At 41.5% G+C, this 56,143-nt stretch carries 63 protein-coding genes and 4 tRNA genes (2 of these 67 cut by a window edge); 35 read left to right on the top strand and 32 right to left on the bottom strand.

Annotation, left to right across the window (positions count from 1 at the left end; genetic code table 11):
- Both asd and rsgA read right to left on the bottom strand, forming a co-directional pair.
- Window positions 1-182, bottom strand: partial view of an archaetidylserine decarboxylase gene (gene asd, locus QUE86_RS09630; RefSeq protein ID WP_205987916.1) — the start only. The gene continues 685 nt to the left of window position 1, outside the view; 182 of the gene's 867 nt are visible here — the first part of the coding sequence; its start codon is at window positions 180-182; its stop codon lies beyond the left edge, outside the window.
- A gap of 18 nt (window positions 183-200) precedes the next feature.
- Window positions 201-1,259, bottom strand: coding sequence for a small ribosomal subunit biogenesis GTPase RsgA (rsgA, locus tag QUE86_RS09635; protein WP_130049850.1), 1,059 nt, complete (start codon window positions 1,257-1,259; stop codon window positions 201-203).
- A gap of 122 nt (window positions 1,260-1,381) precedes the next feature.
- On the opposite strand from rsgA, the gene orn reads away from it, so the two are divergent.
- The 5 genes from orn to QUE86_RS09660 all read left to right on the top strand — a co-directional run bounded on the left by orn (window position 1,382) and on the right by QUE86_RS09660 (window position 2,797).
- A complete protein-coding gene (gene orn, locus QUE86_RS09640) occupies window positions 1,382-1,927 on the top strand; it encodes an oligoribonuclease (protein ID WP_178926543.1) in 546 nt (181 codons plus the stop codon).
- A 255-nt stretch (window positions 1,928-2,182) separates the two neighbouring features.
- A tRNA-Gly gene (locus QUE86_RS09645) sits at window positions 2,183-2,258 on the top strand.
- 101 nt (window positions 2,259-2,359) lie between these two features.
- Window positions 2,360-2,435: transfer RNA gene (locus QUE86_RS09650), tRNA-Gly, on the top strand.
- A gap of 101 nt (window positions 2,436-2,536) precedes the next feature.
- A tRNA-Gly gene (locus QUE86_RS09655) sits at window positions 2,537-2,612 on the top strand.
- 109 nt (window positions 2,613-2,721) lie between these two features.
- Window positions 2,722-2,797: transfer RNA gene (locus tag QUE86_RS09660), tRNA-Gly, on the top strand.
- 77 nt (window positions 2,798-2,874) lie between these two features.
- Here QUE86_RS09660 and QUE86_RS09665 read toward each other — a convergent pair.
- The 3 genes from QUE86_RS09665 to QUE86_RS09675 form a co-directional block, all read right to left on the bottom strand.
- Window positions 2,875-3,300, bottom strand: coding sequence for a secondary thiamine-phosphate synthase enzyme YjbQ (locus QUE86_RS09665; RefSeq protein WP_286256871.1), 426 nt, complete (start codon window positions 3,298-3,300; stop codon window positions 2,875-2,877).
- Window positions 3,297-3,764: a chemotaxis protein CheX gene (locus QUE86_RS09670; RefSeq protein WP_054554140.1), complete on the bottom strand. Its 468-nt coding sequence runs from the start codon at window positions 3,762-3,764 to the stop codon at window positions 3,297-3,299. Before QUE86_RS09670 ends, QUE86_RS09665 begins: the two co-directional genes overlap by 4 nt.
- A 73-nt stretch (window positions 3,765-3,837) precedes the next feature.
- Window positions 3,838-4,272: a transcriptional repressor gene (locus tag QUE86_RS09675; RefSeq protein WP_054554141.1), complete on the bottom strand. Its 435-nt coding sequence runs from the start codon at window positions 4,270-4,272 to the stop codon at window positions 3,838-3,840.
- Window positions 4,273-4,366: 94 nt separating this feature from the next.
- On the opposite strand from QUE86_RS09675, the gene QUE86_RS09680 reads away from it, so the two are divergent.
- The 9 genes from QUE86_RS09680 to QUE86_RS09720 all read left to right on the top strand — a co-directional run bounded on the left by QUE86_RS09680 (window position 4,367) and on the right by QUE86_RS09720 (window position 10,596).
- On the top strand, window positions 4,367-4,987 hold the full coding sequence (locus QUE86_RS09680; RefSeq protein WP_130049847.1) for a MarC family protein: 621 nt from the start codon (window positions 4,367-4,369) through the stop codon (window positions 4,985-4,987).
- A 98-nt stretch (window positions 4,988-5,085) separates the two neighbouring features.
- On the top strand, window positions 5,086-5,565 hold the full coding sequence (locus QUE86_RS09685) for a hypothetical protein (protein ID WP_130049846.1): 480 nt from the start codon (window positions 5,086-5,088) through the stop codon (window positions 5,563-5,565).
- 236 nt (window positions 5,566-5,801) lie between these two features.
- Window positions 5,802-6,779 carry a tRNA dihydrouridine(20/20a) synthase DusA gene (gene dusA / locus QUE86_RS09690; RefSeq protein ID WP_130049845.1) on the top strand — a complete coding sequence of 326 codons (978 nt, stop codon included), beginning with the start codon at window positions 5,802-5,804 and terminating at the stop codon, window positions 6,777-6,779.
- Between the two features lie 235 nt (window positions 6,780-7,014).
- The gene (locus QUE86_RS09695) at window positions 7,015-7,689 is read left to right on the top strand and encodes a PspA/IM30 family protein (protein WP_167658741.1); all 675 of its coding nucleotides are present in this window, start codon (window positions 7,015-7,017) and stop codon (window positions 7,687-7,689) included.
- Window positions 7,690-7,699: 10 nt separating this feature from the next.
- Window positions 7,700-7,906, top strand: a complete 207-nt coding sequence (locus QUE86_RS09700) for a PspC domain-containing protein (RefSeq protein ID WP_054554145.1) — start codon at window positions 7,700-7,702, stop codon at window positions 7,904-7,906.
- A gap of 9 nt (window positions 7,907-7,915) precedes the next feature.
- On the top strand, window positions 7,916-8,242 hold the full coding sequence (locus QUE86_RS09705) for a hypothetical protein (protein WP_130049843.1): 327 nt from the start codon (window positions 7,916-7,918) through the stop codon (window positions 8,240-8,242).
- An 80-nt stretch (window positions 8,243-8,322) separates the two neighbouring features.
- Window positions 8,323-8,829, top strand: a complete 507-nt coding sequence (locus QUE86_RS09710) for a copper chaperone PCu(A)C (protein ID WP_130049842.1) — start codon at window positions 8,323-8,325, stop codon at window positions 8,827-8,829.
- An 8-nt stretch (window positions 8,830-8,837) separates the two neighbouring features.
- Window positions 8,838-9,824: a DUF2333 family protein gene (locus tag QUE86_RS09715; protein ID WP_130049841.1), complete on the top strand. Its 987-nt coding sequence runs from the start codon at window positions 8,838-8,840 to the stop codon at window positions 9,822-9,824.
- Between the two features lie 4 nt (window positions 9,825-9,828).
- The gene (locus QUE86_RS09720; RefSeq protein WP_130052207.1) at window positions 9,829-10,596 is read left to right on the top strand and encodes a TIGR04219 family outer membrane beta-barrel protein; all 768 of its coding nucleotides are present in this window, start codon (window positions 9,829-9,831) and stop codon (window positions 10,594-10,596) included.
- A 33-nt stretch (window positions 10,597-10,629) separates the two neighbouring features.
- Here the strand turns inward: QUE86_RS09720 and QUE86_RS09725 are convergent, their stop codons facing one another.
- Entirely contained in the window at window positions 10,630-11,517 is an 888-nt protein-coding gene (locus QUE86_RS09725) for a TIGR03899 family protein (protein ID WP_167658739.1), read from the bottom strand.
- A complete protein-coding gene (locus QUE86_RS09730) occupies window positions 11,486-11,953 on the bottom strand; it encodes an SRPBCC family protein (RefSeq protein WP_286256885.1) in 468 nt (155 codons plus the stop codon). The genes QUE86_RS09725 and QUE86_RS09730 overlap by 32 nt, the downstream gene beginning before the upstream one ends.
- A 298-nt stretch (window positions 11,954-12,251) precedes the next feature.
- Here QUE86_RS09730 and QUE86_RS09735 point away from each other — a divergent pair, with 298 nt between their 5' ends.
- Window positions 12,252-14,447 (top strand): bifunctional diguanylate cyclase/phosphodiesterase, encoded by a 2,196-nt coding sequence (locus tag QUE86_RS09735; protein ID WP_286256887.1) that lies wholly within the window; start codon window positions 12,252-12,254, stop codon window positions 14,445-14,447.
- A gap of 121 nt (window positions 14,448-14,568) precedes the next feature.
- The gene (locus QUE86_RS09740; RefSeq protein WP_167658736.1) at window positions 14,569-16,749 is read left to right on the top strand and encodes a YgiQ family radical SAM protein; all 2,181 of its coding nucleotides are present in this window, start codon (window positions 14,569-14,571) and stop codon (window positions 16,747-16,749) included.
- Window positions 16,750-16,783: 34 nt separating this feature from the next.
- On the opposite strand, the gene mgtE is transcribed toward QUE86_RS09740, so the two are convergent.
- The 12 genes from mgtE to QUE86_RS09800 form a co-directional block, all read right to left on the bottom strand.
- Window positions 16,784-18,142 carry a magnesium transporter gene (mgtE, locus tag QUE86_RS09745; RefSeq protein ID WP_130049836.1) on the bottom strand — a complete coding sequence of 453 codons (1,359 nt, stop codon included), beginning with the start codon at window positions 18,140-18,142 and terminating at the stop codon, window positions 16,784-16,786.
- Between the two features lie 211 nt (window positions 18,143-18,353).
- Window positions 18,354-18,626 (bottom strand): HPr family phosphocarrier protein, encoded by a 273-nt coding sequence (locus tag QUE86_RS09750; protein WP_167658735.1) that lies wholly within the window; start codon window positions 18,624-18,626, stop codon window positions 18,354-18,356.
- A gap of 15 nt (window positions 18,627-18,641) precedes the next feature.
- The gene (gene rapZ / locus QUE86_RS09755; RefSeq protein ID WP_130049834.1) at window positions 18,642-19,487 is read right to left on the bottom strand and encodes an RNase adapter RapZ; all 846 of its coding nucleotides are present in this window, start codon (window positions 19,485-19,487) and stop codon (window positions 18,642-18,644) included.
- Window positions 19,488-19,940, bottom strand: a complete 453-nt coding sequence (ptsN, locus tag QUE86_RS09760; protein ID WP_130049833.1) for a PTS IIA-like nitrogen regulatory protein PtsN — start codon at window positions 19,938-19,940, stop codon at window positions 19,488-19,490.
- Window positions 19,941-19,943: 3 nt separating this feature from the next.
- Window positions 19,944-20,231, bottom strand: a complete 288-nt coding sequence (gene hpf, locus QUE86_RS09765; protein WP_036971325.1) for a ribosome hibernation promoting factor — start codon at window positions 20,229-20,231, stop codon at window positions 19,944-19,946.
- 27 nt (window positions 20,232-20,258) lie between these two features.
- The gene (locus QUE86_RS09770) at window positions 20,259-21,755 is read right to left on the bottom strand and encodes an RNA polymerase factor sigma-54 (RefSeq protein ID WP_130049832.1); all 1,497 of its coding nucleotides are present in this window, start codon (window positions 21,753-21,755) and stop codon (window positions 20,259-20,261) included.
- Between the two features lie 117 nt (window positions 21,756-21,872).
- On the bottom strand, window positions 21,873-22,598 hold the full coding sequence (gene lptB, locus QUE86_RS09775) for an LPS export ABC transporter ATP-binding protein (RefSeq protein WP_062566533.1): 726 nt from the start codon (window positions 22,596-22,598) through the stop codon (window positions 21,873-21,875).
- Window positions 22,595-23,116: a lipopolysaccharide transport periplasmic protein LptA gene (lptA, locus tag QUE86_RS09780; protein ID WP_130049831.1), complete on the bottom strand. Its 522-nt coding sequence runs from the start codon at window positions 23,114-23,116 to the stop codon at window positions 22,595-22,597. The genes lptB and lptA overlap by 4 nt, the downstream gene beginning before the upstream one ends.
- On the bottom strand, window positions 23,106-23,660 hold the full coding sequence (gene lptC, locus QUE86_RS09785) for an LPS export ABC transporter periplasmic protein LptC (RefSeq protein WP_130049830.1): 555 nt from the start codon (window positions 23,658-23,660) through the stop codon (window positions 23,106-23,108). The genes lptA and lptC overlap by 11 nt, the downstream gene beginning before the upstream one ends.
- The gene (gene kdsC, locus QUE86_RS09790) at window positions 23,657-24,208 is read right to left on the bottom strand and encodes a 3-deoxy-manno-octulosonate-8-phosphatase KdsC (protein WP_054561100.1); all 552 of its coding nucleotides are present in this window, start codon (window positions 24,206-24,208) and stop codon (window positions 23,657-23,659) included. The genes lptC and kdsC overlap by 4 nt, the downstream gene beginning before the upstream one ends.
- 3 nt (window positions 24,209-24,211) lie before the next feature.
- Entirely contained in the window at window positions 24,212-25,183 is a 972-nt protein-coding gene (locus QUE86_RS09795; protein WP_130049829.1) for a KpsF/GutQ family sugar-phosphate isomerase, read from the bottom strand.
- A gap of 3 nt (window positions 25,184-25,186) precedes the next feature.
- Complete coding sequence (locus tag QUE86_RS09800; protein WP_130049828.1) at window positions 25,187-26,155, bottom strand: calcium/sodium antiporter; 969 nt, start codon at window positions 26,153-26,155, stop codon at window positions 25,187-25,189.
- Window positions 26,156-26,403: 248 nt separating this feature from the next.
- On the opposite strand from QUE86_RS09800, the gene QUE86_RS09805 reads away from it, so the two are divergent.
- Genes QUE86_RS09805 through murA form a run of 7 tightly spaced genes read left to right on the top strand, consistent with a single transcriptional unit; the run spans window position 26,404 to window position 31,060 of the window.
- Entirely contained in the window at window positions 26,404-27,222 is an 819-nt protein-coding gene (locus tag QUE86_RS09805; protein ID WP_167658743.1) for an ATP-binding cassette domain-containing protein, read from the top strand.
- Window positions 27,215-27,994 (top strand): lipid asymmetry maintenance ABC transporter permease subunit MlaE, encoded by a 780-nt coding sequence (mlaE, locus tag QUE86_RS09810; RefSeq protein ID WP_130049827.1) that lies wholly within the window; start codon window positions 27,215-27,217, stop codon window positions 27,992-27,994. The genes QUE86_RS09805 and mlaE overlap by 8 nt, the downstream gene beginning before the upstream one ends.
- Before the next feature lie 13 nt (window positions 27,995-28,007).
- Entirely contained in the window at window positions 28,008-28,556 is a 549-nt protein-coding gene (mlaD, locus tag QUE86_RS09815; RefSeq protein WP_130049826.1) for an outer membrane lipid asymmetry maintenance protein MlaD, read from the top strand.
- A gap of 2 nt (window positions 28,557-28,558) precedes the next feature.
- A complete protein-coding gene (locus QUE86_RS09820) occupies window positions 28,559-29,236 on the top strand; it encodes an MlaC/ttg2D family ABC transporter substrate-binding protein (RefSeq protein ID WP_130049825.1) in 678 nt (225 codons plus the stop codon).
- Window positions 29,229-29,522, top strand: a complete 294-nt coding sequence (locus QUE86_RS09825; protein WP_130049824.1) for an STAS domain-containing protein — start codon at window positions 29,229-29,231, stop codon at window positions 29,520-29,522. The genes QUE86_RS09820 and QUE86_RS09825 overlap by 8 nt, the downstream gene beginning before the upstream one ends.
- 5 nt (window positions 29,523-29,527) lie before the next feature.
- Entirely contained in the window at window positions 29,528-29,785 is a 258-nt protein-coding gene (locus tag QUE86_RS09830; protein WP_054554171.1) for a BolA family protein, read from the top strand.
- Window positions 29,786-29,800: 15 nt separating this feature from the next.
- A complete protein-coding gene (murA, locus tag QUE86_RS09835) occupies window positions 29,801-31,060 on the top strand; it encodes a UDP-N-acetylglucosamine 1-carboxyvinyltransferase (protein WP_130049823.1) in 1,260 nt (419 codons plus the stop codon).
- A 230-nt stretch (window positions 31,061-31,290) separates the two neighbouring features.
- On the opposite strand, the gene QUE86_RS09840 is transcribed toward murA, so the two are convergent.
- The 3 genes from QUE86_RS09840 to QUE86_RS09850 all read right to left on the bottom strand — a co-directional run bounded on the left by QUE86_RS09840 (window position 31,291) and on the right by QUE86_RS09850 (window position 34,391).
- The gene (locus QUE86_RS09840; RefSeq protein ID WP_130049822.1) at window positions 31,291-32,373 is read right to left on the bottom strand and encodes a trypsin-like peptidase domain-containing protein; all 1,083 of its coding nucleotides are present in this window, start codon (window positions 32,371-32,373) and stop codon (window positions 31,291-31,293) included.
- A 98-nt stretch (window positions 32,374-32,471) separates the two neighbouring features.
- The gene (locus QUE86_RS09845) at window positions 32,472-33,824 is read right to left on the bottom strand and encodes a DegQ family serine endoprotease (RefSeq protein ID WP_130049821.1); all 1,353 of its coding nucleotides are present in this window, start codon (window positions 33,822-33,824) and stop codon (window positions 32,472-32,474) included.
- Between the two features lie 123 nt (window positions 33,825-33,947).
- On the bottom strand, window positions 33,948-34,391 hold the full coding sequence (locus tag QUE86_RS09850) for a Z-ring associated ZapG family protein (RefSeq protein ID WP_130049820.1): 444 nt from the start codon (window positions 34,389-34,391) through the stop codon (window positions 33,948-33,950).
- A 219-nt stretch (window positions 34,392-34,610) separates the two neighbouring features.
- Here QUE86_RS09850 and zapE point away from each other — a divergent pair, with 219 nt between their 5' ends.
- The 3 genes from zapE (at window position 34,611) to rpsI (ending at window position 36,856) form a co-directional block, all read left to right on the top strand.
- Complete coding sequence (zapE, locus tag QUE86_RS09855; RefSeq protein WP_130049819.1) at window positions 34,611-35,699, top strand: cell division protein ZapE; 1,089 nt, start codon at window positions 34,611-34,613, stop codon at window positions 35,697-35,699.
- Window positions 35,700-36,026: 327 nt separating this feature from the next.
- Window positions 36,027-36,455: a 50S ribosomal protein L13 gene (gene rplM, locus QUE86_RS09860; RefSeq protein WP_130049818.1), complete on the top strand. Its 429-nt coding sequence runs from the start codon at window positions 36,027-36,029 to the stop codon at window positions 36,453-36,455.
- Between the two features lie 8 nt (window positions 36,456-36,463).
- The gene (gene rpsI / locus QUE86_RS09865) at window positions 36,464-36,856 is read left to right on the top strand and encodes a 30S ribosomal protein S9 (RefSeq protein WP_095209788.1); all 393 of its coding nucleotides are present in this window, start codon (window positions 36,464-36,466) and stop codon (window positions 36,854-36,856) included.
- 134 nt (window positions 36,857-36,990) lie between these two features.
- Here rpsI and QUE86_RS09870 read toward each other — a convergent pair whose 3' ends face one another.
- Window positions 36,991-37,650 (bottom strand): LiaF domain-containing protein, encoded by a 660-nt coding sequence (locus QUE86_RS09870; protein WP_286256914.1) that lies wholly within the window; start codon window positions 37,648-37,650, stop codon window positions 36,991-36,993.
- A gap of 318 nt (window positions 37,651-37,968) precedes the next feature.
- On the opposite strand from QUE86_RS09870, the gene QUE86_RS09875 reads away from it, so the two are divergent.
- The 3 genes from QUE86_RS09875 to QUE86_RS09885 all read left to right on the top strand — a co-directional run bounded on the left by QUE86_RS09875 (window position 37,969) and on the right by QUE86_RS09885 (window position 39,212).
- The gene (locus tag QUE86_RS09875) at window positions 37,969-38,535 is read left to right on the top strand and encodes a BON domain-containing protein (protein ID WP_167658732.1); all 567 of its coding nucleotides are present in this window, start codon (window positions 37,969-37,971) and stop codon (window positions 38,533-38,535) included.
- Between the two features lie 55 nt (window positions 38,536-38,590).
- The gene (locus QUE86_RS09880) at window positions 38,591-38,749 is read left to right on the top strand and encodes a YqaE/Pmp3 family membrane protein (RefSeq protein WP_064971745.1); all 159 of its coding nucleotides are present in this window, start codon (window positions 38,591-38,593) and stop codon (window positions 38,747-38,749) included.
- 253 nt (window positions 38,750-39,002) lie between these two features.
- Entirely contained in the window at window positions 39,003-39,212 is a 210-nt protein-coding gene (locus QUE86_RS09885; protein ID WP_130049815.1) for a hypothetical protein, read from the top strand.
- Here the strand turns inward: QUE86_RS09885 and QUE86_RS09890 are convergent.
- A complete protein-coding gene (locus QUE86_RS09890) occupies window positions 39,197-41,224 on the bottom strand; it encodes a methyl-accepting chemotaxis protein (protein WP_130049814.1) in 2,028 nt (675 codons plus the stop codon). The two genes, QUE86_RS09885 and QUE86_RS09890, sit on opposite strands and share 16 nt — an antisense overlap.
- Before the next feature lie 113 nt (window positions 41,225-41,337).
- Between QUE86_RS09890 and QUE86_RS09895 the strand changes: the two genes are divergently transcribed.
- A complete protein-coding gene (locus QUE86_RS09895; protein ID WP_286256920.1) occupies window positions 41,338-42,108 on the top strand; it encodes a Rossmann-fold NAD(P)-binding domain-containing protein in 771 nt (256 codons plus the stop codon).
- On the opposite strand, the gene hutC is transcribed toward QUE86_RS09895, so the two are convergent.
- Window positions 42,109-42,816 carry a histidine utilization transcriptional repressor HutC gene (gene hutC, locus QUE86_RS09900; RefSeq protein ID WP_130049812.1) on the bottom strand — a complete coding sequence of 236 codons (708 nt, stop codon included), beginning with the start codon at window positions 42,814-42,816 and terminating at the stop codon, window positions 42,109-42,111.
- Window positions 42,817-42,960: 144 nt separating this feature from the next.
- On the opposite strand from hutC, the gene hutI reads away from it, so the two are divergent.
- Together hutI and QUE86_RS09910 are read left to right on the top strand one after the other, a co-directional pair.
- Complete coding sequence (hutI, locus tag QUE86_RS09905) at window positions 42,961-44,202, top strand: imidazolonepropionase (RefSeq protein ID WP_130049811.1); 1,242 nt, start codon at window positions 42,961-42,963, stop codon at window positions 44,200-44,202.
- 118 nt (window positions 44,203-44,320) lie between these two features.
- Window positions 44,321-45,997 (top strand): GGDEF domain-containing phosphodiesterase, encoded by a 1,677-nt coding sequence (locus QUE86_RS09910; protein WP_286260368.1) that lies wholly within the window; start codon window positions 44,321-44,323, stop codon window positions 45,995-45,997.
- 296 nt (window positions 45,998-46,293) lie between these two features.
- On the opposite strand, the gene QUE86_RS09915 is transcribed toward QUE86_RS09910, so the two are convergent.
- Together QUE86_RS09915 and rraA are read right to left on the bottom strand one after the other, a co-directional pair.
- The gene (locus QUE86_RS09915; protein ID WP_178926550.1) at window positions 46,294-47,343 is read right to left on the bottom strand and encodes a formimidoylglutamase; all 1,050 of its coding nucleotides are present in this window, start codon (window positions 47,341-47,343) and stop codon (window positions 46,294-46,296) included.
- A gap of 5 nt (window positions 47,344-47,348) precedes the next feature.
- A complete protein-coding gene (gene rraA / locus QUE86_RS09920) occupies window positions 47,349-47,846 on the bottom strand; it encodes a ribonuclease E activity regulator RraA (RefSeq protein WP_054552822.1) in 498 nt (165 codons plus the stop codon).
- Between the two features lie 212 nt (window positions 47,847-48,058).
- Here rraA and QUE86_RS09925 point away from each other — a divergent pair, with 212 nt between their 5' ends.
- The 3 genes from QUE86_RS09925 (at window position 48,059) to QUE86_RS09935 (ending at window position 51,627) form a co-directional block, all read left to right on the top strand.
- Window positions 48,059-48,595, top strand: a complete 537-nt coding sequence (locus QUE86_RS09925) for a phosphatase PAP2 family protein (protein WP_130049809.1) — start codon at window positions 48,059-48,061, stop codon at window positions 48,593-48,595.
- A complete protein-coding gene (locus QUE86_RS09930; protein WP_130049808.1) occupies window positions 48,592-49,641 on the top strand; it encodes an MJ1255/VC2487 family glycosyltransferase in 1,050 nt (349 codons plus the stop codon). Before QUE86_RS09925 ends, QUE86_RS09930 begins: the two co-directional genes overlap by 4 nt.
- A gap of 105 nt (window positions 49,642-49,746) precedes the next feature.
- A complete protein-coding gene (locus tag QUE86_RS09935; protein WP_167658727.1) occupies window positions 49,747-51,627 on the top strand; it encodes a methyl-accepting chemotaxis protein in 1,881 nt (626 codons plus the stop codon).
- Between the two features lie 319 nt (window positions 51,628-51,946).
- On the opposite strand, the gene QUE86_RS09940 is transcribed toward QUE86_RS09935, so the two are convergent.
- The 5 genes from QUE86_RS09940 to priA all read right to left on the bottom strand — a co-directional run.
- Window positions 51,947-52,321: a gamma-butyrobetaine hydroxylase family protein gene (locus tag QUE86_RS09940; protein ID WP_130049806.1), complete on the bottom strand. Its 375-nt coding sequence runs from the start codon at window positions 52,319-52,321 to the stop codon at window positions 51,947-51,949.
- Window positions 52,322-52,397: 76 nt separating this feature from the next.
- On the bottom strand, window positions 52,398-53,726 hold the full coding sequence (hslU, locus tag QUE86_RS09945; protein ID WP_130049805.1) for an ATP-dependent protease ATPase subunit HslU: 1,329 nt from the start codon (window positions 53,724-53,726) through the stop codon (window positions 52,398-52,400).
- Between the two features lie 11 nt (window positions 53,727-53,737).
- Window positions 53,738-54,256 (bottom strand): ATP-dependent protease subunit HslV, encoded by a 519-nt coding sequence (gene hslV / locus QUE86_RS09950; RefSeq protein ID WP_054552816.1) that lies wholly within the window; start codon window positions 54,254-54,256, stop codon window positions 53,738-53,740.
- Between the two features lie 80 nt (window positions 54,257-54,336).
- Window positions 54,337-54,864, bottom strand: a complete 528-nt coding sequence (locus QUE86_RS09955) for an SPOR domain-containing protein (RefSeq protein ID WP_130049804.1) — start codon at window positions 54,862-54,864, stop codon at window positions 54,337-54,339.
- A gap of 15 nt (window positions 54,865-54,879) precedes the next feature.
- On the bottom strand, window positions 54,880-56,143 hold the 3' portion of the coding sequence (gene priA / locus QUE86_RS09960; protein WP_130049803.1) for a primosomal protein N'. 917 nt of this gene lie beyond the right edge of the window; only the last 1,264 of its 2,181 coding nucleotides appear in the window; its start codon lies beyond the right edge, outside the window; its stop codon occupies window positions 54,880-54,882.

The raw sequence follows: 56,143 nt of genomic DNA on the forward strand, positions 1-56,143 counted from the left end.
TAATGAGCTGGATCTGGGTATTTAGCCTCACTCATATCAATTTTGTATTGTTTGATAAACAATTTAATCAAGGCCGTTGTTAAGCCACCCGCTTTTGCTGCTGCTAACTTGCCAACCATGCGCGAAATGAAATGTTTTGGCATGGCATATTGCATAGCAATTTTGAATTTATCTAAACTCACTTGTTATTTCCTAAATAGTTATACGCGAGGAGCGCGTGCACCAGCACGGCCGTCGGCCATAGTTTCTAAAATTCGGTGGTAACTGTCAAAACGAAGTTCTGAAATTTCACCATCATCAACAGCTTGGCGAATTATACAGCCAGGATCGTTTAAGTGCTTACAATCACGAAAACGACAGCCACCAATAAAATCACGGAACTCTTTAAAGCACCAAGTAACGCGCTCAACATCTAAATGCCATAAGCCAAACTCACGAATTCCTGGTGAGTCGATAAGGTTACCGCCACTTGGTAAATGGTGTAATCGCGATACGGTGGTTGTATGCTGGCCAAGGCCGCTGTTTTCAGAGACTTCTTGAGTTAAAATTTCAGCGTCGGGTAGCACTGTATTGACTAAGGTTGATTTACCCACACCGCTTTGACCAACAAAAATACTGTTTTTATCTACCAGCTTTTGTTTTAGCTCATCTATGCCATGACCTGTTTTATTACTGACTAACAGTACTTGGTAACCAAGGTCGCGATAGATATCGAGAATTTCATCAATAAAAGCAAGGCCTTCATCGTCTATTAAATCTATTTTGTTAAGTACCAAAATAGGCTCAATACCCATGTCTTCACAGGCAACTAAATAACGGTCAATAATGTTTGGCGTAAACTCAGGAAGCACAGCTGAGACCATTAAAATTTGGTCGATATTTGCAGCGACTACTTTGACACCGTCATAAAAGTCGGGGCGTGTCAGTTGTGAGCGGCGCTCATGAGTTGCTTCAATAACGCCAGCTAAGTCGCCTTCGCTGACTTTTGCACGGCGAAAAATAACCTCGTCACCACAGACAAGGCTTGATACTGTTCGCCGTATATTACAACGTAATACTTCACCTGACTCGATTTCGATGTCGGCATGTTGACCAAATCTACTTATTACAACTGCATTTTCGGCAGGGCCTAAATTATCATTTTGCCATTGCACTGCAGCCCCTTTCTGTTGCTTTTTATCTGCATTAGAGAGGCGTTTTTGGTGATTGGCCTTAATTCGACGTGATTGGCCTTTACTTAATTTCTTTTGTTTTGCCACTTTTGGCCCATAACTTGATTAAATGTCGGGCTTTTTGAAAAAAAAGCTTTAGGTCGACTGATGATACTAATATGATATATCTAAATGCGTTGGATCTAAAGGAAAGCACCGCTAAGGTAACTATGTCTTTTCATAAATCAAATCTTATCTGGCTCGACCTGGAAATGACTGGCCTCGAACCAGCAACAGATAAAATACTCGAAATTGCCACTGTTGTCACCGACAGTGATTTAAACATCTTGGCTGAAGGCCCTGTTATTGCTATTCATCAAAGTGATGAACTGCTTAATGGCATGGACGAGTGGTGTACGACTCAGCACGGACAATCAGGTTTAACAGCTCGCTGTAAAGCCAGCACATTCACTGAACAAGATGCTATTGATCAAACATTGGCATTTTTAAAGCAATGGGTACCTGCGGGTGCTTCGCCTATGTGTGGTAATTCTATCGGCCAAGACCGCCGCTTTATGAATAAGTACATGCCTGAATTGGAAGACTACTTTCACTACCGTAACCTTGATGTGAGTACCGTTAAAGAGCTTGCACGTCGTTGGAAACCTGACGTACTAGCGCAAGTGAACAAAAAAGGTTCACATCTAGCCCTCGACGATATCAAAGATTCGATCATGGAATTAAAGATTTACCAAGAAAAATTCTTTAATTTGTAAAAAACATTTGCAAACACATCGGATTATTGTAGAATCCTGCCCCGCTTAAGACGTTAACCCCCGCGGGGTTGGTATGTCTTTAAGTAATTGAATGCGGCACTAGCTCAGTTGCCAGAACGTTTCACCGCAACCTTCAGGTTGTGCGACAACGGACAAATTACTGACTACTTAAAAGCGGCACTAGCTCAGTTGCCAGAACGTTTCACCGCAGCCTTCAGGTTGTGCGACAACGGACAAATTACTGACTACTTAAAAGCGGCACTAGCTCAGTTGGTAGAGCGCAACCTTGCCAAGGTTGAGGTCACGAGTTCGAGCCTCGTGTGCCGCTCCAATTTCTCACCAAAAGAAATTGGCTTAAGTTTCGAGGGGAAAGTTGAAAGCACCAAGCTATTCCAACTTTTAACTTGAGTCTTATAACTAGTAACTTATTGTGCGGCACTAGCTCAGTTGGTAGAGCGCAACCTTGCCAAGGTTGAGGTCACGAGTTCGAGCCTCGTGTGCCGCTCCAATTTCTCACCAAAAGAAATTGGCTTAAGTTTCGAGGGGAAAGTTGAAAGCACCAAGCTATTCCAACTTTTAACTTGAGTCTTATAACTAGTAACTTATTGTGCGGCACTAGCTCAGTTGGTAGAGCGCAACCTTGCCAAGGTTGAGGTCACGAGTTCGAGCCTCGTGTGCCGCTCCAATTTCTCACCAAAAGAAATTGATATAAGTTTCAAGGGGAAAGTTGAAAGCTCCAAGCTATTCAAACTTGTAACTTGAATCTTGTAACTAGAAACTAGAAACTATTTGATGCGGCACTAGCTCAGTTGGTAGAGCGCAACCTTGCCAAGGTTGAGGTCACGAGTTCGAGCCTCGTGTGCCGCTCCAATCTCTAAAAAATCCCAAAAACACTTTCTTAAATAATTTAGTTAAAGCCAAGTTTTGCTTACAGCTTAAAGTTAGTTTTAGATCTGACCTTGGATCGTGGCGACAATGCGTCTAGCGCCACCATGGTCACGGTGTTCACCTAAATAGATGCCTTGCCATGTGCCTAGCATTAAGCGGCCTTGGTTAATAGGTATGGTGAGTTCAGCACCTAATGTACTGCTTTTTATGTGGGCTGGCATGTCGTCATCACCTTCATAATCATGACGATAATAACTTTGTCGTTCTGGTACAAAGTGATTGAAGTGACTTTCCATATCCATTCGCACAGTAGGATCGGCATTTTCGTTAATTGTTAAGCTTGCAGACGTATGCTGAATGAACAGGTGTAATAAGCCTACTTTGTATTGCGTTATTTCAGGAAGTTGACGAAGTAGCTCGTCATCAATGATGTGAAAGCCTCGCGAACGAGGCTTCAATTGAATGATTTTTTGCTGCCAGCTCATAGTTTATCAAAGCTAACTTCAATATTGGCGTTACCATCAGCAGAAGTGAATGGAATTAACACCTTGGCACCTTCACATTTATGAGCGATTGTATGTCCTTTACCAGACACGACAACTGGCGTAGCCATATCAAACTCATAGCCTTTTTCGCCGAGTAAGTTTTTAGCGCCACCTGTCACCATGTTAGTAATTTCACCTACCATGTCGGTTACTTCTTCGTTCACCGTATCAGGGCGTTCACCTAGCATTCTTTCCATAATGGTTAGTGCCAGATTTTCATCAAAGGTGATTGAAAGTGAACCTTTAGTTTGTGGGCCAACCATACCAATCAAACCTGATACATCGCCACGGGCTAATTCATCTTTTTTTAAACTAGGTTTGCCCGGCTTTAATTCTGTTTGAGCCATGGTGCTCAATACATTTAATAATGATGATAAAAAAGGGTTGATGAACTCCACATTCATTATTTAATTTCCCTTAGGTTTCGAAATGCCATTAATCATACTTTAAGTGTAGTGGTTGTTTCAAACACCGCACTTATTCTTTGCACTTTTCGCACTTGCCATGTGCTTCGATAGTTTGTCCTGAGACAATAAATCCACTTTCTGCAGCTAAGTTATTAAGCTCATGAGATATTACTGTTGAATGTAATTCTTTTACATAACCACAGCTGTCACAAATTAATAATTGTACAGGGTGAATGTGATCAAAATGATGGCACAACATAAATGAGTTGGTGCTTTCAATTTTATGAATAAAGCCAAGTTCCGATAAGAAATCGAGCGCTCGATAAATAGTGGCTGGTTTTGCGCCTGACTCAGTTAATTTGAGTTGTTCTAATAAGTCATAAGCACCGACACCACCCTGCGCACTAGCTAATAGGCGGAATACTTTTTCACGGATAGGTGTGAAACGTGCACCACGATTATCGCATACTTGTTTTGCTTTACTGACGAGTGATTCTATATTCATCTTCTCTTATCCTTACGCTACCGTGATATACTAACATACTGTATTGTAGTTGCAGTGTTTTTATTCGCTAACACGTTTCAAGGGAGTTTTCTTAATGAATGAATTGTTAGCTGCGTTCATTTTCTTTTTTGCCGTCATTGATCCGATCGGCACTGTACCCGTTTTTATTGCAGTTACACGCTGGGATGATGCTAAATTTAAGCGCAAAGTTGCGTTAAAAGCTGTTGGTGTTTCGGCACTGGTTTTATTGTTTTTCGTTGTGGCTGGTGAGTTACTTTTAGACGCGATAAATATTCCGCTTTCGGCGTTTCAGATTGCCGGAGGTATTGTTTTATTACTTTTTGCTTTATTGATGATATTCGGTGAAAGTAAACCAGAAACAGAGATCAAAAGCGTTCGAGATAGCACTGAAACCGCTATTTTCCCGTTGGCGATACCTTCAATTGCCAGCCCAGGTGCCATGCTAGGTGCGGTATTGATGACCCGAAATACCGAATACACTTGGTATGAGCAACTTATAACCTCATCGATCATGCTTTCTGTATTAGTAATCGTGCTGGTTTTATTACTGCTTGCTACACATGTTCATAAGTTAATTGGTGATAGTGGCGCGAGTATCATTAGCCGGGTGATGGGCTTAATTTTATCGTCAGTGGCGGTTACTAATATTTTAGGCGGTATTGCTCACTACTTTGGTTTAAGTGTTGTCGGCTAGTTTTAATTTAAAGTGCATTTTCAGTGATTTAAACTTTGAATAATTGCCTTCTTTTATCTAACTTTAAAGAAGGCAATATAAAATTTAAGGAACAAAGAATGCTAATCAAAAATGTCGTCTTATCTGTTTTTCTGATTTTTAGTTTAGGTGCTTGCATGGAGCCGACCTATGATAGTGGTAAGCTAAAAGTCATCGAAGTAACAGATCATGATTTTAAAATTAATGGTGAAAGCGCAGTAACCGTGATTGTTGGTCATGCCAATGTGGCGGAATACAGCTTCTCACTTCGTAAAAGTGATTTAAAGAAAGGCACGCTTCTGCAGTCTGTGTCTGACAGTAATCCAAATGTACGTGCTGATGGTACCTTCTTTAGTGAATATTATGTGCAATCAAAAGATCATGATACGCGCGCATCAATTGAAATTGTAGAAATGGATCCTGTTGAGAAAGTAGCGCGAATTGCAGTGGGTGCTAAGCTCGTTAACCTGAAAAACGAAGACTACAAAGAGCTTGAAATCACGGTATTGGAGCTTACAGGACAAAACCTTGAGCATCTTCTAAATGAAGTGAAGATGTAACTTTTCCATTTTTGCTTATTCATCAAAGAAGTGAGTTTGCAGTACACTTCTTCACCTCTTTTCATCATCAGATCTTTGATTAAGCCATGCCGTGAGCTTGCTTCGGTGGTATAATGGCTGCAATTTTTCATTTCGGTGCATACCAATGGGGTATGTGTCATCGCTATTTTTAGCGTTCATCGTATTAGGTAATTTAAGTTGCAAGTAAATGCATTGATCTTAAAAGGGGCCATGTTATGAGCACAACGACATTAAACCGCCGTTTTTCCGTGGCACCCATGTTAGATTGGACTGATCGTCACTGTCGAACCTTTCACCGTAAAATGACTAAGCACGCTGTGCTTTACACTGAGATGGTGACAACAGGCGCTATTTTATTTGGTAAAGGCGATTACTTACACTTTAATGAGCATGAAGGGCCAGTCGCATTGCAACTTGGTGGATCAGATCCTGAAGCTTTGGCTAAGTGTGCAAAATTAGCGGCAGAGCGCGGCTATCATGAAGTTAATTTAAATGTGGGCTGTCCGTCTGATCGCGTGCAAAATGGTCGTTTTGGTGCTTGTTTAATGGCTGAGCCTAAACTGGTTGCTGACTGCGTTGCTGCAATGAAGGCCGAAGTGACTATTCCTGTTACGGTTAAAACTCGTATTGGTATTGATGAGCAAGATTCGTATGAGTTTTTATGTGCCTTAATAGAAGCAAGTCATGATGTTGGTTGTGATGACTTTATTATTCATGCGCGTAAAGCGTGGTTAAATGGCTTAAGCCCAAAAGAAAATCGTGAGATCCCACCTCTTGATTATCCTCGTGTTTATCAGCTGAAAAAAGATTACCCGCAACTACACCTAAGCTTGAATGGTGGCGTGAAAACGATTGCTGATAGTGTGGCGCACCTTGAGTATGTTGATGGCATCATGATTGGCCGTGAGGCGTATAGTAATCCGTTTATTTTGTCTGAAGTAGACGAAAATATTTATGGTGATGAAGCCTTTACACTGAGTCGCCATCAGGTTGTGCGTGCAATGTATGACTACATTGAAGATGAAATGAGTAAAGGCGCTAACTTTTGGCATATTGCTCGCCACATGTTGGGGATTTTCCAAGGCCAACCTGGGGCGCGTGGTTTTAGACGCCACCTTTCAGAAAAGGGTCATGGTAAAGCGGCTGATTTATCTGTTATGGATAAAGCCTTGAGTTTTGTCCCAGAAGCCTAATCAAATATCCTATTAAAAAGCCACATTTCGTGGCTTTTTTTGATCCTAAAATTTAGTGAAAAAGTTAATTTTTTAGTCAAATTAGTTATTTTTCATTCAGTCACTAGTCAGCCAAAATCTCAATAAATCCACTTCAACTGATTGTATTTAAATAATAAATTTTGTTTATTCGTTAGTTGGCACAAGAATTGGAATCTCCTAGCTGTATTAACCCAATAATCAACAGGAGAGTCACATGGGTGTATTAAATCGCGTAAATGACATTATTCAGGCAAACCTTTCTGCAGCATTAGATAAAGCTGAAGATCCTGAAAAGTTACTTAATCTACTCGTGCAAGAAATGCAGGATGCACTGACTGAATGCCGTGCAACCGCTGCGACATTTTTAACGCAAGAAAAGCAAATGAAGCGCGAAATCGCAGCTAAACAAGCGAAAGTAGCTGACTGGCAAGCTAAAGCAGAAAAAGCACTAAGTAAAGATCGTGATGATCTTGCCAAAGCTGCGTTAGTTGAAAAGCAGCGTTTAACGACAGAAATCGAAGCGCAACAAGCTGAAATGGATAAAGTTGCTGAGTCACTCGCAAAATTGACAGAAGACTGCCAGCGTTTACAAAACAAGCTTGCGGATGCAAAAGCCAAACAGCTGACTTACATGCAAAAAGAACGCGTTGTTACAGCACGTTTAAAGGTTAAAGAGCAGCTGCATAGCAGTAAAGTTGAAGATGCATTAGCACGTTTTGACTACTTAGAGCAGCGCGTTGAAAACATTGAGTCACAAGTTGAAGCGTATGAACTTACGCAAAGTGATGCCGCAAATTCAACAGCAGCGCAAATTGCTGCCCTTGAGAAAGATGAAGCAATCGATAAACAGCTTGCTGATTTAAAAGCAACGATGAAGCAGTCGGCTTAGGAGGTTTATGATGAATACTTATCACACATCGACACGTTGGTACCGTGATCTGAGTAACAAAAAGATCTCGGGTGTGTGTAGCGGACTCGCTGCACGCTTAGGCTTCCCTGTGTGGTCAACCCGTTTGGTAATGATCATACTACTTATTCAAATGCCGCTGTTAATTGGCGTGGGTTACTTAGTGGCTCATTGCACTTTACCAGTAAAAGGCTACTAGGAGTCGATCATGAAAACGTTAGCTATCATCGTTCTAGCAATGTTACTACTATGCACTGATGTAGTTTCATTTGTATCGTTTGACTCATGGCAGTTGCCCTTATCAATTGCTGATATGAGTTGGGCTGGCCTTGAGGTCATCGGAGCAATTGTAGCTGTGATTGCTGTCGTTGCTGGTGTTGCGCTATTCACTATTGGTCTACTTGGCGCAGGTGTTGTTGCTCTGATTGGTGTTGTGCTTGCGTTTTTATTTGGCTCAGTAATGATTGCATGGCCTCTTTTATTGATCGCAGCATTGTGTTGGTTGATCGCCGATAACAAAAAATCACCAGCTTAAGGTACTATTAAACTGCCTTAATACATAAAATATGCTAAATTTAGCGGGTAAGTTAATGTCTTAACAAGGATTAAAACATAATGAAACTATGGCCCGCACTCTCTTTTCTTACCGCAAGTTTAATCACGAGTACCTTTTCATTTGCCCATAGTGGCCATGACCATAACGATGTTGCTGAAGTAACCGTAAGCAACGCGCAGGTACGTGAGTTTTTACCAGCCAGTAAAGCAAGTGTTGCTTATTTAACTATTACCAACCCAAGTGAGCATGCAACAGTACTAACTAAAGCGGAACTGGATGGTTTAGGACGTGTTGAAATCCATCAGCATACCCATGTTGATGGCATGATGAAAATGGAGCAGGTTTTATCATTAAAGATCGATGGTCATAGCAGTGTTGAGTTTAAACCAGGTGGTTATCACTTAATGGTGTTTGAACCTGAAGATCAACTAAAAGCAGGGCAAGAGCGTAAACTCACGCTATATTTTAATGATGGCAATCGAGTTTTCACCCAAGCCAAAGTTGTGTCTTTACAAGAAATGTCTGAACAGGCAGCACAAAAAAGTAAAGAGCACTCACATCACTAGGAGGTATTATGTCTGAGCATAAAGGAAAAATAGCCAGTGCATTACTTATTGTATTAATTATTTTTTACGCGATTGCTGTTTACTGGAGTAGTGAGCCGGATCGCATGGATGTTGTTAGCAAGGCAAAACAAGAAGCGCAACTGCGTGGCGAAAAGTTTGTCACTGGCTACACAACAACGTCAACACTGATTGATGTTGCAAGTACATTGTTAAATAAGCCTGGTGGTTATTTATCAAATGATATGATGCCACCTAGTGTGATGATGGATAATATGCCTGCCTGGGAATACGGCGCACTTGAGATGACCCGTGATTTAGTGTTGTCTATGCGTAAAGACTTCAGCCGTTCACAATCGCAATCTACTGAGCATGAAGCTCTAAAAAAAGCCCAGCCACAGTTTAACATTAGCTCTGTTGCATGGGCATGGCCGAGTGCTGAAACAGAGTATCAAAAGGGCATTGATTTATTGGTAGTGTACCGTACTCAAATAGCGGATCAGAACGATCGTGATAGCCAGTTTTATGCCCGTGCTGATAATTTACGCAGCTGGTTAAAAGAAGCTGAAAAGCGACTTGGCAGCTTAAGTCAGCGATTAAGCGCGAGTGTTGGTCAAGACCGTTTGAATACAGATTTAGCTGGCGACACTGCAGCTCATCAAGCAACTTATACACCTTTGCAAAACCAAGTGAAAACATCTTGGTGGCAAATTGATGATGTGTTTTATGAATCTCGTGGTGCAACGTGGGCATTACTGCACTTTTTACAAGCGGTTGAATATGATTTTGCTGATGTATTAGAAAAGAAAAATGCTCGTGTTAGTCTGCAACAAATTATTCGTGAATTAGAGGCCACACAAGAAACAGTGTGGAGCCCAATGATTTTAAATGGCAGTGGCTTTGGTTTTGTAGCTAACCACTCATTGGTCATGGCGAATTATATTTCTCGAGCCAATGCGGCTCTAATTGAACTTAGCGAACTTTTAGCGCAAGGATAAAATGATGAAAAAGTACTGTTTAGCAGCAGCCCTTTCAATGGCTTGTTTAGCCCCAACAGCGCAAGCTGATACATTATTAGGTTTATACTTAGGTGTTGATGGCTGGCAATCAGATAACAGCGGTAGCTTTGCTCAAGACGGAAACTTACAAAGCTTTAAATTTGATGATGAAACGTTTACGAGCTACTACGCAGCGCTTGAGCACCCAGTGCCGTTAGTACCAAACATTAAACTAAAATACACTGAGCTTGAGTTAAATGGTGATACCACCCTAGATGAAACCTTTAGCTTTGGTGGTTCAGATTACGTTGTAGGTACGCAAGTAGGCACTGTCAGCGATTTATCACACATCGACTATATTCTCTATTACGAAATCTTTGATAATGATTTAGTTTCTATTGATTTAGGTGTGAATGCGAAACAATTCGACGGTGAAATTACGGTAACGGGTACATCGCAAGATGGTGGCCAAAACACGACTGAGCGAGTTGATTTCTCTGGTTTCGTACCTTTAGTTTATGGCCGTGCTGAAGTTGGCTTACCATTAACGGGTTTAAGCGTATTCTTTGAAGGTAGTTTACTAGCTATTGACGATAGCAAAATTCAAGACTATCAGGCGGGCATTGCATACGCTTTACTTGATAACTTAGCAATTGATATGGATATTAAAGCGGGCTACCGCTCAATGACATTAGAGCTTGATGATATTGATGATATCTACACAGACTTAGATGCATCAGGCCCATTTGCGGGTATTCAAATCCACTTCTAATCGAGCCATTCGATTTATACTAAGCTGGCTGCTTTATTTTAAAGCTTGCCAGCTTACTTCAAATTCATCTTCTAATGCTGTTGATAATATTTGCTTATAAGCTTTGTTTATTGGCGATGCAATTAGCTTTCGTAACTCATCACCTGTTTGAGTAAACTTATAATAACTGAGTACCAAGTCATTACTTTTCGCTATTAGAACCAAGCGTTGATTCATAAAGCTCAGTACTAGTTCTTGGCCAGCTTTTAAAACGGCTGATTCGATTTCTTTTCGGTATAGTAAGTTAATATCCATTAAGGTAAGAATATCAGGAAAGCTAACGGGAGTTTTTCCTAAGTTAAATGACACTTTGTTACCCTTTCTGAGCAAATCAAACAGCGATGGTTTTTTATAAAAGCCGAGTAAAATTAAGTGGCTGTTGTCTTTTTCATTAAAGCCACACAGTGATGTACAGCGTTGAAGGGCATCAGCTTCTCGCTGAGTCATGTGTTTAAGTGTTTGCAGGCTTTTAATTGAAAAGGTACCCGGTGAGACTGTTTCACCAGCTAGTATTTTCGCCCACAGTTTCTGCATTGATGAGTTCGCTGTGTCTTCACATAAACTAATAAAACGCTCTATCCAATCAAAATCGGGCTGTTGTTGACCAGTAACATCCGGGCAAAAAGCCATGGCCATCGACATAATGGTTTCGATATTTTCTTGGCGCTTTATAAATTGAATTTCTTGGCGAGTTTGGGCGCGCTCTAAAAGGCTGGCTTGAGCTCTTATTTGATAGGCTAGCTGTTGCTGACCTTGTGCTGAGTAGCTGTCATTATCAGCATGGTTAATCCTAGCAGATGAGGCTTTATGAATTGGATAGCCGAGCTGATTTTCTATGATATTAGCAAGATTAACTCTTGCTTGAGCTGCTTTCACTGTCATCGGTAGCAATCGCCTTCTCTTTTGTTGCTAACTGCGCATGGGTTTTGATGTTATTGAGCGCCAGCTTTACTGTGTTATTGAGAATATACTGGCTTAATAAAGCAAGGTAGCCACCAATAATTGGGGTATTAACCTCACCATTTAGTGAACACTCAATATTAACGTTATCGCCTTCAGGTAAATAGCGGATAGTGCCTTGGGTAATGTGTTCTTTATTAAATAATATATTAAATGAAAGCTGAGTATTGTCGAGTTGGGTGATGGTCATTTCACCTTCGCCAAAGCGACTTTGCCAAAATTGATGTGCACCAACGCCCTGACTTGGCTCAGCAATGATAAATTTAATGCTCGGGTCCACTGCCTGCCATGGTTGCCACTTTGGCCATTGACTAAAGTCGCCAACAAGACTCGCAATCTCGGCGCCGCTTGCGTTCACTTTAATTGACTTGTGAACAGTATATTGCGGTGAAAGCATCAGTCCAATGACAAGTGAGATCAGAATGCCGATAAAAATCGCTTTTAGGGTAAAAATGAGTATTTTAATAGTCTCACCTCAGGCAATTGTTTTATAACTTTCATAACATTATACGTAACATAGACTATAATCTGTTTGATACTATATAAGCTATCACTAATGTATCATAGTTAAATAAGTGATAGAATTTTGAGCGTCGCTGTAAAATGGAGTGGAACCATGGTTACAGTATTATGGGCATCACTCTAAGGAATTATTAATGGCATCAGAGAGTAACGACTTTTTGTTTAGTGACCAAGATGACGAACAGTTAGTGGATGAAACTGTCTCTGATTTTTGGGACGTATTAATTGTCGATGATGATCCAGAAATACATTCAGTGACTAAGCTTGCTCTTTCAGGGGTTGAGTTCTGGGACAAAGGCTTGCGGTTCCACCATGCCTATTCAGGTGCAGAAGCACTCGAATTACTTAAAAATGATCATTCGATTTCGGTGATTTTACTTGATGTAGTCATGGAGTCAGATGATGCTGGCTTAAAAGTTGTAAAGCAAGTTAGAGAATGCCTCAAAAATCACAACGTGCGAATTATTTTACGAACCGGACAACCAGGTTATGCACCTGAAGAAAAGGTTATCCGCGAATACGATATAAACGACTATAAAACCAAAACAGAACTAACACGTAGTAAGCTTATTACTGCACTTGTTACTGCTATTCGCTCATATGAGCAAGTTTGTCAGCTAGAATTTCAAAGCCGCGCTTTAAATAATATTTTGTATGCATCAAAAGCCATTCTTGGTTTTACCGATATCAAAGCTTTTTCGATGGCGGTTATCAAACAGCTTTCAATTATTTTGGATTGTGAACCGCAAGGCTTACTGTGTGGTTCAATCGAAGATGATAATCAGGTTTATGTTTTAGGCGGTTGCGCTCAATACAATGATTTTATAGGTCAAGGTGTTGAGCAACTTGATGATGGTCGTATCATCATGCAAGTGAATAATTGCTTGGCGCAAGGTGAACATCAACATACGGATATTGACAGTACATACTTACTCAAAAGTAAAAATCGCCAAGCAGCTATTTACTTAGAAACCGAGCACACGCCAAGTCCTTCGCAATTACAATTTGCCGAGATATTCCTGACTAATGTCAGTGTTGGCCTTGATAATGTTAGATTGTTCAACCGTTTACGCGATGCTGCATATAAAGATATTTTAACTGGCTTATCGAATCGTAATGATTTCATGAATAAAGTTGAGCGTTACTATCAACCGGGTAAAAGTGATTTTGTATTTTTATTAATTGATGTTGCGCAATTCTCTGATATTAATAACGGCTTAGGTCAAGAGATCGGTAACTTATTACTGAACGCAATTGTCGATAGGTTACAACAAGAGTACCCTAATGCTGAGTTGCTCTCACGTATTGGTGCAGATGTGTTCGGTCTATTGTTACCAGTTAATGAGTGTGATGTTGAGCTACTTCGCGAGCATTTAAGTTTGCCTTTTAATGCGGGCGAACACATTTTGCCAATCAATTTTAACATCGGTTTATGTTATCAAGGTGACTTTCAAAAAGCGGGAATTGAGACATTAAAACTGGGATACATTGCTCTTAACCAAGCTAAAAAACAATCTTCTGAAATGGTGGTGACTTATACCCCAGATATGGAAGAGAAAATGGCGTGGCGTTTAGGTATCATCAGACAACTTCGCCAAGATTTCGAACAACGTAAATTAGAGGTTTGGTTTCAGCCGCAACTTGATTTAAATACCCTTGAGATTATTGGCTGCGAAGCGCTGCTTCGTTGGCCTTCGGGTAATGGTCAGTATATTTCACCGGCGATTTTTGTTCCTATGGCTGAAGATGCAGGCTTAATTGTTGATATAGGCCAGTGGGTGCTAGAGCAAGCATGTTTGCAGCAAAAACGCTTAGAAGCATTAGGCTTTTCAATAAGTATTGCTGTGAATGTGTCGGTGCCACAATTTAAAGTTAAAGGCTATGCACAGCAAGTTAAAGACACTTTAACAAAATACAATGTAGAGCCGCAGTTTATCGAACTTGAAGTAACCGAAAGTGTGGTTATGGATGAACTAGCTAATGTGATCACGACATTAAAAGAGCTTAAAGAGTTTGGCATTGAGATTGCGATTGATGACTTTGGTACAGGGTTCTCGTCGTTGAGTTATTTGCAAAAATTGCCGCTTGATAGACTTAAAATTGATCGTGTTTTTATTAAAGATTTACCAGGTCAAGATTGTCAGGCGATTGCAGCGTTAATTATTTCTCTTGGTGCAAGGTTAGGCTTAAAAACTATTGCAGAAGGGGTCGAAACACAAGCGCAAGCAGATTATTTAGCCCAGCTTGGCTGTGATGAAGTGCAAGGCTTCATGTACGCTAAGCCTATGCCAGAAAAAGAGTTAATTACCTACCTGCAAGCTAGGCAATAGCCAGTTCCAGTAAGTGCATACTAATTAAACAGCGCCCTCCTATGTGAAGGGCGTTTTGTTTTCTATAATAATCCATAAGAGTGAGGTATAATTCGCCCCTTTTGTTAGCAGAGTACACTTTATGAGCGCATTAAAAGCCGAGCGAGGCCTGTTTTCTTACCCTAAGTATTGGGCTGAATGCTATGGCACGGCGCCATTCTTACCGACCACTCGTGCAGAAATGGACGCGTTAGGCTGGGATAGCTGTGACGTGATCATTGTCAGTGGTGATGCATATGTTGATCACCCAAGTTTCGGTATGGCTGTGATTGGCCGCATGCTTGAATCGCAGGGTTTTCGCGTTGGTATTATTGCGCAGCCTGACTGGAACTCGAAAGATGCCTTTATGGCGTTAGGCAAGCCTAACTTATTCTTTGGTGTTACGGCGGGTAATATGGACTCGATGATCAACCGTTATACCGCTGAAAAGCGTATGCGTCATGATGATGCATACACGCCAGGTAACATAGGTGGTAAACGCCCTGACCGTGCGGTGGTTGTATATAGCCAACGTTGTCGCGAAGCTTATAAAGATGTGCCGCTGATCATCGGTGGTATTGAGGCGAGTTTACGTCGTATTGCTCATTATGATTACTGGCAAGAAAAAGTACGCCGAAGTGTTCTGTTTGATGCCAAAGCCGACATTTTAATTTACGGTAATGCTGAGCGTCCACTTGTTGAAGTGGCTCACCGTATTGCCGCAGGTGAGTCGGTCGAGACAATTCAAGATATACGTGGTACCGCGGTAATTCGTAAGGAACCATTGCCGGGTTGGCGTGGTAGTGACTCTACAGCTATCGATAAAATCGGTAAGATTGATCCAATTCCAAACCCGTATGGCGCAGATGATGTGGGTTGTAGTAAATCTGAGTTTAAAAAAGCGGGTATTGATCTAAGTGCTGAAGCAGCCAAACCAATAACTGTTCAGCCTGCACGTCCTAAACCATGGGAAAAGACCTACGTTAAACTGCCAGCGTTTGAGCAAGTGAGTGTGAATAAGCCGCTTTATGCCCATGCGTCGCGTATTTTGCACCAAGAAACAAATCCAGGCTGTGCACGTGCGTTATTTCAACGTCATGGCGACCGTTCTATTTGGGTAAATCCGCCAGCATTTCCACTAGAAACAGAAGAAATGGATGGTGTATTTGGTTTGCCATACCAACGTATTCCGCACCCAAGTTATGGTGATGACAAAATCCCTGCGTATGAAATGATTAAAACCTCAGTGAACATTATGCGTGGCTGCTTTGGTGGTTGTTCTTTCTGTTCGATCACAGAGCACGAAGGGCGTATTATTCAAAGCCGTTCAGAGCAATCAATTATTGATGAAATTGAACAAATTCGTGACAAGGTACCGGGTTTTACAGGGGTTATTTCTGACTTAGGTGGACCGACTGCGAATATGTATAAGTTGCGCTGTAAGAGTAAAAAAGCAGAGAGTACTTGCCGTCGTTTATCATGCGTTTATCCTGATATTTGTAAGCATATGGACACGGATCACACGCCAACCATTGAGCTTTATAAAAAAGCCCGAGATGTGAAGGGTGTGAAGAAAATCTTAATTGCTTCAGGCGTACGCTATGACTTAGCAGTTGAAGATCCACGCTATGTAAAAGAGCTGGTTACCCATCACGTAGGCGGGTATTTAAAAATTGCCCCTGAGCATACCGAAGATGGCCCATTATCTAAGATGATGAAGCCGGGTATGGGTGCTTATGATAAGTTTAAAGAGCTATTTGATAAATACTCAAAAGAAGCAGGTAAAAAGCAGTATCTGATCCCGTACTTTATTTCTGCTCACCCAGGAACTAAAGACGAAGACATGGTTAATATGGCGCTTTGGTTAAAGAGTAATGACTTTAAGCTTGATCAAGTACAAAACTTTTATCCGTCGCCAATGGCCAACGCAACGACGATTTATCATACTGAGATGAACTCGTTACGCAATATTAAAAATAACACTGAGCAAGTGCCTGTACCAAAAGGCGCCCGCCAGCGTCGTTTACACAAAGCGATTTTACGTTACCATGATCCTGCTGGTTGGCCGATGATCCGTGAAGCGCTAAGAAAAATGGGCAAAGCGAATCTAATCGGTAAGGGGCCAAACTGTTTGGTACCTGAAGAAGGCCGCAACGAGAAAGCAGCTAAAGGGAAGGGCGGTAAAGGCCGCGCGGCACTGACTCGTCATACCGGTTTTAGCCAGTTTAAAAAGGCCAATACTAAACCAAGAGTTGGTAAAAATAAGCAGCGTGCAAGTAAATAGAAATAAATACGGCCCTTAAAGGGCCGTTTTCAGATTAGATTAATAACCACGTTGCAGTACCTAAGAAGGCAAAGATACCGACAATATCGGTAACGGTTGTGAGTACCACACTGCCAGCGAGGGCAGGGTCAATTTTCATTTTCTTGAGAATTAATGGAATGCTTGCACCCGCAATACCTGCAGCAACCAGGTTCATAAACATTGCAAAGGCTAATACTGCACCGAGCTTAAAGTCCCATTGCCATAGGGCAACAACACCGGCAATTAATATCGACCAAATAACGCCATTCAGTGCGCCAATCGCTAATTCCTTGAGTAATAAGAAGCGTTGGTTAGTTTGATTAATATGGCCAACGGCTATACCACGAATAACCAGTGTTAAAGTTTGACTGCCTGCAACGCCACCCATTGAAGGTACGATACCATTGAGTACTGCCAAAATAGGCAAAATTGCTAAGGTATTTTCAAAAAAGCTTGCCACAATTGCTGCTAGCAATGCGGTTAATAAGTTAACTCCAAGCCAAATAGAGCGACGTTGCGAACTTTTTAGCACTGGCGCAAAGGTATCTTCTTCGTCATCAAGACCAGCGAGGCTTAGCATGCTATGTTCAGCATCTTCGCGGATTACGTCAACGATATCATCGATGGTAATACGACCTAGCAAGTGTGCGTTGTCATCAACAACCGGGGCTGAAATCCAGTTATGACGTTCGAAAAGTTGTGCTACATCACTTTCATCCATTGAAATAAGTATAGACTCACAATCTTCATCCATTAAATCGCGAACAATTTTATCAGATGGGCTTGTCAGCAGTGTAGTTAACGAAAGTGCTCCTAGGAAGCAGTTATGCTTATCAACAACGTATAAGTCATCAGTGCCTTCTGGTAGCTCACCTCGTAGGCGTAAATAGCGTAGCACTACATCTAAAGTAACATCTGGGCGAATTGTTACCGTATCGCTGTTCATCAAGGCACCGGCAGAGCGCTCTTGATAAGAAAGTGCCTGAGTAGCCCTTTCTCTATCTTGCGAGTCCATTGCACTAACTACGTCTTGATATACGGTATCAGGAAGGCTACGTAAAACCTCACCTAAGTCATCGTCGTCCATGTCCTCGGTGGCGGCAGCAATATGCTCAGGTTCCATCTGCGCAATAATACCAAGACGTACATCTTCAGACAGTTCTTCTAGAACATCACCACGCACATCTGGATCAACCAGCTGCCAAAGCATACGACGAATTTTATGGGGAGAAGACTCAAGTAAAAGGGCTGTATCACAAGGCGCCGTTTTGGCTAACATACCGCGCACTTGAACAAATTGACCACTATTGAGTGACTTGGTCACTTGTTTGAGTTGTTGTAGTGGGTAATCTTGTTCAAAGGCTTCTGGCATTGGCGTCCTTACAACTGAAAAAAGTTTATATAGGCTGAGCAAATACAGCATAGTTGCTTTGTGGTGTATTTGCAGAGATATCGTCGCACTGTGATAAATTTATTAAGAGTTTTGCAACTTAGAAAAGCGAGCGATATAAAAGTAGGATATTTAAAGGGAATTTCAAATATCCTAATTAAGTTTACCGTAAATCTTGAAGGCTTAGCAAATGCTATTCTTGCTCGTGAAAGCGCTGTGCGATTAATTCACCGATTGCAGTTAATGCTGCATCAGCATCAGGGCCTTCACAAACGACTCTAACTTCTTTACCTTGACTGCTTTCAAGTAGCATTAACGCCAATACGCTGTCACCTTCAGCTTCTTTATCGTCTTGATAAAGCGTAATTTTAGCATCAAATTGTAGTGCTAATTGGGCTAAAACAGTGGCTGCGCGAGCATGTAAGCCGAGTTTGTTTTGAATTAAAAAGGTATCTTCAGCGCGCATTATAATAGTGCCTAATTAAATGTCTTGTTCACGGTGGCGAATTTTTACATTGTCATGGCTTTTAGCAAAACTCTCACCAATTGTTTGCGCTAAATAAACAGAGCGATGTTGGCCACCAGTACAACCAATGGCAATGGTAAGGTAACTTCGGTTGTTACGCTCTAAATGTGGTAGCCATGTTTGTACAAATGTTTGAATTTGCCATGTGAACTTTTGCACTATGCTGTGGCTAGCTAAGTAATCTTTTACTGGTTGATCTAGACCCGTTAGCGGCTTTAAATCAGGTTCCCAGTGTGGGTTAGGTAAAAAACGTGCATCAAATACGTAATCAGCTTCTTTTGGAATACCGTGTTTAAAGCCGAAAGACATAAAAGTGATAATCAGTTTTTTATCCTTTTTACCCAAAATCTTTTCGCGAATTGATTCTGCTAACTGATGAACACTGAGATCTGTGGTATCAATCATAAAATCAGCACGAGTGATCAACACATCGAGTAAGACTTTTTCTTGTTTAATAGCCAGATCAAGTGGCAAAGAATCAATGGATAATGGGTGTAAACGACGAGTCTCTGAAAAGCGTTTTATCAGGGTTTGGTCATCACTGTCTAAGTAAAAAAGTGTTGGATTTGCGAAACCAGGAAGGTACTCAAGAATATCATTAAATTCTTGCTGCTCTTTTGGAAGGTTACGCACATCAATACTGACCGCTATTTTATCGTAGTTATCTGATACGCTACGCACGAGCGAAGGCAGTAAATTGACTGGAATATTATCAACGCAATAATAACCTAAGTCTTCAAGTACTCGTAAAGCGACCGATTTACCTGAGCCTGAGCGACCGCTGATAATGATTAATTCCATTTATGCCTCTGCTGATATAACCTGAAACAGTTGCTGATCGGTAGTAGCACTACGCAGCTGTTTACAAAACTCTTTATCTTTAAGTCTATCAGCAATTGTTGATAAGGTCTTTAGATGAAGCTGAGAGTCACCATCTGGTACGATGAGTGCTACGAAAATGTCAACAGGGCGATTATCAATTGCATCAAAATTGATTGGGGATTCACTCACTATGACAAACGCCTGAGGTTCATCGGCGCCACTCATTCGGCCATGTGGAATAGCAATACCTCGGCCAATACCGGTGCTACCTAGCTTCTCTCGGTTGAGTAAAGCATTTAGGATATCTTGTTGAGATAAATGAGGAAGCTGCTGGTGAGCCAGTTCGCTGATATATTCAAGAATTCTTTTTTTGCTATTAAAAAGGACCGCAGCTTTGCTGCAGTCCTGATTAGTAAGTGAACTTAGTTTCATAATTTAATGTCGAGCTAATTTCTCTTTGTGTTTAATGACTTGGCGATCAAGCTTATCGATCAACGAGTCAATGGCTGCGTACATATCTTGATGTTCTGTAGAAGCGAACAATTCGCCTCCGTTTACATGTAAAGTTGCTTCTGCTTTTTGGCTTAATTTTTCTACATCTAGAATGACATGAACATTATTAATATGGTCAAAATGCCTTTCTAGTTTCGCAAACTTGGTGTTTACATAGTCTCTTAATGAATCAGTGATTTCTACATGACGACCAGTTAAATTTAGTTGCATAAGCATTTTTCCTTCTATGTAAAACGTCTAAATCAAACTCTTACGCTGATTAGACGGAGGTATTGCTAGAGACTCACGATATTTTGCAATTGTACGTCTAGCTACTTTAATTCCTTGCTCAGCCAATATATCTGCAATTTTGCTATCACTCAATGGTTTAGCCGAGTTTTCTGCAGCGACTAACTTCTTGATTAAAGCGCGTATTGCTGTTGAAGAACACTCACCACCATTTTCAGTGCTGACATGGCTTGAGAAGAAATATTTCAACTCAAAAATACCCCTAGGGGTATGCATATATTTTTGCGTTGTTACTCGTGAAATCGTCGATTCATGCATTTCGACCATTTCAGCAACATCATTTAGCACCATCGGCTTCATTGCTTCTGGGCCATGCTCAAAGAAAGCTTGTTGTTGTTGAACGATACAGTTGGTCACTTTTAATAGTGTATCGTTACGGCTTTCTAAGCTCTTAATAAACCACTTTGCTTCTTGTAAGTGAGAGCGAATAAATTGGCTGTCGCTACTTGATTTAACAGAGCGAGACATAGCCGCATATTGGCTGTTCACTCTAATCTTTGGCATACTATCTGGGTTTAACTCAACCACCCAGCGACCTTTTACTTTTTTCACTGATACATCAGGTATGACGTACTCAGACTCTTCGCGTACTATGCTATCCGCAGGCTTAGGGTTTAAGCTGTGAATTAGCGTCATTACTTCTTTAAGCTCATTTTCTTTAAGCTTAGTCTTTTTCATCAAAGTTCGATAGTCGCGACTCGCTAATAATTCGATATGCTCAGATAAAACCATTTTAGTTTCAGCTAAATATGGCGTGTTTGCATCGAATTGGCGAAGTTGAATACACAGGCATTCCTGTAAACTACGCGCCCCAATACCGACAGGATCAAACAATTGAATTCTCTTTAGGACCGCTTCGACTTCATCAAGTTCGATTTCTTCTTCATCACTATTTTGATTAAAGCTCTCGACGATATCTTCACAGCTTACCGTTAAAATACCAGAGTCATCGATAGCCTCAACAATTGCCACAGCAATCGCTTCATCAGTCGGACTAAAGGGAGTGAGCTGTAATTGCCACATAAGGTATTCGTGAAGGGTTTCGGTCGATGCACCTTGATAAATAGATTCATCTTCTGGCATTGGCCCTGATGATGTTGATGGAGCGGCACTCATGTACTCATCCCATGTAACATCCATGGCTAAATCGTCACTTACAGTGTCTTTATTTAGAGCATCACTGCTTTCTTGTTCATATTCGCTAGGTGCTTCGTCTGCAGAAGCGCTGACTTGCACATCGTCAGATTCAGCTTTTTGCTCATTTTTGCCGATGCTTTCTTCGTTGTAATCCGCTTCTTCCACTTCAAGTAAAGGGTTACTATCTAGCGCCTCTTGAATTTCTTGTTGGAGATCCAATGTACTGAGCTGCAACAAACGAATAGCTTGTTGCAGTTGTGGAGTCATTGTAAGTTGCTGGCCCATGCGCAGCTGTAATGATTGCCTCATGTATCCCTAACAATCCTTTTTTTAAGTTATCGATAACTGTGCAAAGACAGTTAAGTTATTATCGATTTATTGTCATTGTTATAAGTCTAGCAGATGCTCTAGTCGGTGGCGTAATGGTTACAGCCTAAATTGCTCGCCTAGATAAACATCGCGTACAGTTTGGTCAGCTAATACGTGCTCAGGTGTGCCTGATGCAATTAGCTCCCCATGAGAAACAATGTAGGCTTTTTCACAAACATCAAGGGTTTCTCGAACATTATGGTCAGTAATTAGTACACCAATACCACGATTTTTTAGGTGCTCAATAATTTTCTTTATATCTAACACTGAAATTGGATCAACACCAGCAAAAGGCTCATCTAAAAGGATAAATTTAGGATTAGCGGCTAATGCGCGAGCAATTTCAACGCGGCGACGTTCACCACCAGATAGCGCCATACCTTGACTATCACGGATGTGTTGGATGCTAAATTCATCTAATAAGCTATTTAGAGTTTCTTCCCGCGTGGTTTTATTTAGATCTTTACGAGTCTCTAAAATAGCCATCAAGTTTTGGTAAACTGTTAACTTTCGAAAAATCGAAGATTCTTGCGGTAGATAACCAATACCCAACCTCGCACGGCTGTGCATTGGCAAAAGGGTAATATCGTTATCATCGATGCTAATTTTACCTTTGTCGCTCGGAACTAGGCCTACAATCATGTAAAAAGTCGTGGTTTTACCAGCACCATTTGGGCCAAGCAAGCCAACAATACTGCCAGCTTCAACTTCCAGACCGACATTTTTAACCACTTGGCGGCCTTTGTAGCTCTTAGCTAAAAGCTCTGCTTTTAATGTGCTCATGGTTGGCCTTTATTGTCTTTTTTATTTTCAACAGGTACTAAAATAGTGTGTACACGATCTGATGAGTTTTCGTCTTTTTCAGCACTGATAAGCTGCTGAGCCATATCATAGGTAATGCTTTTCGCTGTTACTTTTTGACCAGCTTGGGTAACTTCAGCTTCACCGTTTAAGGTTAAGAAGCGTTTCGCAACATCATAACGAACTTCTTCAGCACTGGCGCTCATTACGGAACCATCCGTTTGTTTTTCTTCGAAGTAAGCTGGTTTGCCTGTTGCAATAATTAGCTCTACTGTACCTTCGGTATCACCGCCGTGTGCTTCAAGACGTTCTGCTGTAATACGACGATTACCATGCACGATCTCTACGTTACCTTCAAATATGCCAACGCCATCTTTTAGTTTACCAACTTGGCGATCTGAGCTAATGCTAATTTGTGCGCCAGTTTGCTCGGCAGCGGTGCCGGAAAACGCAATCAATAAGCTTGGGATCAGGAGTAATTTCTTCAGTTTATTGGTCATAGTATATGGTTCGTGTATGGTTAGTTAACTCAACAATTTCGGTTTTTAAATCGGCTTTTAAGCCTTTACCGGTAATCTTTAAATTCGGTCCTGTTAGTGTTACAGGTTGCTTTGAAAACATGGTCATTTTATTAATGTCGACATTAATGTTTTCTGCTTTTATATCTTCGATCATACCGTTATGGGTTAAGTTTTTAGCAACTACATCCCCTTCAAAAATCAGCTGATCATTTTCGTATAAAGTGGCTTCTTTGGCTTTTACTTGCCAAACCTGCTGGTCGCCATAAATAGTAAATACAGGTTGCTCAAAAAAGGTAAACCCTAATTGTTGATACAACTCCATTTTAGCCGCAGCTACTTTATGACTGATTTTTCCTTGCTCGTCATAAGCAGTTTGCTTTAACGCCACCGCAGTGTAATCAGGCGTTGCAATGATCTCGTCTTCACTAGTTATTGTGTCTGCTGATTGATTAAAGTACGGATACCACAACCACACCATGCAACAAACAAAAACAACACTCAGTAAAATACGGGCTATATTCATGCGCTGGTTCCATCGCTAGTTAACGGCTTACCGTTTTCTAACATCAGTAAATCAGTTAATTCACGCACGGCTCCAAAGCCACCTGGTAATAATGTGGTGTAATGAGCCAGCTTTTTAATTAGTGGGTGTGCGTCGTTAACAGCAACAGCAAACCCTACTTTTTCCATTACTGGTAAGTCTGGACCATCATCACCAATATAGGCAATTTGCTCATCAGTTAGCCCCAGTTTATCCTTTAACTCTTGATAAGCAATTAGCTTATCTTCTTGTCCCTGATAAATGTGCTGAACTGTTAGGCTAGTCATTCGCTGCTGAACTATTTGTGAATGGCGGCCAGTAATGACTGCCACTTCAAAACCACTATTTATGAGCGCTTTAATACCAAAGCCATCTTTTGTATTGAATGCTTTAAGTTCTTCGCCATCATTGCCTAAATAAATTCGGCCATCAGAAAAAACACCATCAATATCGCAGATTAGCAATTTTACTTTTTGTGCGCGCTGACTCACATCAGGGCTAAGAGGCTGGTAAAGCTCGGCGAATGTCATTGCTTAAAGAACTCCTGCTTTTAATAGGTCTTGCATATTAAGGGCACCAATAGGCGTATTACTATGATCTACCACAATTAAACCATTGATACGTTTACGTTCCATAATGTTCAATGCCTCAGCTGCAAGCATGTCAGGGCGCGCAGTAGTACATGAACGAGTCATCACTTGACTAATAGCAGTACTATGGATATCAATGCGCTGCTCTAAAATACGGCGTAAATCACCATCGGTGAATAATCCGGCTAACTTTTTGTCTGCACCTATTACCGCAGTCATACCAAGGCCCTTGGCTGACATTTCAATTAACGCATCTTTAATGCTTTGCGTTTCGTTAACGATTGGGGTGGCATCGCCTGCGTGCATAACATCATCTAATGTTAGTAATAAACGTTTACCTAGACTGCCACCAGGATGCGAAAGTGCAAAATCGTCAGCTGTAAAACCACGCGTTTCAAGTAACGCAACGGCTATTGCATCGCCCATAACTAATGTTGCTGTTGTACTAGCAGTTGGTGCTAGGCCTAACGGGCATGCTTCTTTACTTACTTTAATGCAAACATGGACATCAGATAGCTTTGCCATGGTTGAATCTGGATTGCCTGTTAGTGAAATCATCTTTGCGCCAATGCGCTTAATAACAGGAATTATGCTTAGTACTTCGCTGGTCTCACCAGAGTTAGAAATACACATCACTACATCATCATGAGTGATCATGCCTAAATCACCGTGGCTTGCTTCACCAGGGTGAACAAAAAATGCGGGTGTACCAGTACTTGCAAGGGTCGCCGCAATTTTATTACCAACGTGGCCTGACTTGCCCATACCGATAACAATGATACGGCCTGTACACTGGAACATTAATTGACAAGCCTTATCGAAATCTTGATTTATATATTGCTCAATTTCTTGTAAGGCTTGTGCTTCAATTTCGAGTACGCGCTTACCTTGCGCGATAAAGCTTTGTTGTGTCATTGATTATCCTATTTGGCTAAAAATATAGCCCTGATATGCAATAAATGCGACTAACAAGAAGCCACCTTCTACTCTATTGATACGACGAGCACCTTTAAAGTTCAATGACATGGCCATCAATACAACGGTTGCTGCAATCATAATAAGTGCATCGCGGTTTGCCGCAGAAGGGTCAATAATTGAAGGGTTGATAATGCCCGCAAGTGGTAATACAGCGAGTAAATTGAAGATATTTGAGCCAACGATATTACCCAGTGCTAAATCGTCTTCGTTTTTTAAAACCCCAGCAATACAGGCTGCTAGCTCAGGTAAGCTGGTACCAATGGCAATGATGGTTAAGCCAATAACGAGATCAGATAAACCAAAATATTTTGCAATATCAACCGCCGACCCAACTAAAAAATGCGAGCTAATAGGTAATAAAATCATGCCGATGACTAACCAAAATACGGCTGATTTTGTGCTCACGTCGTTCGGGACATCTTCACATGCTTCACTGACAAAAGGATCATCTTGGTTTTTCGCGCGCAGTGAGACGATCACTAAGCCACCAATGAATACAGCAAAGGCAACCATCAATGCAATGCCCTCAGTGAATGAAAAATAGTTATCTGAAAACACATACCAAGCTGCTACAGAGATTAACAGTACGAGTGGCATTTCGCGTTTAAGCGTCAAAGATGATACTGAAAGAGGACGCAATAAAGCAGTAACACCAAGTACAAGTAAGATATTGGTGATGTTAGAACCAACCGCATTACCTACTGCAGTATCTGTTTTATCAGCTAGAGCTGCTGATGCTGATACCATCATTTCAGGCGCAGATGAGCCCATAGCTACTACGGTTAAACCAATGATTAGGGTGGGGATCCCCATGTTTTTTGCGAGTGCAGCCGCCCCATAAACAAACCGATCGGCACTCCAAACGAGTGCAGCAAAACCAATAATTAAAATGACAAAAGAAGTCACCATTGTGATACGCCAACATTACTTATACAGATGACTGCAAATAGTAACAAAAGCGAAACTGAAAGTATAAGTAAAAGAATGAGCTGGCAAGCATAAAGCGTGCTGGGCGAGGAATCTAAATTTCAGGTGTGATTAAGTTCTTTGCAGCTAGCTTTAGAATTTATTGATAGGAAATATTACAAAATTTTACGATTTGTTTTTTCCATATTGACTAAAAAACCCTTAAAATGGCAAAACTAGTGAAAAAAGTTATGGAGAGCGACTTGTCGCAATCAATAGTAGAAATCAAGGATGTAACCTTTTCACGGGGCGATAGAATCATATATAAAAATATGAGTTTTAACATTCCGAAAGGCAAGATAACCGCTATCATGGGACCGAGCGGCATTGGTAAAACCACCATGTTACGCTTAATTGGCGGTCAGCTTAAGCCTGATTCTGGTGACATTTTATTTGAAGGCAACAGTATTCCTGGCATGACTCGCAAGGAACTTTATGCTGCCCGTACCAAAATGAGTATGCTGTTCCAAAGCGGTGCCTTATTTACCGATATGTCAGTATTTGACAATATCGCCTTTCCTTTGCGCGAACATACTCAACTTAGCGAAGATTTAATTCGTCTTGTCGTTTTAATGAAATTACAAGCCGTCGGTTTACGTGGTGCACAAGATTTAATGCCGTCTGAGCTTTCTGGTGGTATGGCTCGCCGTGCAGCCCTTGCGCGTTCTATTGCTCTGGACCCTGAACTGATTATGTACGATGAACCTTTTGCTGGCCAAGACCCTATCTCAATGGGGGTGTTAGTAAAGCTAATTAAATCACTCAATGAGGTGTTAGGTTTATCATCACTTATAGTAACTCATGATGTGACTGAGGTTTTGAGCATTGCTGATCACGTTATCATCATCGCTGATCAGGGGGTGATAGGAGAAGGTTCACCTGAACAAATGCAAAATCATCAATCTGAGCTAGTGCAGCAGTTTTTAAACGGCTTGTCTGATGGGCCTGTGCCGTTCCATTATCCAGCTCCTGCTTATGATAAAGAGTTATTGGGAGTGCACAATGCTTGATCTATTTCAGAAGTTAGGTCACAAAACGCTAGGCCGGTTTGCTGCTCTTGGTCGTTCAACACAAATGTTGTTTGGCGCATTAGTGAATATGCCTAACTTCAAAAAAGGCACGCCTTTACTTGTTCGCCAATTATATATGGTGGGCTCGCAATCTCTTTTAATCATCATGGTATCAGGCCTATTCATCGGGATGGTGCTCGCTCTGCAGGGTTATACCGTTCTAGTAGGTTATGGTGCAGAAGATAGCTTAGGGCCTTTAGTGGCATTAAGTTTGTTACGCGAATTAGGTCCCGTAGTAACAGCGTTACTGTTTGCAGGGCGGGCGGGTAGTGCGCTTACTGCTGAAATAGGTTTAATGAAAGCCACTGAGCAATTATCAAGTCTAGAAATGATGGCAATCGACCCACTTAAGCGTATTATTGCGCCGCGTTTTTGGGCTGGTTTTATTAGTATGCCATTGCTTGCGCTGATTTTTTCGGCAGTTGCTATTATTGGTGCTCACTTAGTTGGTGTTGATTGGCTAGGTGTTGACTCGGGTAGCTTCTGGTCAATTATGCAAGCACAAGTGTCGTTCCAACAAGATATTGTTAACGGCATAATTAAAAGTTTTGTATTCGCCATGATTGTGACTTGGATCGCTCTTTACAAAGGCTATGACTGTGTTCCGACTTCTGAAGGTATCAGTAAAGCGACAACAGAGACCGTAGTGCACTCGTCACTGGCAGTATTAGGTTTTGACTTTATTTTAACCGCGGTAATGTTTACCAGCTAATTAGGGTATAAAGATGAATTCACGGAAATTAGAAATTTTAGTTGGCTTTTTTGTAGCCCTTGGTATCGCTGCATTTGCATTACTAGCATTGAAAGTTGCCAATGCTGGTATTAGTGGTAGCGGTGAAACTTACCAACTAAATGCAAAGTTTGAAAACATTGGCTCTTTAAAGGCCAGAGCACCTATTAAAGTAGGTGGTGTTGTTGTTGGTCGAGTTGAGTCTATTTTCATTCACCCGAAAGAGTTTGTGCCAGTCGTTAACATGGCGATTGATGCAAATTATTTATGTAAATTTTCAGACACAACATCTATCTCAATTTTAACATCAGGTATTTTAGGTGAGCAGTACTTAGGCATTAATCCTGTTATTGCAGCTGAGTCTGCTGAGCAACGCTGTATGGGTGAGGATGTAACTGCAAGTGAGCATGATTCAGATTTAGATGATTTATTTGGTGTTGAAAGCAAAGCGCTTTCAGATGGTGATTACATTACTGATACAAAATCAGCGCTTGTTTTAGAAGAGTTAATTGGTCAGTTCTTATTCAACCAAGGTGGTGAGTAATTATGTTTAAGAAGTTTTTATTGTGTATTGGTGTGTTGTTTTCACTTAACACACATGCTGCTGAGCCTGCGGTTGATTTAAAAGACCCGTATAAAATGGTACGTACGGTGTCTGATAATACCTTTGCACGTATTACTAAAGATCAACCGATTATTGCAAAAAACAAAGAGCATTTACGTGTTATCGTTGAAGAAGAGTTGATGCCTTACATTGATTATAAATATGCTGCACTACGTGTGCTTGGTAATCATGTGTCGAAGGTGCGTGCAATCGAAGATAAAGATGAAAAAGCGAAAGCGATTAAGGAACTACAACGCTTTATCGACGTTTTCCAAAAGTATTTAATTGCCACCTACGCTGGCGTGTTTACTCAATACACTAACCAAAGTGTTGAGTTTGCTCCGGCACAACCATTTAAGGGTAAAGACGTGGTGGTCGTTAAAACCAAAATTGTTGAAGCCGGTAAACCTGATATCAGAATCGACTTTAAAGTACGTGAAGACCGCAGTGGTGACTGGGGCGCGTACGATATGATTGCAGAAGGTATTAGTTTGCTTGATGCTAAACAAAGTGAATTACAAGGTATTTTACGCCAACATGGTCTAGATTATGTTAGTGACTTACTTGAGCAGAAGAGCCAACTGCCAGTGCAATTTAGAGGTAATGGTGGCGATGAGTAAAGTCGAGATTACTCAACTTGAAGATAACCAGTTTCGAGTCAGTGGTGAACTGACTCGAAATTCAATTGGCCGTGAACGCCTTCTGAACGTCAAGCCAGATTCTAGCCATAAAACATGGTATTTTGACCTTTCTGGGTTATCTAGGGTTGACACGGCGGGCTTAGCTTGGTTAATTCACTCTTTCGCAGAATTAAAGCAGCAAGGTATTCACCTTGAACTGCAAAATAGCCCTGAACAATTGCAAAACTTGATGCAGTTGGGTCAGGTCACAAACCTATTTGAGTGAGATTTATGGAAACAAGCCAAGTCGAAACGTTATTACGCGACGAACTAAAACTAGATGAAGTGATTGTTAAAGCAAATGGTAGCCACTACGAAGTGATTGCTGTTGGTGAGTGTTTTGATGGCTTATCTCGCGTGAAGAAGCAGCAGTTGGTTTATGCTCCGTTAATGTCAACAATCTCAGACGGTACAATCCACGCTGTATCTATCAAAGCGTTTACACCGACTGAATGGAAACGCGAACAAAAATTCATTTTACCTCAATAGTCGCAGGGCCTCCTCATGGATCAATTTGTTATTCAAGGTGGCACCTCGCTGGCAGGTGAAGTCACTATTTCGGGCGCGAAAAACGCCGCTCTTCCAATTCTTTTTGCTGCACTTTTAGGACAGGGTAAAAGTACTTTTAGTAATGTTCCTCGTTTACGCGATATCGGCACCACAGAAGCCTTATTAAAAACGCTGGGCGCCAATGTTGAGTGGCAACAAGATAAGCTAATCATTGATGGCGCGACGGTTGATAAAACCCTTGCTCCGTATGAGCTGGTTAAGCAGATGCGTGCTTCAGTGTTAGCATTAGGCCCTTTGGTTGCTCGTTTTGGTGAAGCGCAGGTTTCACTGCCTGGTGGCTGTGCGATTGGTGCCCGTCCGGTTGATATCCATATTCAAGGCCTTGAGCGCATGGGCGCTATCATTAAGGTCGAAAATGGCTACATTAATGCCAAGGTGGATGGACGCTTAAAAGGTGCTGAAATCTTTATGGAGATGGTCAGTGTTGGCGCAACAGAGAACTTACTAATGGCAGCTACGCTGGCTGATGGTAAAACTGTACTTGAAAATGCAGCCCGTGAACCTGAAATAACTGATCTGGCAAATTGCTTAATTGCGATGGGGGCGAAGATCAACGGGGCAGGCACAAGCCGCATCGAAATTGAAGGTGTCGAATCACTATCGGGCTGTGAATACAGCATTCTTCCCGATCGCATTGAAACAGGCACCTTTTTGGTCGCGGCGGCAATGGCTGGCGGTGAAGTGCTTTGTAAAAACACTGATCACCATAGCCTTGATCCTGTGATTGAAAAGCTGCGTGCTACCAATGCCTTGGTTGAAGTGACTGATAACAGCATTTATCTTGATATGCGTGGCCGTGAATTAAAAGCGGTGAACATTAAGACCATGCCACACCCTGGTTTCCCTACCGATATGCAAGCGCAATTTACAGCCTTGAATGTGGTGGCTAAGGGCAGTGCAACAATCACAGAAACGATTTTCGAAAACCGTTTTATGCACGTGCCTGAATTACAGCGTATGGGCGCAAATATCCGCTTGGAAGGTAATACGGCAATTTGTGGTGATACCGAAAGCCTATCTGGCGCGCAAGTAATGGCAACTGATTTACGAGCTTCTGCAAGTCTCATCCTTACCGGTATCGTTGCTCAAGGTGAGACCATTGTTGACCGTATTTATCACGTAGATCGTGGCTATCAGCGTATCGAAGACAAGTTGAGTGCACTGGGTGCAAACATTAAACGTCGTTCTAGCTAATCGCTAAATACTTATAAAAAAGGCCTAACGAATGTTAGGCCTTTTTTATATCTGTATGTCTCTGTAATTATACCAATCCGCAATAATGCTTAATCATTTTGAGGGATTAAACCTGTCGCTACCTGCGTTAAAAATTTCTGATTTAGAACAACTAAATAACGAAACTTTTGCCTTGTTATCAACGAGGTTTTATTGCCTCAAAATAGACCACTTTATTAAGCGAATTGGTATTATTGCTCGTCTTCGAGCTCTGCTACGGTCACCATTACTTTTAAAATTTTACCATCGCGGTAAATTTCAAATTCAAGCTCTTTACCAGGTTCTGTGTTGGCAAGTTTCTCAAGTACTTGTTGTGGATTTGCTACAGGAATACCACCAATTTTAATAACAATATCCGTTTCTCTAATGCCTGCTTTCCAAGCTGGGCCAAATGGATCAAGTTGAGAAATGCGCATCCCCGCAACGGGTGTAAAATTGTCGCTTACATCCTTACCTGTACTATCGATACCTGTGCCACTAAATCCTAAATAACCACGTACTACACGACCATGTTTGATCAGCTTATCCATAACATCTTTGGCAATAGAGTAAGGTACTGCAAAGAAAATACCTTGAATATCGAGGTTCTCGTGAGTTTTAAACTGCGCCGACGTGATACCTACTAAATCACCCCGTGAGTTGACTAACGCGCCACCTGAGTTGCCTACGTTAATCGCTGCATCCATCTGTAATAGACTACTGTAAGGGCTATCGATTAAGTTCTGTTTGCCTGTGGCACTTATAATACCTTGGGTAATCGTTTGGCCTAAATTAAGCGGGTTACCAATCGCTAATACTACATCACCAACACGCGGTTTAAATTTATCGTTCACCGGGATTTTCGGTAAGTGCTCGGCGCTGATTTTTAACAGTGCTAAATCTGTTTGCGTATCAAAGCCAATCACTTGTACATCATAAAAACGACGGCCATCAGAGAGTGTGACTATAATTAGGTCGGCATTTTTTATTACATGGTAGTTAGTCAAAATATAGCCATCTTGGGTCATGATCACGCCAGAGCCTAGAGCTTGAACTGTATTTTGTCGTTTATAGCGAGGTTGATTCGAAATACTTTCTGAAAAAATAGTGACCACAGATGGAGCTGCTTTTTGTACCGCATCAGCAAAGCTCATGTGTTCTGATGACATTGCTACTGGTAAATTCATGTCAGGTAACAACGTGCTACGAAGACTTGGGCTAAATAACACCACTAAAAAGGCAATGCCTAAACCAGTGAAAAGCGGGGGAAGGATAAATTTAAAAAGTTTTAGCACAGTATTCTTATTATCAGTGAGCAATCCCTTAATGATGGCACAAAAAAAATAACAGCGGCAAGCACCGCTGTTATTTTTTCATGATTTATCAACTAGGTTTACTGAATTAATACGAAAATAAGCTCTCTACCTCGTTTAACACCTAGTACGATGTTACCTTTGGTATTTTCGATGATTTTATTCATGTCACGGATTGTTTCTACGCGTTGACGGTTAACTTGCATAATTACGTCACCTTCTTCAAGGCCGACACGTGCCGCAGGAGAGCGTGCTTGTACGCCTGTAACTTCAACACCTTTACCATCACTCTTCTGGGTATTTTCTAAAGTTGCCCCTTGGAATGCTGGATGTGTTTCTTCGCCAGCGGCTGTGATCGCTGATGCACCATCTAGGGTGACATTAACCGTTTTGACTTTGCCATCTCGGTAAATGCCAAGCTTAACTTTTTTGCCTTCACCAAGAGTGGCTATTTTACTGCGTAGTTCATGGAAACCGCTAATTTCAGTCCCATCAACGCTAATAATTACATCACCGGCTTTGATACCAGCTTTACTTGCTGCGGTATCATCCATTACTTGCATAACGTAGGCGCCTTGTTTGACGTCGAGTTGTTGTGCTTTAGCAAGGCCTGCATCAAGTGGGCGACCCGAAATACCTAATGAGCCACGACGCACTTCGCCGTGCTCGATAATTTGGTCAACAAGGTTTTTCATCATGGTCGATGGAATCGCAAAACCAATCCCCACATTACCGCCAGATGCGCCTAAGATAGCGGTGTTGATACCAATCAGCTCACCATTGAGGTTAACTAACGCGCCGCCAGAGTTACCTTGGTTGATAGCAGCATCGGTTTGAATAAAGTCTTCATAACCTTCTATATTTAAACCGCTACGGCCAAGGGCACTGACGATACCTGATGTTACTGTGTGACTTAAACCAAATGGGTTACCAATGGCAACTGCAAAATCACCTACACGTAACTTATCTGAATCAGCAATCTTAAGTGCTGTTAAATCCTCTGCATCAATTTGCAATAAGGCAATATCTGATTCTTTGTCACTACCGATTTTAGTTGCTTCATATTCGCGGCCATCTTCTAAGGTCACCACCATTTTTTCGGCATCTTCGATAACATGGTTATTGGTTACCACGTAACCTTCTTTTGCATCAATGATCACACCTGAGCCTAGGCCACTAAACTCACGCTTTTGACTGCCGCCACGAGGTACACCAAAAAAATCATCAAATGGTGTCGCACGGCGGCGGACTTCTTTTGAACCTGACACTTGAATACTGACTACGCCAGGTGTGATTTGCTCAAGCATAGGTGCTAGGGTTGGCAATTGTTGTCCATCTACAGCAACAGGAAGCTTTGCCATTGAAATAGTAGGGCTTAATAATAAGCTAGAAGATAAAATAGCAGCACTGATAACAGATAATTTCATTTTCATAGTCTGGGTTTACTCCACTTCAGAGATAAAGCAAAAACTAAAAAGGGCTGCATAAGCAGCCCTTTTCTTGGTTTAGATATAAAGCTGTTATATCTAAAGACTATGGGGTCAAAAAAAAGTTCATCAAGAGGCTTTAGAATGTTCTGAAACTTTCTCTGAACCAGTGAACAAGCCTGTTTCACCAACAACATAGTCAGCTGGCTGAGCTTCAGCACTTGAGCGATCGCCTCTGCGGTCTTGTAATGAGTTTTGTAATTGCTCCGTGGTTTCTTTAGAAAAGAACGGCTCATTTGGATGCTGTTTTTTATCAGCCAGTAACAAGTTATTTGTTTCTTCTACATGGTTTAGCAACTGGTCGTAGTTATCTTTCATTTTAGAAACTAGCTTACCAGTGCTAGCTAGGTGATCAGCCACATCTTGGCGGTATTGCTCAAGGGCATTGTTAGCTTGCTCAACTTGTTGTTCTAGTTCGTCTTGCTTAAATTGTTTTTTAGTTACAAAAGCACCAATGAAAAATGCTGAAATTGCAACGATGATTAGAATACCAATCCAGGTAATTGTGCCCATAAATCTACCCCTTTGGGAAAAAATAACAAAAACAGATGCATCATACCAATTTGCAATAATTCTTAATTAAGCGCGTTGGTATTAAAAGCATTTATAGTCCAATCATTATTAAAATATGCTTAATTTGATTGTGAAATCATACTGCGGGCTAATATACCCTGAGATACGATGCGTGTTAATATACTACGCAAATTTAACAGTGTTTTATTGTAACGACCTATGACTCCATGGCAGAAATACCAACAAGATTTACAACGTGAAGACTTTGTACATGATGCAGCACAAGAAAATGCAGTGCGTCACTTACAAAGACTCTATGATGACCTTACGGCAGACAAACCCGCCGCGAAGGGATGGTTTGCCAAACTATTCTCTAAAGATAGCACGCCGAGTATAAAAGGGCTTTATTTTTGGGGGGGAGTTGGTAGAGGTAAGACCTATTTAGTTGATACTTTCTATGAAGCTTTACCTACTGATCGTAAAATGCGTGTGCACTTTCATCGTTTTATGCATCGAGTACATGATGAGCTTAAAAAATTAAAGAACACCAGCAACCCATTAAATGTTGTAGCTGATATTTTTAAATCAGAAACAGACATTATCTGTTTTGATGAATTTTTTGTTCAAGACATCACTGACGCAATGCTGCTTGGTGGCTTGATGGAAGCATTATTTGAACGTGGCATTGTGCTCGTTGCTACATCTAATATAGTGCCAGATGAGCTGTATCGTAACGGTTTACAGCGCGCACGTTTCTTACCTGCAATTGAGCTGGTAAAAGCTAATACAGAAATCGTTAATGTTGATTCGGGTGTTGATTATCGATTGCGTACACTTGAACAGGCTGAGATTTTCCATAGCCCGCTTGATAAACAAGCTGACGATAATTTATTTGAATACTTCGATAAGTTGTCACCTGAGCCGGGGGTGCTCGACAAGGCAATTGAAATTGAAGGGCGCATGATCAAAACCCGTAAAGTATCAGACTGTATTGCCATGTTTGATTTTAGCGAGCTGTGCGAAACAGCTCGTAGTCAAGTTGATTACATGGAAATCAGTCGACTCTATAACACGGTGATTTTGTCTAATGTAAAATCGCTAGGTCAAGCTAATGATGATGCGGCACGTCGTTTTATCGCATTAGTGGATGAATTCTACGAACGTCATGTCACCTTGATTATCTCTGCAGAAAAGCCAATTACTGAGCTATATAGTGAAGGTAACTTAAACTTTGAATTTAAGCGTTGTATTAGTCGATTACAAGAAATGCAATCGCTAGAGTATTTAGCAAAAGAACACTTAGCTTAGAAGAGCCGTCAGTCTTTAGCCGAACGGTGTTGAATGTAAGGCGCGTCAAGCAAGCGTGACGCCTACGATTGATGTAGGCGTGAAATTTATTTCGCGCGCACTTATTAGCTGATTTTCTCGAATAAAAAACAACCATCATCTAGCAATGTGGTTTGAGTGCTGGTATACTCCCGCGTCTGCCACGTTGCGTTCTATTACCAATTATTAGTTTAGCCTCTAATTTTTGGTTTAAAGTCTTCAACTCGAAGGGGTTAAAGCATTCAACTTAGAGCGGTAATTAATAATAATTACCTGTGGTTTTAATTAAAAAACATTGGATTTTAATAAATGAAAACGTTTGTTGCTAAGCCAGAAACAGTAAAACGTGACTGGTACGTAGTTGACGCTGAAGGTAAAACTTTAGGTCGCATCGCTACTGAAATCGCTCATCGCCTACGCGGTAAGCATAAAGCTGAGTACACTCCTCACGTAGATACTGGTGATTACATCATCGTTATCAACGCAGAGAAAGTTACTGTTACTGGTAATAAAGCAAAAGACAAAATGTACTACGCTCATACTGGTTTCCCAGGTGGTCTTAAGTCTACTACTTTCGACAAGCTTCAAGCTGCAAAGCCTGAAATGATTATCGAAAAAGCTGTTAAAGGCATGTTGCCACGTGGTCCTTTAGGCCGCGCTATGTACCGTAAACTTAAAGTTTACGCGGGTACTGAGCACAACCATGCTGCACAACAGCCTCAGGTTCTAGACATTTAAGGAGCACTATCATGGCAAATCAATACTACGGTACAGGTCGTCGTAAAAGTTCAAGTGCTCGCGTATTCTTACGCCCAGGCACTGGTAACATCGTAATCAACAAGCGCTCTCTAGAAGAGTACTTCGGTCGTGAGACTGCTCGCATGGTTGTTCGTCAAGCATTAGAGCACGTAGAAATGACTGAAAAGTTTGACCTACACATCACTGTTTCAGGTGGTGGTACTACTGGTCAAGCTGGTGCTATCCGTCACGGTATCACTCGTGCACTTATGGAGTTTGACGAGTCTCTACGTCCTACACTTCGTAAAGCAGGTTTCGTTACACGTGATGCACGTAAAGTTGAGCGTAAGAAAGTGGGTCTTAAGAAAGCACGTAAGCGTCCACAATTCTCAAAACGTTAATATTTACGTTTATCAGAATACCAAAAACCCAGCTTCGGCTGGGTTTTTTGTATTTATAGCTCTCTCAGACGTCAGTATTGTTTAAATGAACAAACCCCTTACCACACATAATAGCTTTATAAGAGTAGACTTTTTTATTGCATCTTATTCATTTCTTTCCAACTGGCTTTTAGGCTGTTAGCAAAGCTAATGAACTTTTCTTTCATAGTGCGTTTAACTGAAATCTCGACTGAGCCTAGCCATACGTTACCTTCAATGGTGATGGTTGGACCTTGACCTTTGTTTAGAGCGACTGACTTGTTCTCAACACTGCCTATTACACTAAACAGTTTGGATACCACATTGACATGTTCTGGTACGTAGATTTCGTCGTTACCTAAAATACAGTTTACATATATAGTGACATGCTGATGCTGGAAGATCGCTTCGCTAAAGTCGAGTTCGATAGAGCCTAAACAGTTTGTCAGGTGAATTTCTTTTGGTACCACCCATTGGCCGCTGCGCTCATTTGAACCAAGAATACTACGAAGGTGTAGGCTTTCGTTCTCGCTGCTGTGACTATAATGAGGCTTAAATTGAGCATGCTTATGCGATTTGTAGTCAATGTCAGCTTTTAGTTCTAAGTCAGCAACAAGCTCTACCAGAACTTCGTTGCTGGTGGCCGCCATTGCTTGATCTAGTCGGCGTTCAAATGCTTCAGCTGAAATAACAGCATGACTATAGTTATAAATGAGTTGATCGATTACTTCTTCTCTTACTTGATCAATTGGGCGGTCTTCAAGTTTAACGGCCATGGTAGTTCCCTGTTGTGATTTTATAGTTATTATTCATGAAGCAAGGCTTAGGCCAAATTTTATTTCCATATAAATCAAAAGGTTAATTTTTATGGCTAATAATCAATTTCGTTAAATTAACCACAGATTAATAAAATTCGCAACTAAGTAGCTATTTTTGCAACATCGTGAACTTATTACCGATCAGCTTGTAAATCTTTACCGAAATAAATATAAACAGTCGCTGAATCAATGTTTAACTAATTGAAAATTAAGATATAAATAGTTGGCATCATAGTCGCATTACTTAATCTGTCTTTAATCAAAAGGAGAAAGATTATGAACACTTTTAACAAATCTATGATTGCCGCTTTAGTAATTGGTGCAACTAGCATGTCAGCTCAGGCAAGCAGCTGGGAAAATGAAAGTAAAGATGCTTGGATTGATGGTAAGGCAGAAACTGTGCTTCTTATGAACACAAACCTTAACAACTTTGACATCAACACTGATGTAACGAATGGCAAGGTTGTACTTACAGGTAAGGTTGATAGCGAATTAGATAAAGAACTTGCTGAAGAGCTGGTTCTTAGCCTAGACGGTGTTAGCTCTGTTGATAACAAATTAACTGTTGTTAAAAACATGAAAGCTAAGCACATGAAATCAGACAAAGCTGATTCAGCAGAAAGCGACTTAACCGATGCAAAGATCACTACTGTAATCACGACACGTTATTTATTTAACTCAGAAGTAGGTGGTACAGACATTGATGTGGATACTGACAACGGTGTAGTAACACTTAATGGTACTGTTGAATCTGATGCAGAAAAGCAATTAGCGGTAAGCATTGCTGAAAACGCTGAAGACGTTCATAAAGTAATCGATAAATTGAAGATTATTGCTGAATAATAGCAAGCCCTTTAGCCCAGCTTTAGCTGGGCTGATTTAATTCAAGGAGTGAGTTATGGATTTAATACGTATTATTTTATCAGTTTTAATTCCACCCTTAGGCGTATTTTTACAGGTAGGTTTAGGTGCGCAATTCTGGATTAATATTCTTTTAACCTTATTAGGATACATTCCTGGTTTGATTCATGCCGTGTATATCATCGCTAAGCGATAATTACTGCATTGATCTGCAAGGATGAGTAATGGAGCACAGCAAGGAAGGGCTGTAGGAGTAACGGATTATAAACCGCAAGGAGTTTACAGTATGGATAATGTAACTACGCTCAAAGGACAACAAGGAAGTAACAAGGCGTTATGGAGTAGCGCACAATGGCAACGCTTTATGGATAAAGTGAATGGAGATGACAGCAAGGAATAAGCTTAGGCAGGAGCCAAAAAGGATGAAGCTAGCGTAAGGAGGAGACTATATGGAAAAAGTACAAACGCAACCAACACAAGGATTGACCGACAAAGGAGTTGCTTTATGGAACAAGCAACAGTGGCACGAATTTATGGAACACGCGAAAGCGGTTGCGCCACGAATAACAGGGAAGGCTGACGATAAAAACCCGATGTCATCTTCAGGTGACATCGGGTTTTTAACTACTTCAGCAATTTATCTTTATAACTTAAATTGATTCACCGTCTTATTTAAAGCGGCTGCTAATTCATTCAAATCACGTGCTTCATCCGCCAATTCATGAGCATGATCCGCAGTGCTATTCACTAAGTGATTAATCGCTGCCAAGCTATTGTTGATATCTTCTGCAACCACAGTTTGTTGCTCTGTCGAAGTCGCAATTTGATGACTTTGATCTTGCACATTTGTCACAGATTGCGCGATATCTTGTAGAGCTTGCAATACAATTTGTGTTTGCTCAACTGAACCCTCAGCACGCTCTTGACCTTGTTGCATCATGGTTGATGCTTGTTGAGCAATTTGCTGTAAACGGCTGATCATATTGCGAATATCATCTGTTGATTCTTGCGTTCGGCTTGCCAGTGAACGAACTTCGTCAGCAACAACCGCAAAGCCTCGACCTTGCTCGCCAGCACGGGCTGCTTCAATTGCCGCGTTCAGTGCTAGTAAGTTAGTTTGCTCTGCAATTGAGTTGATAACATCAACTACCGCGCCAATATTGCCACTTTCTTGCTCAAGACCCGCAACCACTTTAGATGCTTCACCAATGTGGCTTGCAAGAGCGGTCATCACTGATTGTGCTTGAGTCGAGCGCTTAGTGCCATCTGCGGTAATAGTTTGCACTTCTTCAGCCGCATTATTGGTGTGCTGAGCGTTACGTGAAATCTCCATCACCGTAGTTGCCATTTCTGTTACTGCAGCACTCACACTGTCTACTTGTTGCTTCTCTTGCTGAATTTCATCGTTGGTTTTTTGCGAAACTGTTTTCAGCTGGCTAGCAGCTTGGCTTAGCTGCTCTGCTTGTGCAGCAGTATTAAGCATCATTGCACGTAGCTTATCGATGAAAGTATTCATGTGATGGGCAAGTTGACCCACTTCGTCATTACTTTTTATCTCGATTTTTTGTGTTAAATCGCCATCACCTGAGGCAATATCACGCATGATGTAAGTTAGTTTTGTTAGAGGCTTGGTGATCATTTGCGTCGCCCAAAAGATCATCGCAATGATAATCGCGAGAATGATGATCACAGATGTGGTCGTTGTCATCACCGCATCGTTTACCGGCTCTTCAATCATGCTGGTCGGTATTAAAATACCGACATACCAATCTAGGTAAGGAGTTTCTAACTCAAGTCGGTTGTATACAACATAATATTGCTCACCTTTGAATGTAACAAAGCTGCTACCATCTTTTTGGCTTTTCATCGCGCGGTTTAATTCGCTAAAGCCTGAAGTGTCGCTAAATTGTTTTTCGAGGGCATCTAAGCCTTCTTTACCATTCGGTCCTTCATCAGTTACAGACAGCTTATGACCAGTGCGTTTCGATAAGTGTACAACCTTTTGATTGCCATCTAGTAGGAAGCCAAAACCTTGGCCATTAAAACGAATGCCTTCAACCATGTCGTTAATATTATTAAGCTGTAAATCAACACCACCAAAGCCTACAAGTTTATTTTGTTTATTATAAACAGGCTGCTGTACAACTGCTGAAGCATTCCCGGTGGTCAGATCTACAGAAATAGGACCAACATAGAGTTTGTTGATTTTTAAAGCGTCTTGCCACCAACCTCGTTTGTACGCGTAATAAGGCTGGCCGTTATAATGAGAGGTGCGCTCATTTTCTTTAAAATACTCACCTGTTGTTGCAGATGCAAAAAAGGCAGATAAGATGTTGTCGTCGTTACCACTGATGCGGACAAAATCTTGGTTAACACTGTCATATCCAGGTTGGTTATCAAGGCTTTGATCACGTTCAGTCCAGTTGTCGAACCAATTAACTAAGTGCGGATTTGTCACGAAAGTTTGTACAACTTTACCGTATTTGGCAAAGTAACCTTGCATTGAGAGTCGCTCACTCTGTAAATAGCTATCTGCTTCTCGTTGAATAGCTTGGCGTGATAGCTCAGCAATATGGTTAACAAAAAAACTAGAGGCGATGATCAGTAATACACTTATCGTCCCGCCGATGAGTAGTAATATTTTTTTTCGTAAAGAGAGGTTATTTAACATAGGTGCACGTGTTTTTATTATCGGGTAGAGTTATCTATCTAATCATATTTGCACCCAAATCGCTACACTGTTAAGTGAAGGTTAATAATAAATGCTAAGGACTTATTGTATAAATGAGTATTGAAAAGAATAAATTGGTAGTTTTAGGTGCTGGTTGGCTAGGCCAAGCACTTTGTATTAAGGCAAAAGAATTAGCATGGCATGTGCAGGGAACACACCGTAGTAGCGAACATGAATATGACTTTCAGCGTCAGTTTGTACTTGAAGACACAGTTCTTAAACAAGACGTATCACTTGAAGATGCATGGTGGGTGTGTGCAATCCCACCACGTAGCCGCAGTTCAGAAAGTAATTATCTAGCCACTTTGCAAGCAGGTCTTGAGCTTGCTAAATACCTAAATTGCAAAGGCTTTATTTTATGCTCTTCGACAGGTGTCTACCCAACTGACAATGGTCAATACGACGAAACTACAGAAATTAATTGTCAATCAGCGCGCCAACAACTGCTATTTGATGCCGAGCAGTTAGTGTTAAATGCCGGTGGTAAAATATTGCGTTTGGCAGGACTAGTTGGCCCTGGGCGCGATCCGGGTAAGTTTGTTGCTGGTAAAGAGCTTTCTAGCTCAAGTCAGCAGGTAGTGAACATGGTACAACAGCAAGACGTGATAGCGGCGATTTTGGCTGTACTTGAAAATTGGTCTAACGCGAGCAGCATTTATAATGTTGTCAATCCGGCGCATCCAACAAAAGTGGATTACTACCAGCAAAAATGCTCTGAGCAAGGCAATCAACCACCCACTTTCACAAGCCATGATAAAGGCGAACGAATCATTGATGGTTCAGCGATAGAGACACTGAATTTTCTTTATCAAACGCCTATTTAGCTACTTTTTAAAAGTAAGGTGACCGCCTAGCCGGTATTTACTACCCGGTGAGACTAATCGTGCAAAGCTTACAATACCTTGTGATGACCAGGTTCGGCGGATCACTTGTAAGCATGGCTCTTCGTTATAAAGATTGAGCCATTCACACATTTCTGGATTTGGCATAATTGCTTCAACCGTGTGACGTGCTTCGGTTAGTGGAGCATTCTGCGATAAATATTCGTGGGGTGTTAGGCTGTGAAAGTCTTGCTGTAAGTAGTCTTTAGCAAGAGCTGGGTTCACAAAACGCTCCTCAACTTGCAAAGGTTGCTCGTTTTCATTGTGCACAATCACACTTCGATAAACATGGCTGTCGACCTCGACACCCAAAGCAATCGCAATTGGCGCTATAGCGCTAATTGATTCCATCACTAAAATAGTACAACTGTAGTTGCTGTTTCGTGCTTTAACTTCATCGGCAATGTTTTTGATTTCAAGTAGTGATGATTGTGATTTGAAGTTGGCAACAAAAGTACCTTGGCCTTGGCTGCGCGTTAAAATACCGGCATCGGTTAATTCACAGAGTGCGCGCCTAGCTGTCATGCGGCTAACTTGAAATTGACTAGTTAGTTCGTTTTCAGACGGGACACGGTCGTTTTCTTGCCATTCTCCCGATTGAATATTTTCCAAAATGAATTCTTTTATTTGCGCAAACTTAGGGACGCTCATTATGAAAAGTTTATTAGTAAGTTAATAGTATGTTACAAGGTGACATAATTTCCTTGTATATACAAGATGAGTTGATAAACTTTAAGCAATTTAAATTTAGGCTCATACTGAGCCTTTAGCAAGCATCAATATAATAGGTGAAAAATGCACACAACCAACAATGATCAAGCGCTCTGGGATTTACTGATCACAGATGCCAATATCGCCACAATGGATCCTGCTGTCGATGCACCATACGGCGCCATTGAAAATGCAGCGATTGCCGTTAAAGATGGCAAAATTGCCTGGTTAGGTGCACAAACTGATTTACCTGAGTTTGACGCACTCGCAACGCCAACTGTGTCTGCAAAAGGGCAGTGGTTAACACCTGGATTGATTGATTGTCACACTCACTTAGTATTTGCTGGTAGCCGCGCAGAAGAATTTGAGCAGCGTTTACAAGGTGTAAGCTATGAACAAATCGCTGCAAAGGGAGGCGGTATTGCAAGTACGGTACGTGCAACCCGAGAAGCCGACCACGAAACCTTATTTGTTAGTGCAAAAGAGCGTTTAAATGCGTTATACGCAGAAGGCGTGACTACGGTAGAGATTAAATCGGGTTATGGCCTTGATTGCGAAAACGAAATTAAACTACTTGAAGTGGCTCGTTTACTCGGTGAAAATCACCCGGTTGATGTTAAAACCACCTTTTTAGGTGCTCACGCGTTACCGCCTGAATATAAAGGCCGTAGCGATGAGTATATTGACTTGGTGTGCGGTGAAATGCTTGACCGTGTTGTTGAGGCTGATTTAGCTGATGCGGTTGATGCATTTTGTGAAAACGTTGGCTTTAGTAACGAGCAAACTCGCCGTGTGTTTGAAGCGGCTAAAAAGCACAACTTACCGGTTAAGTTGCACGCTGAGCAGCTATCTAATCAACATGGTGCAGAGCTTGTTGCAGAATTTAATGGCTTATCTGCTGATCATATTGAACACTTAGATGAAGCAGGCATTCAAGCAATGGCCAAAGCAGGCACTGCTGCGGTATTGTTGCCTGGTGCATTTTACTTTTTACGCGAAACAAAGTATCCGCCAATTGAACTACTCCAGCAGTATCAAGTTCCTATCGCTATTTCAACTGACTTTAATCCAGGGACTTCACCATTATGTTCATTGCACTTAATGATGAATATGGCATGTACTATTTTCCGCATGACGCCTGAACAAGCATTAGCAGGGGTAACGCGCAACGCCGCAGGTGCTTTAGGTCTTGATGACCGTGGAGTGTTAAAAGTAGGTGCTCGGGCTGATATTGCCCACTGGCAAATATCCCATCCAGCACAATTAAGTTACCAGTTTGGCGTAAATAAACTGTTAAATCTGTGGATTTTGGGTAGACTTAGTTAGATAAGTTTTATTACGCAGTTTGGATTACATGTCATTGATTTTTAGTTTAGCGAGTAGTACTCAACTCGTAAATTTAACAAGTGATGTTGTGCCAGTGTTTTTAGCTGGTAGTGTCTTTATGGCAATGATTTGTGCCTTATGCGTAACCCATAATCCTATCTTGAGACTTAGCCTAGTCGTTAATGGCGTTCTAGGTTTAGCTATCCTAAGTTTAGGATTACCTTGGCTGGTTATATTGCTTGCTTTAAGTTTATGTTTTCATTTATGGCAAGCATTTCGTACCACAAATTGGCTTGCCATTATTTTGAGTGTGGCTAGTGCTATTTTATTTGCTGTTTTATATTCAGCCCACCTATTACTCGATATAGCTTTATATTGGCTTGTTTTCTCTGTTGTCATTTTATCTATCTCGGGCTTTTTTAATTACGAAGAGCCCGAAGATGAAGAGCTGGTTGAGGTTGAACCCTTGTATCACGATGAGTTAGATGCGACCCCACTCACAGGCTTACCTGATCGTAATGCACTTAGAAATAGCTTTGTTGCATGGACTGAAGAGCACTCAGCGAACTGCGCACTAGTGATGATCCGCCTTGAAGGTTTTAACGATGTTAACCAGCATATTGGTCGTGACTTTGGTGATTTGTTATTAGCACAATCGGCTACACGAATTAAACAACAACTCAATGTTAATGCTGTTCTTAGTGTGGCAAGTAATACAGGTAGTGCTGAAAAGTTGGCGCATTTAGGGGGGTTAAATTTTGCGTTTATTTGCTCACTTGAAGAACAAAAACATCTTCACGAGCAGTTGATCAGCCAAATTAGGCAAGTCACACTAAAACCATTTAACGTTGCTAATTGCACCATTGAAGTGAAAGTGCGTGCTAGTTATGTGAACTGCGACGAGCCAGACTATAGCTTCGAAAATCTAATTTCATTTGCCAACCTTGCCCTTGACTCAAACCCTGAGCGAGCAATTGTGCCTTATCACCCGCAAATGATGATCGAGCAATTAGAACAACAAGCACGATTGCGCGAGTTAGCACATCTAGATTTTGCCAGCGAACTTGAATTGTATTTTCAGCCGGTTATCCGCAATAGCGACGAGCAAATTGAATTTTTAGAATTGCTGTTGCGTTGGCAACACCCTAAACAAGGCATTCTTTCAGCGAATAAATTTATTGATGATATTCGTGTCGCTGGGCTTAGCTACCCCGTTGCTGCCTACGTTATTGAGCGCGCTGCCGAACTAGCTATGGCGCTGCGTATGGAAGGTATTGAATTACCTCTTAGTATCAATGTGTTTGGCCCTGAAATGCTGCATGAAGAGTTTATCGAGTTTGTTGATCGCATTATGGCTGAGCACCGCTTAGAACCGGGTGATTTAATCATTGAATGCCCGCTCGATTTATTTATGAACTTAGATGAGCAGGGTAAAGCTATGGTTGCAAGGCTAAGTAGTATTGGCATCAAATTGTGTATTGATGGATTTGGTGACACACCTATTTGGCTTGCTAAATTACCTAACCTCAATGTTGAGTACATTAAAGTGGCTGCATCACTAACCGCTGACTTTGCCCATCAAAGCCAAGTTCGCAGTCTGGTTTCTGGCATGGTGGATATGCACAGTCAAAACAATGCGAAAGTAATTTGTGAAGGGGTAGAAACCATAGAACAGCTTAAATTTGTTAAGTCGCTGAACACCTACGCCGCACAGGGCTATTACTTTAATTACCCGCTTAGCAGCGTAGGTATGATGTCATGGTTAAAACAGTGGCGGTTAGAGCATCAGGGTTGAGTTAGCGAGTTTCAAGAGTAAAGTTAGCGAGTTACTAGAGGAAAGAGTTATATAGAGCTTTCAGCCGTCAGCTATCAGATTGAAAGTTAGCGAGCAGTTTGACTCGTTACATCGCGTTTTATCTCGAATCTTGCTTCCAATTTAAGTGGCGCGGCATAAAGCCGCTGATACAGGTAGACGTGAAACTTGTTTCGCGCGTCTGACCGCTGAAGGCTGAGAGCTGACCGCTTCTATGTGTTGAGTATCGCTTCGTTCGACCGGACCTCCCCAAAAATCAGCCGTTACATAGCTTCTTTCTAACTTGCCTCTCTCGCCTGCAAATACGCATTCACCAAGGCTGTGATGATTTGGCCGGCATCGTTCATTCCAGCTTCTAAACCTACTGGGTGTTGCGATGGTGCGCCTTCACATAAATGTAAGTAGTGAGCGGTTGTTTGACTGGCAGCTAAATGCACAAAATGTTCTGCATCACTAACACTGAAACCACAGTTAGTATAAGCACTTACAGGCATTAATGAGATGCTGTCTAGGTCTAATTCTACTCCAAGCGGTGCATTATCAAACTGAGCTAAAGCATGTTTACATGCTGAAGATAAATCGACTTTGCGACGGACCTGAATGTCTTGATAGCTATCAAACGTGAAGTTTGCGTTAGTCAGGGCATCCATAATCGCTTGGTTATTTTTAAATTCGTGTAAACCCATGACATGATAATCAGCAAGGTGGTTTTCGCTGTAAGCATATCTAAAGCCATTGCCGCTATGACGGCCTTCACACTCTCTGAAATCAGCATGAGGGTCTAAGTTAATAGCGTTCACTGGTTTGCCATGTTGCTTACTAAGGGCACGTAATATGCCCAGGCAGTTGTTATGGCCGCCGCCAATTACAATTGGTTCAAGGCCTGCTGCAAAAATCATTGCAAGTACTTGCTCAACGCGAGTGTCGATATCGCCGCACAGTTCACGAAGTTTGGCTAAGTCTGCTTCGTTTTTATTATCAAGGTTAATAGCCTGTTGGTTTAAATCGTCAAGGTCAACTTCCCCAAGTAGCAGCACACGTTCATGATTTAAAAACTGATTATGCGTTTGGTTTAAAAAGCGCTTTAAAAAAGCCTGCCATGCTTGCCCAGAGCCACCATTGCCTAAGTTAGCTCGAGGTCCAATATCTTCACATACGCCAACTAAAACATAGCGAATACCGAATTGTTTTGCATCGATGAGGGCTTGTGGGGCATTAACTTGAGTGTCGAGAAGGGCAAGGGCTTGCCAAGCTTTAAGTTCGTTAGCGCGGCGAGCACATAAGTGCCTCACCGCCGCTTCATCATAAATTTTAAGGTAATTTGTCACCGAGATTAGTCTTCTATTATTTCTAACTCTAATTCTTCAGCAGATAATATAATACCGGTGCTATCAGCGTAAACAAAGTCGTCATCAAAGAAAGATACGCCTGCGAAGTTAACGCCAATGCCATCTTCACCTGCACCTTCACTATCTGCAGCAACAGGAATAGACGCAATTGCTTGAATGCCTAAGTCTAGCTCTTCAAGTTCATCAACATGGCGAATTGCACCGTAAACTATAATGCCTTGCCAGTTGTTTTCTAATGCGATTTCAGCCAGCTCTATATCAATAAGGGCGCGTCGGGTTGAGCCACCACCATCAATCAATAACACGCTGTCGGTACCATCGGTTGATAAAATCTCGCGGATCAGCTCGTTATTTTCAAAGCATTTAACGGTTTTGACTCGACCACTAAAGCTTGGGCGTCCACCAAAATTGATAAACATTGGTTCGAGCACATCAACCACATCTGCAAAGTGGTCGCATAAATCAGAAGTGCTGTAATCCATTTTTTCATCCTCTAAAGAGACTGTCTGTTTAGTACTCAGTATACCCTGATACAACTCAATAACAACGACTTAATAGTGGTTTATTAGTTTAAATCAAAGGAATCTCGTTATCGCAACATTAGTGTCTCAAAAGCGTCACCTAATTGTTATTTTTAGCGCCTAAGCTGAGATGAGTATAAAAATTAGACGCAAAGTATGATAAGGAGCTCACCATGGCAAACAACATACTTACTAAATTGGCAAAAGTGGATGAACAGTTGTTTTTAAGTGTGTTTAACGATGCTTCGCCAATTTGGCTCAGAAGATCAGCGCTCGGGTTTTCGAAAAGTGGCGATGGCGGACTTTACGTAATGTTGTTTTTTGGTTTTTGGTGGTTTACCGAGCAGCTGCATTTTCAGCAACTTGCGATGAGTATATTGGTGGGCTTTGCAATTGAGCGGCCTATTTACTTTTTAGCTAAAAAGCGGATTGCGCGGGTAAGGCCTTGCGATTGCTTAGTGCAAGGCGCTTATTTAGTACCAAGTGATCAGTTTAGCTTACCCTCAGGACATAGTGCAGGGGCATTTGTGGTGGCGACTATTTTGACTATGTATTTTCCTGAATTTGCTGTGTTGTGGTTGATGTGGGCATCAGGGGTGGCGGCATCAAGGGTGATTATTGGTGTGCATTACCCCGCTGATGTAGTGATTGGTGCAGTGATGGGATCAAGTTGTGCAGTATTAGCAGTGATGGTGGTGGAATCTATATGAGAATTTTGTACGGTATTCAAGGTACGGGTAATGGACATATTACTCGAGCACGAGTGATGGCAACAACTTTTAAAGCGTTGGGAGTCGATGTTGACTATGTGTTCTCGGGCCGTAAAGAACAAGACTACTTTGATATGGACGAGTTTGCTGATTATCGAGCTTTTCGCGGCTTGTCGTTTACCAGCAAATCGGGGCAAGTTGATAGCTTTAAAACATTAAAAAATGCGCGCCCACTTCAGCTTATAAGAGATATAAAAAACCTTGATTTGCGTCACTATGATTTAGTTTTTAATGACTTTGAACCAATCACCGCGTGGGCTGCTAAACAGCAAGGTATCCCTGTTATTGGTATGAGCCACCAAGCTGCATTTTTATCTGATAAAGTACCGATGTTTGGCCGTGCCTTCTTTCGCCGTGCGCTGATCCGTAACTATGCGCCAGCCAGTGTTTATTTAGGTGTCCATTGGCAACCCTATGCAGAGAACATAATTCCGCCATTTATTGCCAATCATCATCATGATAACCCGGTTATGGTCGAAAATAAGGTATTGGTTTACCTGCCTTTTGAGAATCTAGACAGTGTAGTTGAGTACTTAAAAGACTTTCCTGAACGTGAGTTTTATTGTTATCACCCTGATGCGCAAGATTGTTCAATCGGGAATATTCATTTGCGGGCTCCCTCACGCGTTGGGTTTTTAAATGACCTAGCCAATGCTGGTGGTGTAATTGGTAACGCCGGGTTTGAACTTGCAAGTGAAGCATTGCAGCTTGGTAAAAAGTTATTGTTAAAACCGCTTGGTAAGCAATTTGAGCAGGGGATTAATGCGCAGACTTTATTGTCGATGGGAGCTGCTCATGTAATGAGCTATTTAAACCCTAATGCGATGGATGATTGGTTGCAATCTCCACAGAACAAAAAACTCAATTTTCCCAGCGATCCAGCGCCCTTGGTTGATTGGTTACAAAAAAAACAATGGGGAAAACTGGAACAATTACATAAAAATCTATGGCAAAAGGTTGATTTAGAAGAAAAGCTGATTGTTTAAAGGTACCTTATACTGGAAAATGCACGGCAAATTTAACCACTTTTTATTAGCTGCTTTAAATAGTTTAGCTATACTTTAAATGCATGTTTCTATAAGGCACTTTGAATGAATGTATTACAAAACTTAACTATTAAGCGTCGTTTACAGTTAAACGCGCTCGTTGTTGGTCTTGCAATGATTGTGATGCTGTGTGTAATCATCTTTGAGTCGCGCATGATGCTTAAGCTCAACGAAACAATTCAAAATGCGGAGGAGCTCGACATTCATGAACTTGCGATGCGTAAGCATGAAAAAAACTTTTTGTTTTACAAAGATGTCGATAGCCTTGAGCTTTTTGAGAAAGAGTATTCGCAGCTAAAAATTAAAATGGCGAGACTAGACGAGTTAGTGAAAGATTTGTCGATGGACTCATCTAATCTAAATGAATTTAGACGTCTTGCGAAAACTTATTACGATGACTTCAATGAAGTTGTGGAACTACAAAAGAAAATTGGCTTACACCCTAAAGATGCACTTTATGGTGATTTACGTGGTGCGGTGCATCAAGTAGAAACATTATTAAGTGAGCGCGAAAACTATAAATTACTAGCTTTAATGCTACAGCTTCGCCGCGCAGAAAAAGACTTTATGTTGCGCTTTGACTTAAAATATCTGAGTAAATTTAACGATTTAGTCACAAACTTCCAATCAGAAATTAAAAATGCTGGATTCGATGCAAATTACGAAAATCAATTAATTAATTTGCTTGCGACTTATCAAAGTAAATTTAAGGCTTTAGTTGATGCACAAGTTGCCTTAGGTCTGGATTTAGATTCAGGTGCACTTGGTGAGATGAAACACAGTGTTGGACTCAGTGATGCTATTGTTACAGAGCTGACAGATCAAACAAAGGCCTTCGTCGAATCAAGTGCAGCCACTGCGCAGCTAATTGCACTCATTGTATTTATTATTGCGAGCATTTTAGTGATGGTATTAGTTTACTTTACTAGCCGCTCAATTATTCAGCCTATTGAACGTGTGTACCACACGATTAACGAGATTCGTCGTAATAACGACTTAAGCATGTCGATTACTCAATCAGGTAAAGATGAAATCACCACTATGACGATCGACTTTAATAGTTTGATTAGTGATTTCAAAAAGCTTATTTATGAGGTAAATACAGCGCTAAGTACCCTTAATGTGGCTACAGAGCATTTATCTGAGACGACAGCAGCAACCAGTTCAGGTATGCAAGAACAACTTCATGAAGCCGATATGGTTGCCACAGCGGCGACTGAAATGCAGGCGACGATTCAAGATATCTCGCACAACACTGAAGCTGCAGCGAAAAAAGCTGAGTCAACTAACTTAAGTGCGCAGCAAGGCCGTTCAGAAGTTGAATCAACAGTGGTGCAAATTAATCACTTATCCGATTCACTTGGTAATGCCTCAAGTGTGGTTTCACAGTTAGAAAAAGACGCCGAAACAATAGGCTCTGTACTTGATGTTATTCGTGGCATTGCTGAGCAAACAAATTTACTGGCACTCAATGCGGCAATTGAAGCAGCACGTGCTGGCGAGCAAGGTCGAGGCTTTGCGGTGGTTGCTGATGAAGTACGTTCACTTGCGCAGCGTACTCAAGACTCAACTCAAGAGATCGAGAGTATCATTTCAACCTTACAAGGGCGCACTCAAGAAGTGGTGAGCATTATGCAGCAATGTCGTACACAAGGTGGCGAAAGTGCAGCACAGGCAACTAAAGCCGGTGAGTTACTGCGCTCAATCACCGAAGATGTTCAAACCATTATGGATATGAGTACTCATATCGCTACAGCAATTGATGAGCAAAGCCAAGTGGCTTCTGAGGTGAACAAAAACGTGGTACGTATTCGTGATATCGCTCAAGAGGCATCAGGCCATGCGGCAACTAACGCACAAACTAGCGAAGAAGTGTCTGAGCAAGCGCGTGTACTTTATCAGGCAATAGATAAGTTTAAAGTTTAATGAGTATACCCAAGCCACCCCAAGATGCAGAATTCAGCGTTTCACAGGTGATTAATATCAAGGCGTTACTTTGCAAGAGTCAGTCCCTTTTAAGAAGTAACAAGGATGAGAGTAAGTTCCTGTGAAGCGCCCAACGGGTTGGTTTAAAAGCGATTTATACTGCGTTATTGATTTGAACAATAGAACCACTATTACTTGCAATCAATGCCTTGCCTAAATCGCTTTTAATTCCAACTGAAACTCGCATCTTGAGGTAGTTTGGGTATATAAAAAAAGCGCGGTGACGGTGTCGTCATCGCGCTTTTTTGTTTTACAAATATTAAGGCACGAACTTAATAGGCACACTGTCCTTATTTGCTTCGTGCTCGGTGACTCTAGCTTGGTATTGCTGCCAAAGCTCGTCATGGTTAGCATGTAGCTCGCTAAGATAGTGCCAGCTAAATAAACCGCTATTATGATTGTCGCTAAATACCAGTCGAATTGCATAATGACCAACAGGCTCAATCTTGCTAATTCCTACTTGCTGCTTATCAAGCACTAGTTTCATCGGCTCATTACCATGTCCTTGTACTTCAGCTGAAGGTGAGTGAACACGCAAAAATTCAGCACTAAATTGAGCAATAGTCTGATCATCAAAATGAACATCTAATACTTTGCTAACGCTGTGATAATGCACTTTAGTGACTTCTTTCATGTGAGCCTCGTATGTACGATTTATAAACTAAAAAGCCTCCAACTGGAGGCTTTTGATTATAACGCTAAATTGTTGATTAAAGAATGAAGCGACTCAAATCTTCATCTTCAACAAGTGCACCTAAATGCTGCTCAACGTAGTTGGCATCAATTGTCAGTGTTGAACCTGCTTTTTCTGAGGCATCAAATGAAATTTCTTCCATTAGTTTTTCCATCACTGTGTGTAAGCGACGTGCACCGATGTTTTCGGTTTTTTCATTTACTTGCCAAGCCGCTTTCGCAATGCGTTCAATGGCATCATCTGTAAACTCAACCTCAACTTGTTCTGTTTTTAACAGCTCACGTTGTTGCTCTGTCAATGAAGCGTGAGGCTCAGTTAAGATACGTTTAAAGTCGTCAGCACTAAGCGCTTCAAGCTCAACACGAATTGGTAAACGACCTTGCAGCTCTGGGATCATGTCTGATGGTTTAGCCATTTGGAATGCGCCTGATGCGATAAACAACATGTGGTCTGTTTTAACCATGCCGTGTTTAGTGCTTACCGTTGAGCCTTCGATTAATGGTAGTAAATCGCGTTGTACACCTTCACGGCTAACATCTGGGCCAGAAGCTTCACCACGTTTACAGATTTTATCGATTTCATCGATAAAAACGATACCGTTTTGCTCTACCGCGAAGATAGCTTGCTCTTTTAACTCTTCAGGATTAACAAGTTTTGCGGCTTCTTCTTCAACTAATAGTTTGAATGCTTCTTTGATCTTCAGCTTACGCTTGCTGCGCTTATCACCACCCATATTTTGGAACATGCTTTGTAGCTGGTTGGTCATTTCTTCCATACCAGGAGGAGCCATGATCTCAACATTTGGTTGTGCTTGTGCAACATCGATATCAATTTCTTTGTCGTCTAATTGGCCTTCACGTAATTTCTTACGGAAAGATTGACGAGTAGAAGAGTTCTCTTCTGTTTTTGACTCACCAAATGTATCGCGTGCTGGTGGTAAAAGAGCATCTAAAATGCGTTCTTCTGCCGCTTCTTCAGCGCGGTGTTTAAATTTTTTAGTTTGTTGTTCACGTGTCATTTTAATTGAAATATCAACTAAATCACGGATGATCGTTTCAACTTCTTTACCAACATAGCCCACTTCAGTGAACTTGGTTGCTTCAACTTTAATGAAAGGGGCATTAGCAAGTTTGGCTAAGCGTCGAGCAATCTCAGTTTTACCCACACCAGTAGGACCAATCATTAAAATATTTTTTGGTGTTACTTCAGCGCGTAAATCGTCGCTCAGTTGCATACGGCGCCAGCGATTACGTAGCGCGATTGAAACTGCTTTTTTAGCTTTAGCTTGGCCAATAATATGTTGATCAAGCTCGTGAACGATTTCTCTTGGCGTCATCTCAGACATGGCAGTTCCTATTACAATTCTTCAATAGTTTGGAAATTATTCGTGAATACACAGATATTGCCTGCAATTGTTAGGCTTTTCTCTACAATGTCACGTGCACTTAGGTCGGTATTTTCTAGTAGCGCTGTGGCTGCTGATTGTGCGAAGTTACCACCACTGCCAATCGCAATTAGGTCGTTTTCTGGCTGCACAACATCACCGTTACCTGTGATAATTAATGAAGCAGTTTCGTCTGCGACTGCTAATAGTGCTTCGAGCTTTCTAAGTGCGCGATCACTACGCCAATCTTTGGCCATTTCTACGGCAGCCTTAGTCAGGTTACCTTGGTGCATTTCTAGTTTGCTTTCAAATCGTTCGAAAAGGGTGAAGGCATCAGCAGTACCGCCAGCGAAACCAGCGATTACTTTGCCATTATAAAGACGTCGAACTTTGCGGGCGTTGCCCTTCATTACGGTATTACCAAGTGAAACTTGGCCGTCGCCACCAATAACGACCTTGTCGTCGCGGCGTACACTTACAATAGTGGTCATGATTATTCCTCATCATCGAGCGGCGAAGCCGCTCGTAAAAAGCGATTGATGAGGTGTTTATATGGGTGAATGAACTAAAATCAAGTCCAAAGCCAAATTCCGCAGCCCATTATTTTGATGCGTTTAAGTTTATTCTTGTCACTTTCGGCTAAACGTTTGGTTTCGTAAGGGCCTAAGCGCACTTTATACCAAATACCATTACTGCCTTGTGTTTTCTTTACCTCGGCAACTAAGCCTGCAAAAGCGATTTTTGCTTTTAATGTTTGTGCTTGTGCCATGGTTCTAAAAGAGCCGCATTGCATTACATAAGGGCCTTTTTGTTCAATCTCTTTGACCTCGACTTGAACTTCATGCTCTTTAATCTCCTTAATGAACTCAGGCGTTTTAGGAGGCGGAATGATAGCTTCTTCTTTTTTAACTGGGTTTGCTTGCTGCTCTACTAACTCAGGATCGGCATTATGTTTGATATACCACAAGCCGTAACCAAACCCGCCTACTAAGATAAGCGCAATTAAAACAAGAAAAATTGGGAAGGGCTTTTTTGCCGGGGCTTGTTTTTTATTATTTCGATTTGCTGGTTTTTTATTTATGTAATCGTGTTGTGCCATGATTCTTAATTGGCCTTAAATCATATCTATAGGATCAACATCTAGGCTCCAACGCACCTTTTGCGCTAATTTACTGGTACTTATATAGTCAACCATCTGCGCTAAATATTGGTGTAAGTGAGAGCGTTCCTGCGCCTGAATATGTAATTGAAAGCGATATTTACCTGCTACACGTTCCAGTGGCGCAGGTATCGGACCAAGCAATTGTATACCAGATACGTTCTGGACAGGAACCAAATCAGTTAAAAAATCGACCACTTGATTAATGTTATGCCCTTCTGCACGAACCATGGCCATATTAGTAACAGGTGGAAGCTGCGCATCTTCTCGCTCTGTGAGTGCATAGCGGGCAAAATCTTGGTAACCATTATTTACTAAGTCTTGTAGTAGTGGATGCTCAGGAAAGTGAGTTTGCAGTAATACTTGCCCTGGCTCACCACTTCGCCCAGCACGGCCTGCCACTTGTGTAACTAGCTGTGCTAAATGCTCTGTCGCGCGAAAGTCACAGGAATATAAACCACTATCGACATCTAAGATTAAAACGAGACTCACATCGGCAAAGTGGTGGCCTTTTGCCAACATTTGCGTACCGACTAAGATACGAGCACCACCTTGATTAATATCATCAAGTGCTTTCTCTAAGCTGCCTTTACGACGGGTTGAGTCGCGGTCAATACGACTAATCGGAATATCAGCGAAGGTTTGTGTTAAAAACTCTTCAATTTGCTCAGTGCCTTTACCATTTGGAAAAATCTGCGTGCTGCCACAATCTGGACACTGATGGGGCACCTGATGTTGCTCACCACAGTGGTGACAAATCATTTGGCCAATGGCTTTATGAAAGGTTGCGCTAGTGCTACAACGTGAGCACTCACTTAGCCAACCACACTCATGACATATGAGGGTAGGTGAAAAACCTCGGCGGTTTAAAAACACCATCACTTGCTTGCCTCGCTCTAAATGTTGACGCATATAGGCAAGGCTGGCATGGGCAATACCAGCTTGTTCTGGTTGGCCTTTCATATCGATTAATTGGAACTGATTATCAGTGCTGGTTTGGGCGCGTTCAGTAAGACTCAATAACTGATACTTGTTATTAATTGCTTTGTGTAAGGTTTCAAGTGCCGGTGTGGCGCTACCTAAAACCAGTGGAATATTATGCTGGTATGCTCTATAAGCGGCTAAATCTCTGGCATGATAACGCAACGTGTCTTGCTGCTTAAACGAGCTGTCGTGCTCTTCATCAACAATGATCATCCCAAGCGATAAAAAGGGTAAG

Origin of the sequence: Pseudoalteromonas apostichopi (assembly GCF_030297135.1) — a bacterium.
Lineage (GTDB): Bacteria > Pseudomonadota > Gammaproteobacteria > Enterobacterales > Alteromonadaceae > Pseudoalteromonas > Pseudoalteromonas apostichopi.

Coding starts and splice junctions, on each gene's coding strand:
- orn (WP_178926543.1), top strand. CDS start 1,382: ATGTCTTTTCATAAATCAAATCTTATCTGGCTCGACCTGGAAATGACT.
- QUE86_RS09665 (WP_286256871.1), bottom strand. CDS start 3,300: ATGAGCTGGCAGCAAAAAATCATTCAATTGAAGCCTCGTTCGCGAGGC.
- QUE86_RS09670 (WP_054554140.1), bottom strand. CDS start 3,764: ATGAATGTGGAGTTCATCAACCCTTTTTTATCATCATTATTAAATGTA.
- QUE86_RS09675 (WP_054554141.1), bottom strand. CDS start 4,272: ATGAATATAGAATCACTCGTCAGTAAAGCAAAACAAGTATGCGATAAT.
- QUE86_RS09680 (WP_130049847.1), top strand. CDS start 4,367: ATGAATGAATTGTTAGCTGCGTTCATTTTCTTTTTTGCCGTCATTGAT.
- QUE86_RS09685 (WP_130049846.1), top strand. CDS start 5,086: ATGCTAATCAAAAATGTCGTCTTATCTGTTTTTCTGATTTTTAGTTTA.
- dusA (WP_130049845.1), top strand. CDS start 5,802: ATGAGCACAACGACATTAAACCGCCGTTTTTCCGTGGCACCCATGTTA.
- QUE86_RS09695 (WP_167658741.1), top strand. CDS start 7,015: ATGGGTGTATTAAATCGCGTAAATGACATTATTCAGGCAAACCTTTCT.
- QUE86_RS09700 (WP_054554145.1), top strand. CDS start 7,700: ATGAATACTTATCACACATCGACACGTTGGTACCGTGATCTGAGTAAC.
- QUE86_RS09705 (WP_130049843.1), top strand. CDS start 7,916: ATGAAAACGTTAGCTATCATCGTTCTAGCAATGTTACTACTATGCACT.
- QUE86_RS09710 (WP_130049842.1), top strand. CDS start 8,323: ATGAAACTATGGCCCGCACTCTCTTTTCTTACCGCAAGTTTAATCACG.
- QUE86_RS09715 (WP_130049841.1), top strand. CDS start 8,838: ATGTCTGAGCATAAAGGAAAAATAGCCAGTGCATTACTTATTGTATTA.
- QUE86_RS09720 (WP_130052207.1), top strand. CDS start 9,829: ATGAAAAAGTACTGTTTAGCAGCAGCCCTTTCAATGGCTTGTTTAGCC.
- QUE86_RS09725 (WP_167658739.1), bottom strand. CDS start 11,517: ATGACAGTGAAAGCAGCTCAAGCAAGAGTTAATCTTGCTAATATCATA.
- QUE86_RS09735 (WP_286256887.1), top strand. CDS start 12,252: ATGGCATCAGAGAGTAACGACTTTTTGTTTAGTGACCAAGATGACGAA.
- QUE86_RS09740 (WP_167658736.1), top strand. CDS start 14,569: ATGAGCGCATTAAAAGCCGAGCGAGGCCTGTTTTCTTACCCTAAGTAT.
- mgtE (WP_130049836.1), bottom strand. CDS start 18,142: ATGCCAGAAGCCTTTGAACAAGATTACCCACTACAACAACTCAAACAA.
- QUE86_RS09750 (WP_167658735.1), bottom strand. CDS start 18,626: ATGCGCGCTGAAGATACCTTTTTAATTCAAAACAAACTCGGCTTACAT.
- rapZ (WP_130049834.1), bottom strand. CDS start 19,487: ATGGAATTAATCATTATCAGCGGTCGCTCAGGCTCAGGTAAATCGGTC.
- ptsN (WP_130049833.1), bottom strand. CDS start 19,940: ATGAAACTAAGTTCACTTACTAATCAGGACTGCAGCAAAGCTGCGGTC.
- hpf (WP_036971325.1), bottom strand. CDS start 20,231: ATGCAACTAAATTTAACTGGTCGTCATGTAGAAATCACTGATTCATTA.
- QUE86_RS09770 (WP_130049832.1), bottom strand. CDS start 21,755: ATGAGGCAATCATTACAGCTGCGCATGGGCCAGCAACTTACAATGACT.
- lptB (WP_062566533.1), bottom strand. CDS start 22,598: ATGAGCACATTAAAAGCAGAGCTTTTAGCTAAGAGCTACAAAGGCCGC.
- lptA (WP_130049831.1), bottom strand. CDS start 23,116: ATGACCAATAAACTGAAGAAATTACTCCTGATCCCAAGCTTATTGATT.
- lptC (WP_130049830.1), bottom strand. CDS start 23,660: ATGAATATAGCCCGTATTTTACTGAGTGTTGTTTTTGTTTGTTGCATG.
- kdsC (WP_054561100.1), bottom strand. CDS start 24,208: ATGACATTCGCCGAGCTTTACCAGCCTCTTAGCCCTGATGTGAGTCAG.
- QUE86_RS09795 (WP_130049829.1), bottom strand. CDS start 25,183: ATGACACAACAAAGCTTTATCGCGCAAGGTAAGCGCGTACTCGAAATT.
- QUE86_RS09800 (WP_130049828.1), bottom strand. CDS start 26,155: ATGGTGACTTCTTTTGTCATTTTAATTATTGGTTTTGCTGCACTCGTT.
- QUE86_RS09805 (WP_167658743.1), top strand. CDS start 26,404: ATGGAGAGCGACTTGTCGCAATCAATAGTAGAAATCAAGGATGTAACC.
- mlaE (WP_130049827.1), top strand. CDS start 27,215: ATGCTTGATCTATTTCAGAAGTTAGGTCACAAAACGCTAGGCCGGTTT.
- mlaD (WP_130049826.1), top strand. CDS start 28,008: ATGAATTCACGGAAATTAGAAATTTTAGTTGGCTTTTTTGTAGCCCTT.
- QUE86_RS09820 (WP_130049825.1), top strand. CDS start 28,559: ATGTTTAAGAAGTTTTTATTGTGTATTGGTGTGTTGTTTTCACTTAAC.
- QUE86_RS09825 (WP_130049824.1), top strand. CDS start 29,229: ATGAGTAAAGTCGAGATTACTCAACTTGAAGATAACCAGTTTCGAGTC.
- QUE86_RS09830 (WP_054554171.1), top strand. CDS start 29,528: ATGGAAACAAGCCAAGTCGAAACGTTATTACGCGACGAACTAAAACTA.
- murA (WP_130049823.1), top strand. CDS start 29,801: ATGGATCAATTTGTTATTCAAGGTGGCACCTCGCTGGCAGGTGAAGTC.
- QUE86_RS09845 (WP_130049821.1), bottom strand. CDS start 33,824: ATGAAAATGAAATTATCTGTTATCAGTGCTGCTATTTTATCTTCTAGC.
- QUE86_RS09850 (WP_130049820.1), bottom strand. CDS start 34,391: ATGGGCACAATTACCTGGATTGGTATTCTAATCATCGTTGCAATTTCA.
- zapE (WP_130049819.1), top strand. CDS start 34,611: ATGACTCCATGGCAGAAATACCAACAAGATTTACAACGTGAAGACTTT.
- rplM (WP_130049818.1), top strand. CDS start 36,027: ATGAAAACGTTTGTTGCTAAGCCAGAAACAGTAAAACGTGACTGGTAC.
- QUE86_RS09870 (WP_286256914.1), bottom strand. CDS start 37,650: ATGGCCGTTAAACTTGAAGACCGCCCAATTGATCAAGTAAGAGAAGAA.
- QUE86_RS09875 (WP_167658732.1), top strand. CDS start 37,969: ATGAACACTTTTAACAAATCTATGATTGCCGCTTTAGTAATTGGTGCA.
- QUE86_RS09880 (WP_064971745.1), top strand. CDS start 38,591: ATGGATTTAATACGTATTATTTTATCAGTTTTAATTCCACCCTTAGGC.
- QUE86_RS09885 (WP_130049815.1), top strand. CDS start 39,003: ATGGAAAAAGTACAAACGCAACCAACACAAGGATTGACCGACAAAGGA.
- QUE86_RS09890 (WP_130049814.1), bottom strand. CDS start 41,224: ATGTTAAATAACCTCTCTTTACGAAAAAAAATATTACTACTCATCGGC.
- QUE86_RS09895 (WP_286256920.1), top strand. CDS start 41,338: ATGAGTATTGAAAAGAATAAATTGGTAGTTTTAGGTGCTGGTTGGCTA.
- hutC (WP_130049812.1), bottom strand. CDS start 42,816: ATGAGCGTCCCTAAGTTTGCGCAAATAAAAGAATTCATTTTGGAAAAT.
- hutI (WP_130049811.1), top strand. CDS start 42,961: ATGCACACAACCAACAATGATCAAGCGCTCTGGGATTTACTGATCACA.
- QUE86_RS09910 (WP_286260368.1), top strand. CDS start 44,321: ATGGCAATGATTTGTGCCTTATGCGTAACCCATAATCCTATCTTGAGA.
- rraA (WP_054552822.1), bottom strand. CDS start 47,846: ATGGATTACAGCACTTCTGATTTATGCGACCACTTTGCAGATGTGGTT.
- QUE86_RS09925 (WP_130049809.1), top strand. CDS start 48,059: ATGGCAAACAACATACTTACTAAATTGGCAAAAGTGGATGAACAGTTG.
- QUE86_RS09930 (WP_130049808.1), top strand. CDS start 48,592: ATGAGAATTTTGTACGGTATTCAAGGTACGGGTAATGGACATATTACT.
- QUE86_RS09935 (WP_167658727.1), top strand. CDS start 49,747: ATGAATGTATTACAAAACTTAACTATTAAGCGTCGTTTACAGTTAAAC.
- QUE86_RS09940 (WP_130049806.1), bottom strand. CDS start 52,321: ATGAAAGAAGTCACTAAAGTGCATTATCACAGCGTTAGCAAAGTATTA.
- hslU (WP_130049805.1), bottom strand. CDS start 53,726: ATGTCTGAGATGACGCCAAGAGAAATCGTTCACGAGCTTGATCAACAT.
- hslV (WP_054552816.1), bottom strand. CDS start 54,256: ATGACCACTATTGTAAGTGTACGCCGCGACGACAAGGTCGTTATTGGT.
- QUE86_RS09955 (WP_130049804.1), bottom strand. CDS start 54,864: ATGGCACAACACGATTACATAAATAAAAAACCAGCAAATCGAAATAAT.